The sequence below is a fragment of the Streptomyces sp. NPDC047971 genome, from assembly GCF_040653355.1.
Taxonomy (GTDB): domain Bacteria; phylum Actinomycetota; class Actinomycetes; order Streptomycetales; family Streptomycetaceae; genus Streptomyces.
Genome location: NZ_JBEZNW010000009.1, coordinates 1 through 57671, shown reverse-complemented (window position 1 = coordinate 57671; position 57671 = coordinate 1). Strand labels below are relative to the sequence as shown.

At 72.3% G+C, this 57671-nt stretch carries 48 protein-coding genes (1 of these 48 running past the window's edge); 23 read left to right on the top strand and 25 right to left on the bottom strand.

The window, feature by feature from the left end; genetic code table 11:
* From AB0D99_RS11760 to AB0D99_RS11715, 10 genes are all read right to left on the bottom strand, one after another.
* Positions 1–549, bottom strand: partial view of a GTP-binding protein gene (locus AB0D99_RS11760; RefSeq protein ID WP_362359216.1) — the 5' portion only. Its footprint begins 798 nt before the window's first position; the window shows 549 of its 1347 coding nt (coding positions 1–549); it begins with the start codon at positions 547–549; its stop codon lies off the left edge, out of view.
* Positions 550–551: 2 nt separating this feature from the next.
* Positions 552–1487, bottom strand: a complete 936-nt coding sequence (gene cysD / locus AB0D99_RS11755) for a sulfate adenylyltransferase subunit CysD (RefSeq protein ID WP_362359214.1) — start codon at positions 1485–1487, stop codon at positions 552–554.
* On the bottom strand, positions 1484–2050 hold the full coding sequence (cysC, locus tag AB0D99_RS11750; protein WP_362359212.1) for an adenylyl-sulfate kinase: 567 nt from the start codon (positions 2048–2050) through the stop codon (positions 1484–1486). Before cysC ends, cysD begins: the two co-directional genes overlap by 4 nt.
* Positions 2050–2757, bottom strand: a complete 708-nt coding sequence (locus AB0D99_RS11745; RefSeq protein WP_362359210.1) for a phosphoadenylyl-sulfate reductase — start codon at positions 2755–2757, stop codon at positions 2050–2052. The genes cysC and AB0D99_RS11745 overlap by 1 nt, the downstream gene beginning before the upstream one ends.
* Complete coding sequence (locus AB0D99_RS11740) at positions 2754–2933, bottom strand: hypothetical protein (RefSeq protein ID WP_362359208.1); 180 nt, start codon at positions 2931–2933, stop codon at positions 2754–2756. The genes AB0D99_RS11745 and AB0D99_RS11740 overlap by 4 nt, the downstream gene beginning before the upstream one ends.
* Positions 2930–4627: a nitrite/sulfite reductase gene (locus tag AB0D99_RS11735; RefSeq protein WP_362359205.1), complete on the bottom strand. Its 1698-nt coding sequence runs from the start codon at positions 4625–4627 to the stop codon at positions 2930–2932. Before AB0D99_RS11735 ends, AB0D99_RS11740 begins: the two co-directional genes overlap by 4 nt.
* 126 nt (positions 4628–4753) lie before the next feature.
* Positions 4754–4837, bottom strand: coding sequence for a putative leader peptide (locus tag AB0D99_RS11730; protein WP_317453974.1), 84 nt, complete (start codon positions 4835–4837; stop codon positions 4754–4756).
* A 118-nt stretch (positions 4838–4955) separates the two neighbouring features.
* Positions 4956–5525: a GNAT family N-acetyltransferase gene (locus AB0D99_RS11725; protein WP_362359203.1), complete on the bottom strand. Its 570-nt coding sequence runs from the start codon at positions 5523–5525 to the stop codon at positions 4956–4958.
* A 79-nt stretch (positions 5526–5604) separates the two neighbouring features.
* Positions 5605–6924, bottom strand: coding sequence for a GAF domain-containing protein (locus tag AB0D99_RS11720; protein WP_362359201.1), 1320 nt, complete (start codon positions 6922–6924; stop codon positions 5605–5607).
* Between the two features lie 291 nt (positions 6925–7215).
* Positions 7216–8853 carry an acyl-CoA dehydrogenase family protein gene (locus AB0D99_RS11715; RefSeq protein WP_362359199.1) on the bottom strand — a complete coding sequence of 546 codons (1638 nt, stop codon included), beginning with the start codon at positions 8851–8853 and terminating at the stop codon, positions 7216–7218.
* 17 nt (positions 8854–8870) lie between these two features.
* On the opposite strand from AB0D99_RS11715, the gene AB0D99_RS11710 reads away from it, so the two are divergent.
* Positions 8871–9986, top strand: a complete 1116-nt coding sequence (locus AB0D99_RS11710; protein WP_362359196.1) for a YihY/virulence factor BrkB family protein — start codon at positions 8871–8873, stop codon at positions 9984–9986.
* A 20-nt stretch (positions 9987–10006) separates the two neighbouring features.
* On the opposite strand, the gene AB0D99_RS11705 is transcribed toward AB0D99_RS11710, so the two are convergent.
* Positions 10007–11437 (bottom strand): hypothetical protein, encoded by a 1431-nt coding sequence (locus AB0D99_RS11705; protein ID WP_362359194.1) that lies wholly within the window; start codon positions 11435–11437, stop codon positions 10007–10009.
* Positions 11438–11543: 106 nt separating this feature from the next.
* Between AB0D99_RS11705 and AB0D99_RS11700 the strand changes: the two genes are divergently transcribed.
* Positions 11544–12278, top strand: coding sequence for a helix-turn-helix domain-containing protein (locus AB0D99_RS11700; protein WP_362359192.1), 735 nt, complete (start codon positions 11544–11546; stop codon positions 12276–12278).
* Here the strand turns inward: AB0D99_RS11700 and AB0D99_RS11695 are convergent.
* Positions 12215–12613 (bottom strand): VOC family protein, encoded by a 399-nt coding sequence (locus AB0D99_RS11695; RefSeq protein WP_362359190.1) that lies wholly within the window; start codon positions 12611–12613, stop codon positions 12215–12217. The genes AB0D99_RS11700 and AB0D99_RS11695 overlap by 64 nt on opposite strands.
* Positions 12614–12760: 147 nt before the next feature.
* On the opposite strand from AB0D99_RS11695, the gene AB0D99_RS11690 reads away from it, so the two are divergent.
* Positions 12761–13879, top strand: coding sequence for a sulfite oxidase (locus AB0D99_RS11690; RefSeq protein ID WP_362359187.1), 1119 nt, complete (start codon positions 12761–12763; stop codon positions 13877–13879).
* A gap of 69 nt (positions 13880–13948) precedes the next feature.
* Here AB0D99_RS11690 and AB0D99_RS11685 read toward each other — a convergent pair whose 3' ends face one another.
* Positions 13949–17839, bottom strand: a complete 3891-nt coding sequence (locus tag AB0D99_RS11685; RefSeq protein ID WP_362359185.1) for an AAA family ATPase — start codon at positions 17837–17839, stop codon at positions 13949–13951.
* 166 nt (positions 17840–18005) lie between these two features.
* On the bottom strand, positions 18006–19460 hold the full coding sequence (gene argG, locus AB0D99_RS11680; protein ID WP_362359183.1) for an argininosuccinate synthase: 1455 nt from the start codon (positions 19458–19460) through the stop codon (positions 18006–18008).
* A 415-nt stretch (positions 19461–19875) separates the two neighbouring features.
* On the opposite strand from argG, the gene rsgA reads away from it, so the two are divergent.
* The 3 genes from rsgA to AB0D99_RS11665 all read left to right on the top strand — a co-directional run bounded on the left by rsgA (position 19876) and on the right by AB0D99_RS11665 (position 22980).
* Complete coding sequence (rsgA, locus tag AB0D99_RS11675) at positions 19876–21009, top strand: ribosome small subunit-dependent GTPase A (protein WP_362359180.1); 1134 nt, start codon at positions 19876–19878, stop codon at positions 21007–21009.
* 125 nt (positions 21010–21134) lie between these two features.
* On the top strand, positions 21135–22511 hold the full coding sequence (locus AB0D99_RS11670) for an AlkA N-terminal domain-containing protein (protein ID WP_362359471.1): 1377 nt from the start codon (positions 21135–21137) through the stop codon (positions 22509–22511).
* 4 nt (positions 22512–22515) lie between these two features.
* Complete coding sequence (locus AB0D99_RS11665; protein WP_362359178.1) at positions 22516–22980, top strand: GNAT family N-acetyltransferase; 465 nt, start codon at positions 22516–22518, stop codon at positions 22978–22980.
* On the opposite strand, the gene AB0D99_RS11660 is transcribed toward AB0D99_RS11665, so the two are convergent.
* The 3 genes from AB0D99_RS11660 to AB0D99_RS11650 form a co-directional block, all read right to left on the bottom strand.
* Positions 22946–23347, bottom strand: coding sequence for a PPOX class F420-dependent oxidoreductase (locus AB0D99_RS11660; protein WP_362359176.1), 402 nt, complete (start codon positions 23345–23347; stop codon positions 22946–22948). The genes AB0D99_RS11665 and AB0D99_RS11660 overlap by 35 nt on opposite strands.
* A 56-nt stretch (positions 23348–23403) precedes the next feature.
* A complete protein-coding gene (locus tag AB0D99_RS11655; RefSeq protein ID WP_362359174.1) occupies positions 23404–23886 on the bottom strand; it encodes a DUF456 domain-containing protein in 483 nt (160 codons plus the stop codon).
* A 150-nt stretch (positions 23887–24036) separates the two neighbouring features.
* The gene (locus AB0D99_RS11650; RefSeq protein WP_362359172.1) at positions 24037–25020 is read right to left on the bottom strand and encodes a helix-turn-helix domain-containing protein; all 984 of its coding nucleotides are present in this window, start codon (positions 25018–25020) and stop codon (positions 24037–24039) included.
* Between the two features lie 232 nt (positions 25021–25252).
* On the opposite strand from AB0D99_RS11650, the gene AB0D99_RS11645 reads away from it, so the two are divergent.
* The 5 genes from AB0D99_RS11645 to AB0D99_RS11625 all read left to right on the top strand — a co-directional run bounded on the left by AB0D99_RS11645 (position 25253) and on the right by AB0D99_RS11625 (position 34914).
* The gene (locus AB0D99_RS11645) at positions 25253–29017 is read left to right on the top strand and encodes a S8 family serine peptidase (RefSeq protein ID WP_362359170.1); all 3765 of its coding nucleotides are present in this window, start codon (positions 25253–25255) and stop codon (positions 29015–29017) included.
* 109 nt (positions 29018–29126) lie between these two features.
* Positions 29127–30515, top strand: a complete 1389-nt coding sequence (locus AB0D99_RS11640; RefSeq protein WP_362359168.1) for a protein phosphatase 2C domain-containing protein — start codon at positions 29127–29129, stop codon at positions 30513–30515.
* 27 nt (positions 30516–30542) lie between these two features.
* Positions 30543–32285, top strand: a complete 1743-nt coding sequence (locus AB0D99_RS11635) for a pyruvate dehydrogenase (protein ID WP_362359166.1) — start codon at positions 30543–30545, stop codon at positions 32283–32285.
* A 125-nt stretch (positions 32286–32410) separates the two neighbouring features.
* Positions 32411–34402 carry a calcium-binding protein gene (locus AB0D99_RS11630; protein ID WP_362359165.1) on the top strand — a complete coding sequence of 664 codons (1992 nt, stop codon included), beginning with the start codon at positions 32411–32413 and terminating at the stop codon, positions 34400–34402.
* A gap of 92 nt (positions 34403–34494) precedes the next feature.
* On the top strand, positions 34495–34914 hold the full coding sequence (locus tag AB0D99_RS11625; protein ID WP_362359163.1) for an ATP-binding protein: 420 nt from the start codon (positions 34495–34497) through the stop codon (positions 34912–34914).
* 30 nt (positions 34915–34944) lie between these two features.
* Here AB0D99_RS11625 and AB0D99_RS11620 read toward each other — a convergent pair whose 3' ends face one another.
* Together AB0D99_RS11620 and AB0D99_RS11615 are read right to left on the bottom strand one after the other, a co-directional pair.
* A complete protein-coding gene (locus AB0D99_RS11620) occupies positions 34945–36021 on the bottom strand; it encodes a DUF2637 domain-containing protein (RefSeq protein ID WP_362359161.1) in 1077 nt (358 codons plus the stop codon).
* Between the two features lie 205 nt (positions 36022–36226).
* Positions 36227–37084 carry a (2Fe-2S)-binding protein gene (locus tag AB0D99_RS11615; RefSeq protein ID WP_362359159.1) on the bottom strand — a complete coding sequence of 286 codons (858 nt, stop codon included), beginning with the start codon at positions 37082–37084 and terminating at the stop codon, positions 36227–36229.
* Between the two features lie 183 nt (positions 37085–37267).
* Here AB0D99_RS11615 and AB0D99_RS11610 point away from each other — a divergent pair, with 183 nt between their 5' ends.
* Entirely contained in the window at positions 37268–38131 is an 864-nt protein-coding gene (locus AB0D99_RS11610; protein ID WP_362359157.1) for a GntR family transcriptional regulator, read from the top strand.
* A 96-nt stretch (positions 38132–38227) separates the two neighbouring features.
* A complete protein-coding gene (locus tag AB0D99_RS11605) occupies positions 38228–39832 on the top strand; it encodes a WD40 repeat domain-containing protein (protein ID WP_362359155.1) in 1605 nt (534 codons plus the stop codon).
* A 7-nt stretch (positions 39833–39839) separates the two neighbouring features.
* On the opposite strand, the gene AB0D99_RS11600 is transcribed toward AB0D99_RS11605, so the two are convergent.
* Together AB0D99_RS11600 and AB0D99_RS11595 are read right to left on the bottom strand one after the other, a co-directional pair.
* Complete coding sequence (locus AB0D99_RS11600; RefSeq protein ID WP_362359153.1) at positions 39840–40628, bottom strand: hypothetical protein; 789 nt, start codon at positions 40626–40628, stop codon at positions 39840–39842.
* A 433-nt stretch (positions 40629–41061) separates the two neighbouring features.
* Positions 41062–42753 carry a PucR family transcriptional regulator ligand-binding domain-containing protein gene (locus AB0D99_RS11595; RefSeq protein ID WP_362359151.1) on the bottom strand — a complete coding sequence of 564 codons (1692 nt, stop codon included), beginning with the start codon at positions 42751–42753 and terminating at the stop codon, positions 41062–41064.
* A gap of 308 nt (positions 42754–43061) precedes the next feature.
* Between AB0D99_RS11595 and AB0D99_RS11590 the strand changes: the two genes are divergently transcribed.
* From AB0D99_RS11590 to AB0D99_RS11565, 6 genes are all read left to right on the top strand, one after another.
* Positions 43062–43952, top strand: a complete 891-nt coding sequence (locus AB0D99_RS11590) for a xanthine dehydrogenase family protein subunit M (protein ID WP_362359149.1) — start codon at positions 43062–43064, stop codon at positions 43950–43952.
* Between the two features lie 2 nt (positions 43953–43954).
* Positions 43955–44548: a (2Fe-2S)-binding protein gene (locus tag AB0D99_RS11585; RefSeq protein ID WP_362359147.1), complete on the top strand. Its 594-nt coding sequence runs from the start codon at positions 43955–43957 to the stop codon at positions 44546–44548.
* Between the two features lie 2 nt (positions 44549–44550).
* Positions 44551–46953: a xanthine dehydrogenase subunit D gene (gene pucD / locus AB0D99_RS11580; protein ID WP_362359145.1), complete on the top strand. Its 2403-nt coding sequence runs from the start codon at positions 44551–44553 to the stop codon at positions 46951–46953.
* A gap of 299 nt (positions 46954–47252) precedes the next feature.
* The gene (locus AB0D99_RS11575; protein ID WP_362359143.1) at positions 47253–48719 is read left to right on the top strand and encodes an NCS2 family permease; all 1467 of its coding nucleotides are present in this window, start codon (positions 47253–47255) and stop codon (positions 48717–48719) included.
* Between the two features lie 43 nt (positions 48720–48762).
* Complete coding sequence (locus AB0D99_RS11570) at positions 48763–49899, top strand: XdhC/CoxI family protein (RefSeq protein WP_362359141.1); 1137 nt, start codon at positions 48763–48765, stop codon at positions 49897–49899.
* Positions 49900–49955: 56 nt separating this feature from the next.
* Positions 49956–51170: a GNAT family N-acetyltransferase gene (locus AB0D99_RS11565; RefSeq protein WP_362359139.1), complete on the top strand. Its 1215-nt coding sequence runs from the start codon at positions 49956–49958 to the stop codon at positions 51168–51170.
* 130 nt (positions 51171–51300) lie between these two features.
* On the opposite strand, the gene AB0D99_RS11560 is transcribed toward AB0D99_RS11565, so the two are convergent.
* On the bottom strand, positions 51301–51909 hold the full coding sequence (locus AB0D99_RS11560; protein WP_362359137.1) for a TetR/AcrR family transcriptional regulator: 609 nt from the start codon (positions 51907–51909) through the stop codon (positions 51301–51303).
* 124 nt (positions 51910–52033) lie between these two features.
* Here AB0D99_RS11560 and AB0D99_RS11555 point away from each other — a divergent pair, with 124 nt between their 5' ends.
* From AB0D99_RS11555 to AB0D99_RS11540, 4 genes are all read left to right on the top strand, one after another.
* Positions 52034–53179 carry an acyl-CoA dehydrogenase family protein gene (locus tag AB0D99_RS11555; RefSeq protein WP_362359134.1) on the top strand — a complete coding sequence of 382 codons (1146 nt, stop codon included), beginning with the start codon at positions 52034–52036 and terminating at the stop codon, positions 53177–53179.
* Between the two features lie 55 nt (positions 53180–53234).
* Complete coding sequence (locus AB0D99_RS11550; RefSeq protein WP_362359132.1) at positions 53235–53996, top strand: SDR family NAD(P)-dependent oxidoreductase; 762 nt, start codon at positions 53235–53237, stop codon at positions 53994–53996.
* A 93-nt stretch (positions 53997–54089) separates the two neighbouring features.
* Complete coding sequence (locus AB0D99_RS11545) at positions 54090–54800, top strand: TetR family transcriptional regulator (RefSeq protein ID WP_362359130.1); 711 nt, start codon at positions 54090–54092, stop codon at positions 54798–54800.
* 131 nt (positions 54801–54931) lie between these two features.
* Positions 54932–55327: a zinc ribbon domain-containing protein gene (locus AB0D99_RS11540; RefSeq protein WP_362359128.1), complete on the top strand. Its 396-nt coding sequence runs from the start codon at positions 54932–54934 to the stop codon at positions 55325–55327.
* A 105-nt stretch (positions 55328–55432) separates the two neighbouring features.
* Here the strand turns inward: AB0D99_RS11540 and AB0D99_RS11535 are convergent, their stop codons facing one another.
* The 3 genes from AB0D99_RS11535 to AB0D99_RS11525 all read right to left on the bottom strand — a co-directional run.
* Positions 55433–56389: an electron transfer flavoprotein subunit alpha/FixB family protein gene (locus tag AB0D99_RS11535; protein WP_362359126.1), complete on the bottom strand. Its 957-nt coding sequence runs from the start codon at positions 56387–56389 to the stop codon at positions 55433–55435.
* 33 nt (positions 56390–56422) lie between these two features.
* The gene (locus AB0D99_RS11530; protein ID WP_362359124.1) at positions 56423–57208 is read right to left on the bottom strand and encodes an electron transfer flavoprotein subunit beta/FixA family protein; all 786 of its coding nucleotides are present in this window, start codon (positions 57206–57208) and stop codon (positions 56423–56425) included.
* A 28-nt stretch (positions 57209–57236) separates the two neighbouring features.
* Positions 57237–57671 (bottom strand): acyl-CoA dehydrogenase family protein (locus AB0D99_RS11525; RefSeq protein WP_362359122.1); only part of this gene is annotated, 435 nt, incomplete at its 5' end.

The window sequence follows — 57671 nt, the reverse complement described above, 5'->3', positions numbered from 1 at the left end:
GACGCCGAGCTCGGAGGCGTACCGCGTGAACTCCTCGGCGATGGCGGCGAAGACGGGCTCCGCGTAGTCCACGAGGTCCATCTTGTTCACGGCGAGCACCACGTGCGGCACGCGCAGCAGGGCGGCGACGGCCGCGTGGCGGCGGGTCTGCTCGACCACGCCGTTGCGGGCGTCGACCAGCACCACGGCCAGCTCGGCGGTGGAGGCGCCGGTGACCATGTTGCGGGTGTACTGCACGTGGCCGGGGGTGTCGGCGAGGATGAACCGGCGGCGGGCGGTGGCGAAGTAGCGGTAGGCCACGTCGATGGTGATGCCCTGCTCGCGTTCGGCGCGCAGGCCGTCGGTGAGCAGTGCCAGGTCGGGTGCCTCCTGGCCGCGCTTGAGGGAGGCGGCCTCGACGGCCTCCAGCTGGTCGGTGAGGACCGACTTGGAGTCGTGCAGGAGGCGTCCCACCAGGGTGGACTTGCCGTCGTCGACGGAGCCGGCGGTGGCGAAGCGCAGCAGGGTGGTGGCCGCCACGTCGGCGAACTGCTCGGTGGTGCTCGTCATGGCTAGAAGTACCCTTCGCGCTTGCGGTCTTCCATCGCGGCCTCGGACATCTTGTCGTCGGCGCGGGTCGCTCCCCGCTCGGTGAGGCGGGAGGCGGCGATCTCGGCGATCACGGCGTCGAGCGTGGTCGCGTCGGAGTCGACGGCGCCCGTGCAGGACATGTCACCGACGGTGCGGTAGCGGATGAGCCGCGTCTCGACCTGCTCGGACTCCTTCGGGCCGCCCCACTCGCCGGCCGTCAGCCACATGCCGTTGCGGGCGAACACCTCGCGCTCGTGGGCGAAGTAGATCTCGGGGAGTTCGATCTTCTCCCGCTGGATGTACTGCCAGACGTCGAGCTCGGTCCAGTTGGAGAGCGGGAAGACCCGGACGTGCTCGCCGGGGGCGTGACGGCCGTTGTAGAGCTGCCACAGCTCCGGTCGCTGGCGGCGCGGGTCCCACTGCGAGAACTCGTCGCGCAGCGAGAACACCCGCTCCTTGGCGCGGGCCTTCTCCTCGTCGCGTCGGCCGCCGCCGAAGACGGCGTCGAAACGGTGCTGCTGGATCGCCTCGGTCAGCGGCACCGTCTGGAGCGGGTTGCGCGTCCCGTCGGGACGCTCGCGCAGCTTCCCGGCGTCGATGTACTCCTGCACGGAGGCGACGTGCAGCCGCAGCCCGTGCTGGGCGACGACGCGGTCGCGGTAGGCGAGGACCTCGGGGAAGTTGTGCCCGGTGTCGACGTGCAGCAGCGTGAACGGCACCGGGGCCGGCGCGAACGCCTTGAGCGCCAGGTGCAGCATGACGATCGAGTCCTTGCCGCCGGAGAAGAGGATCACCGGCCGCTCGAACTCGCCCGCCACCTCACGGAAGATGTGGACGGCCTCGGACTCGAGCGAGTCCAGGTGCGACAGCGCGAACGGGCTGTCGGTCTCCTCGTGAACGTGGGCAACGGTGGTCACGCCAGTCCCCTCTCGGTGAGCAGCGCGTGGAGCTGCGCCGCGGACTCCTGCACGGTCTGGTTCTGGGACTCGATCCGCAGATCGGGGTTCCGCGGCTCGTCGTACGGGTCGTCGACCCCGGTCAGGCCGCTGAGCTCGCCCGCGGCCTGCTTGGCGTACAGCCCCTTCACATCGCGTACGGAGCACACGTCCACCGGAGTGGCGACATGCACCTCGACATAGGGGGTGCCCTCGGACTGGTGACGCTTGCGGACGGCCTCGCGGCTGTCCTCGTACGGGGCGATGACCGGGACCAGGACCTTCACACCGTTCGCGGCGAGCAGCTCGGCGACGAAGCCGATCCGCTGCACGTTGGTGTGCCGGTCCTCGCGGGTGAAGCCGAGGCCCGCGGAGAGGAACTCGCGGATCTCGTCGCCGTCGAGCACCTCGACGCGGTGGCCGTCGCCGCGCAGGGTGGCGGCGAGTTCGTACGCGATCGTGGTCTTGCCGGCGCTCGGCAGGCCCGTGAGCCAGATGGTGGCACCGGTCACGTGATTCTCCTGGGAGGTCTCTGTGGTGGTCATCAGCCGTGCAGCCCGCATTCGGTCTTGGTCCGGCCGGCCCAGCGGCCGGCCCTGGCGTCCTCGCCCTCGGCGACGCGGCGGGTGCAGGGCGCGCAGCCGACGGAGGCGTAACCGTCCATGAGGAGCGGGTTGGTGAGGACGCCGTGCTCGGCGACGTAGGCGTCGACGTCGTCCTGCGTCCAGCGGGCGATGGGGGAGATCTTGACCTTCTGGCGCTTCTCGTCCCAGCCGACGACCGGGGTGTTCGCCCGGGTCGGGGACTCGTCGCGGCGCAGCCCCGTCGCCCACGCCCGGTAGGCGGTCAGGCCGTCCTGGAGCGGCTTGACCTTGCGCAGGGCGCAGCACAGGTCCGGGTCGCGGTCGTGCAGTTGCGGACCGTACTCGGCGTCCTGCTCCTCGACCGACTGGCCCGGGGTCAGGGTGATGACGTTGACGTCCATCACCGCGTCCACCGCGTCGCGGGTGCCGATCGTCTCGGGGAAGTGGTAGCCGGTGTCGAGGAAGACGACGTCGACTCCGGGCATGGCGCGCGAGGCGAGGTGGGCGACCACGGCGTCCTCCATGGAGGACGTGACGCAGAAGCTCTTGCCGAAGGTGTCGGCCGCCCAGCGCAGGATGTCCAGTGCGGAGGCGTCCTCCAGCTCACGTCCCGCCTGCTCGGCGAGCGCCTTCAGGTCGGTCGCCCCTGCGGTCTGAGTCGTCGTCATATCGGTTCCCCTCCAGTGGAGTTGCTCGAAGTGCCGGGGGCGATGAGCCCCAGGAACTTCAACTGGAAGGCTCGACTGCACGCCCGGCATTCCCAGGCGCCGTGCCCGTTCTCGTGCGGGAAGAGGTCCTCGTCGCCGCAGTACGGGCAGTAGAAGGGCGCGGCACGCTCGCTCATGAGAGGGCCTCTTCCGAGGCGCGCGCCGCCCACGTGGCGAAGCGCTCGCCGTCCTCGCGCTGCTCCTGGAAGCGCGTGAGGACCCGCTCGACGTAGTCCGGCAGCTCGGCCGAGGTGACCTTCAGGCCACGCACCTTGCGGCCGAAGCCGGCCTCCAGACCGAGGGCGCCGCCCAGGTGGACCTGGTAGCCCTCGACGCGGTTGCCGTCGTCGTCCAGGACCAGCTGGCCCTTGAGACCGATGTCCGCCACCTGGATACGGGCGCAGGCGTTGGGGCAGCCGTTGATGTTGATGGTGATCGGCTCGTCGAACTCGGGGATGCGGCGCTCGAGCTCGTCGATGAGGGAGGCGCCGCGCGCCTTGGTCTCGACGATCGCCAGCTTGCAGAACTCGATACCGGTGCAGGCCATCGTGCCGCGCCGGAACGGCGAGGGGTTGACCCGCAGGTCCAGGGACTCGAGGGCGGAGACGATCGACTCGACCTGCGCCTCCTCGATGTCCAGGACGATCATCTTCTGCTCGGCGGTGGTGCGGACCCGGCCCGAACCGTGCGCCTCGGCGATCTCCGCGATCTTGGTCAGCGTGGTGCCGTCGACCCGGCCGACGCGCGGCGCGAAGCCGACGTAGTAGCGGCCGTCCTGCTGCTTGTGGACGCCGACGTGGTCGCGCCACTGGCCGGCCGGCTGCTCGGGAGCGGGCCCGTCCGTCAGCTTGCGCTTCAGGTACTCGTCCTCCAGGATCTGGCGGAACTTCTCCGGGCCCCAGTCGGCGACGAGGAACTTCAGGCGGGCGCGGGTGCGCAGCCGGCGGTAGCCGTAGTCCCGGAAGATCGAGATGACGCCCTCGTAGACGTCCGGGACCTCGTCGAGCGAGACCCAGGTGCCCAGGCGCACGCCCAGCTTGGGGTTGGTGGAGAGGCCGCCGCCGACCCAGACGTCGAAGCCGGGGCCGTGCTCCGGGTGGTTCACGCCGACGAAGGCGATGTCGTTGATCTCGTGCGCCACGTCGAGCAGCGGCGAGCCCGAGACGGCCGACTTGAACTTGCGGGGCAGGTTGGAGAAGTCCTTGTTGCCCACGATCCGGCGGTAGATCTCGTCGATGGCGGGAGTGCCGTCGATGATCTCGTCCTCGGCGATGCCGGCGACGGGGGAGCCGAGGATGACGCGCGGGGTGTCACCGCAGGCCTCGGTCGTCGACAGGCCGACGGCCTCCAGACGGTTCCAGATCTCCGGGACGTCCTCGATGCGGATCCAGTGGTACTGGACGTTCTGCCGGTCGGTGATGTCGGCGGTGCCCCGCGCGAACTCCTGCGAGATCTCGCCGACGACCCGCAGCTGCTCGGTCGTCAGCCGGCCGCCGTCGATGCGGACCCGGAGCATGAAGTACTCCGCGTCCAGCTCCTCCGGCTCCAGGACGCCCGTCTTGGTGCCGTCGAGACCTTCCTTGCGCTGGGTGTACAGGCCCCACCACCGCATACGGCCGCGCAGGTCGTTGGGGTCGATGGAGTCGAATCCACGCTTGGAGTAGATCGTCTCAATACGTGTCCGCACATTGAGACCGTCGTCGTCCTTCTTGAACTGCTCATTGCCGTTCAGCGGGGTGAAGTGCCCCACGGCCCACTGACCCTCGCCACGGTGACGGCTCACCTTGCGGCGGGGCGTTGCGGGTGCGGGGTTTTCCGGGGTGGCGGCCATGGCGTTTCGTCCTTCGGGACTGCGGGAGGGCGGCTCTGACCTGCACACTCGTGCTCAGGTCGGAGGATGGCGCGACGGTGCGCAGTGATGGTTCAGAAAAGGGGGATCGCGGCGGTGCTGGTTCTCTCAGCGCGCCGGACACATGGCGCTGGACATGCGGCCGAGGTCGACGTGCCGCCGACTCACCAAGGCAATTCCAGTTCCAGACATGACGGAAGCGTGTCACGGGACTTTGGACCCAGTCCAGCTTCGTCCGGAATGTGGACACGACCGTCCCGCATCGCGAGACGGTGTGCCGTGGGTCACTTTCGGGGAGGGGTGGAGCGGCTCAGGCGTGGGCGCCGGGCCAGGGGCCGGGCGTCTCGGACTCCTCCACCTCCTCCACCTTGGTGTCGAAGAGCCGGAAGCCCCGCCGCAGATAGTTGTCCATCGCGTGCGGTCCGTCCAGTGAGCAGGTGTGGAGCCACACCCGGCGCGTCTCCTCCCGGCCCGGCCAGCGGTCCGCCAGGTCCCAGGCGCGCCGCACGCCGTACGACAGCAGGTGGCCGCCGATCCGGCGCCCCCGGAAGGCCGGGATCAGACCGAAGTAGACGATCTCGACGACGCCGTCGTCCTGCGGGTCGAGCTCGACGTATCCGGCCGGTGTCCCCCGGTCGTACGCGACCCAGATCTCGGCCCCCGGCTTCTCGACGATCTCCAGCCACTGCTTGTACGTGAGCGCCAGCCGGTCGTTCCAGCGGATGTCGCCGCCGACCGCCGTATAGAGGAAGCGGCTGTACTCGGGCGAGGGCACCTCGGCCCGCTCGATCCTGACCTCGTCGCCCTCGGGGGCGGGAGAGGGACGGAGGTCGGACGGCGCGGTCTGTTCGAGGGACCAGGTGGTGAGAGTGATGCTCATACGTCCATCGCATCATGCGGAGCGCCCGGCGCCCACAGGGGTCCCTCCGGCAGGCACCCCGACCGGGCCGCGGCGGCGGTCACACCCGCGCCGGCCCCGTGCGGGAGGTCCGGACCGCCGGGGCCGTCGAGTGGGGGAGGAGGTCGGCCGGGTGGGCCGGGGCGATGATCTCGACCTCCACCTCCTCGCTGAAGCGGTACGGACGGTGCGCCAGCACGCTCGCCAGATTCCGGCGGACCCGCGACATCTCCGCCCGTACCGTCACCGTCCTCGTCCGGTCGCCGAACACGTCCTCGGCGAGCTCCGCCGCCGTGCGCCCGTCCCGGTGCCTGGCCAGGACGTACAGCAGCTCGGCGTGGCGCGGGCTCAGCTCCTGCGTCCAGCTGCCCGCCGCCCCCGACACCGCCACCGTCCAGCGGCGCGGCCGGCTCAGATCGAGCACCACCCGGCTCGCCGCCCGCGCGTCCGCGGCCACCGTCCGCGTCTCCTCCTCCACCCGCAGCAGCCAGCCGCCCGGCAGGGGCTCCACCGCGCACATCCCCAGCGACGGCAGCCAGGAGCGCCCCGCCCGGAACGCCTTCGGCAGCGCGAGCCGGTCCACCGGCGCCATCCCGGTCACCGCCGCCGTCCAGCCGTGCGTGTCCACCGCGATGGCCCGCCCGCCCACCCGGCACAGAATCGGCGCGGCCACCGAACGCAGCCGCTCGATCGAGCGCAGATGACGCTCCCGCATCTCCGCCTCGGCGAGCTGCGCCACCGAGCCGACCAGCGCCAGCGTCGCCGGGTGGAAGCTGGACGCCGGGCCGCTCACGTCCACGATCCCCAGAAGCCGCTGGTCACGCGGATCGTGGACCGGCGCCGCGGCACAGGTCCAGTTGTGGAGCGTCTGGACGTAGTGCTCGGCCGAGTGGACCTGGACGGCCCGGCGCATCGCCAGCGCCGTCCCCACCGCGTTCGTGCCGGTGGTGTGCTCGGTCCAGGCCGCGCCCTCCTCCAGACAGATCCCGTTGGCCTGCCGCAGTACCGAGGCGTTGCCCTCCCGCCACAGCACCCGGCCCTGCTCGTCGGTGACCACCATGATCTGCATCGAGGCGTCCGCGATCCCCGCGAGCCCGGCGCTCAGGGTGCGCATGACCTCGCCGAGCACCGTCGACCGCCGCCGCTCCTCCAGCTCGTCGCGCTGGAGCAGCACACTGCTCGTGCTCCGGTCCGGGTCGAGACCGAGCCGGAACATCCGCTGCCAGGACGCGTCGATGACCGGGCGGGGCGCGATCGGAGGCGTGCGTCCGGCCAGCGTCGCCTCCCGGACCCGGTGCAGCAGACGGGTCGCCTGCGCGGCGTCCATGGCGGACAGTCGCTTCATGTCGAGCCGAGTGTCGTTCAGCTGAGTGTTCTTCATCGGTCTCCCCCAGCCACCGCAGTGCTGTATCGGTTCTGCCGCGTTCCCGGGTCGTGGTGCCCATCGTGCCGCTCCGCGCCGTCCGCCCGAGCGCGTTCCGGGCAATCCTGCAACCCTTTGCAACTCTGGCCGCAACCGCTGTCGTACACGAGGGTGGTGCGAGCAGAGGGTGGTGCCGTGTCGGCGCAGCACCACCCTCGGCTTTTTCGCGCGTGCCCGCCTTTTCCCGGTCCACCCCTGGTGTCCGCGGCTCGGCTTCGCCCGCGCGCGCCGGAGCGCGCGCCCGGGAGTTCAGGCCGCCACGCGCGCCCTCTCCACCACCGCCCGCAGATCCAGTGTGGTCGGCAGCGTCCCGAACGCCGAACCCCCGTCGCCGCCCAGCCGCGAGGCACAGAACGCGTCCGCCACCTCCGGGGGAGCCCACCGCACCAGCAGCGAACCCTGCAGCACCAGCGCCATCCGCTCCACCAGCCGGCGCGCCCGCCCCTCGATCCCGTCCAGATCGGCCAGTTCCGTCAGCATCCCCTTGATCGCCCCGTCGAGCCGGTGGTCGGCGCCCCGCGCCCTGCCCACCTCCGTCAGGAACGCGTTCAGGGCCATCGGCTCCCTCTGCAACGCGCGCAGCACATCCAGCGCCTGCACGTTGCCCGAGCCCTCCCAGATCGAGTTGAGCGGGGACTCGCGCAGCAGCCGCGGCAGTCCCGACTCCTCCACAAAGCCGTTGCCGCCCAGGCACTCCAGGGCCTCCACCACCATCGGCGTACACCGCTTCGTCACCCAGTACTTCGCCGCCGGTACGGCGATCCGCAGGAAAGCGTGTTCCGCCTCCGTGCCGGCGTCGTACGCCGCGGCCAACCGCATCCCGAGCACCGTCGCCGCCTCCGACTCCAGCGCCAGATCGGCCAGCACATTGCGCATCAGCGGCTTGTCGAGGAGCGGACCGCCGAACGCGCCCCGGTACGCGCAGTGGTGCGCGGCCTGCGTCAGCGCCTGCCGCATCAGCGCCGCGGAACCCAGCACACAGTCGAGCCGGGTCGCCGCCACCATGCCGATGATGGTGCGGACCCCGCGCCCCTCGTCCCCGACCCGGCGCGCCCACGTCGTCCCGTCGAACTCCACCTCGGCGGAGGCGTTCGACCGGTTCCCCAGCTTGTCCTTGAGCCGCTGGATCGCGAACGCGTTGCGCGTGCCGTCCTCCAGCACCCGGGGGACGAGGAAGCAGCTCAGCCCCTCCGGTGCCTGCGCCAGGACCAGGAAGCCGTCCGACATCGGCGCCGAACAGAACCACTTGTGCCCGGTCAGCACGTACTCGCCGGCCCCCGAGACCGGCCGCGCCTCGGTCGTGTTCGCCCGTACGTCGCTGCCGCCCTGCTTCTCCGTCATCCCCATCCCGAGAAGCGCCCCCGACTTCCCGCCGGGCGGCCGCAGCCCCGCCTCGTACACGTGCGAGGTCAGCAGCGGCTCCCAGACGGCGGCGAGCGCCGGATCCGTCCGCAGCGCGGGCACCGCGGCATGGGTCATCGACAGCGGGCAGCCGTGCCCCGCCTCCGTCTGCGTCGCCAGCACGAAGCCGGCCGCCCGCCGCACATGACCACCCGGACGGCCCCACGCATCGGTCAGACCCGCACCCACCGAGCGCCCCAGGAGCCGGTGCCAGGCCGGATGGAACTCCACCTCGTCGATCCGGTTCCCGTACCGGTCGTGCGTCCGCAGCCTCGGCGGGTTCTCGTTCGCGAGGGCCCCCCACTGCTGCGCCTGCGCCGACCCGACGGACCGGCCCTGCGCCACGAGCTCCTCGCACGCTTCCGCGAAGACCTCCGGCGGCAGATGGCGCTCGACGGCCTCGGCCAGAGCCCGGTCGGACGTGTACGCGTCGTATCCCACCAGGGGCGGAGCCTGGTTGGTCACTGTGTGGGTGGTGGCTGCCATGCCGATACGGTAAGGAGGTGCAGGCAGCAAACGAAACACCCGAGCGGCGGCCCCGGGGCAGACTCCACCGGGCGCGAGTCCTCTACCGCAACGTCTCCAAGCGGAAGATGGTCTGGCTGCTCCTGAAGGACACCGTCAACTCGTGCATCGAGTACCGCATCCTCGGCCTCGCCGCCGAAGCGGCCTTCTTCACCCTGCTGTCGCTTCCCCCGCTGCTGCTCGGTCTGATCGCCCTCCTCGGCTACGCCGACGACTGGACCAACACCGACACCGTCGCCAGCATCCAGGAGAACATCCTCCGCGCCGCCGGAACGGTCCTCTCCGACCGGGGCGTACGGGACATCGCCAAACCCCTCCTGGACGACGTCACCCAGGGCAAACGCCCCGAGCTCATCTCGCTCGGCTTCGCCATCGCCCTGTGGTCCGGCTCGCGCGCCGTGAACGTCTTCATCGACACCATCACGGTGATGTACGGGCTCGACGGCCACCGGGGCATCGTCAAGACCCGGCTGCTCGCCTTCCTGCTCTACCTCGTGGCGCTGGTCATCGGCGCGGTCGTCCTGCCGCTCGCCGTCGTCGGCCCGGACCGGGTAGTCGAGCTGATCCCGTGGGGCACGGAAGTCGTCGCCGTCCTCTACTGGCCGGTCGTCATCCTGCTCTCCATCGCCTTCCTGACGACGCTGTACCACGTGTCCGTCCCGGTCCGGTCCCCGTGGATCGAGGACATTCCCGGGGCGCTGGTGGCCCTCGGGATGTGGGTGCTCGGCAGCTTCCTGCTGCGGATCTACCTGACCAGCCAGGTCGAGGGCCCCACCATCTACGGCTCGCTCGCCGCGCCCATCGCCGTGCTGCTCTGGATCGGCATCTCGGCCTTCGCCGTGCTCGTCGGGGCGGCCGTGAACGCGGCGATCGACCGCGTCTGGCCCTCCGTCGCCACCGCCGCGGCCCGCGAGGCCAGCGACCGCGCCCGCGCCGCCCAGGCCGCCGACCTCGTCGCCCGGCTGCGCGCGGAGGCGGACGACGTCGACGAGGACGACCCGGACATGCCGTCGGAGTTCCCCGAGCGCTGGTCCCGGTTCCTGCCGCCGGACGACGTCAAGTCGCGCCTGCACTCCGGCTGGGAGAAGGACTAGGACGTCGGGGGAGCGGGGTCTCAGGCAGCGGTCTTGAGGACCGTGGCGAAGGGGATGACGACGGTTCCGGTCAGGATCGTCTCGACCCCGTACCTGTCGTCGGGGTCGAGGTTCAAGCCGGACACCTTCCCGTGGTCGTTGAGCGGGGAGACGGCCGCGTACATGTCCGAGTCCTCGCCCAGGAGCCGGATCGCCACGACGTAGCGCTGTTTCCGCGTCACGTTGATGATGTTGTTGTTGTGGGTCAGCTCGCCCATGTAGAAGACGTAGTTCCCGCACTCCCGCGGACACTCGACCATGTCCGTCTCCCCCTCCCACCAGGAGTACAGGGGATGCACGAACGCGTCGTCGACCCGTCCGCGGTCCTTCCTCAGCACGGTGATGTCCCCGTCGACCTCAAGACTCTCGTAGTCGGCCCCCTTGGGCACCTGCACCACGACGCTCTCGACCTGGCCCGTCCCCGGATCGAACCAGTCCCCGGGATCGACGATCAGCCCCGTCGCGAGCAGACGCCGCGTCGGCAGTCCGGCGTAGAGCTCACTGTCCGCCGTCTCCTCCACGTCCGCCGTGGCCCCGGCGAGCTCCCGCGCGCCGTCGGTGAACTCCGAGGTCCTCCCCTTCACCCAGAACACGCTGCCGATGACGTTGACGGGCACCTTCCCGGTGTTCTGCAGGGAGAAGGTCACCGGGACGTGGATCACCGGCTCCCGCGGATCCAGCTCCGGCTTGCCGAACTCGGCGCTGAGGGTGACCTGGACGTGCGCCGCGTAGGGCTGGTACGCCGCCGAATAGGCGAAGTTCGCGGCGGCCAGCAGGGCGGTCGCGAGCACACCCGCGGCGACCTTCCTGGGGTGCGGGATGCCCTGCCACGCCCTCTCCCGGATGACGATCCAGGTCGCCCAGACCGCCCAGACCGACAGCGGCATGTACGTGAAGGCCCAGGGGGTGAACTCCCGCTCCTCGAACCAGAGGGTCAGGAGCATGGTGTGGACCTGCAGCGCGATGAGCACGCCCATCAGGACCAGCAGCCCGGAGTACCGGATGTTCCGCTTGCCCCAGTAGTCCCGCACGGCGAGGGCGGCGGCCAGCTGGAGCAGGCCGGCGAGGAAGAAGAGGAAGCCCGTCACCCGTGACGCGAAGGTCAGCGCCCCGAAGGCGTCCTCGCTGCCGACGATGATGAGGACGGCCCCCGACATCACGAGGCCCGCCGCCATGACGGCGGCCGTCGCGAGTCTGGCGCGCTTCCGGTCGGGCCAGGTGTCGCTGCCGGCTTCGCGCCAGCAGATCAGCGCGCGGTCGTCGAGGTCCATGTCCGCCGGGAAGCCCTCGCGGACGAGGATCTCCCGCAGTTCGCGCGCCGACCACGCCGCGCCGACCACCTGATCACCCAGGCGGACCGATCGCAGTCCGCGCTTGTCCGGTGGTGCCACGACCACTCTGGGCAGGTGCATGACTCCAGCTTCGGCCTCGGCGTGTCGCGGCGCCCGCCCTGGTACGCCGACCGGGCGTGACCTCCCGGTATCCCCGGGCCCGGTCCGGCCGACTACCCTCGGCGGGGTGTACGAGGAACGCCCCGCGCGCCTGGACGGCGCCGTCCTCTGGACCCTGACACCCCGGGTCGGCGCGCCACCCGTGCCCGTGCTGCCCGACGGCTGCATGGACGTCATCTGGAGCGACGGCCGACTGTTCGTCGCGGGACCCGACACCTTCGCGTACGTCCCCGAGGGCGCGGCGCGCCGCCACACCGGCATCCGCTTCGCGCCCGGTGACGCGCCCGCGCTGCTCGGGGTGCCGGCGAGCGAGCTGCGCGACCGGCGGGTCGAGCTCGGGGAGCTGTGGGGCGGGGCGACGGCGCGGCGGCTCGGCGAGCGGATCGCCGAGGCGTCCGACCCCATGGCCGCGCTCGACGCCCTCGCCCTGCGCCGGGCCTCCGACGCGCCGGCCCCCGACCTGCTGCTCCGTGCCGTCGTACGGCGGCTCCGGGCGGGCCGACCGGTGGCCGAGACGGCCGAGGCCGTCGGACTCGGGGCCCGGCAGCTGCACCGGCGGTCACTGGACGCCTTCGGTTACGGCCCCAAGACCCTGGCGCGGATCCTGCGCCTCCAACGCGCGCTCGCCCTGGTCAGAGCGGGGATGCCGTACGCCGAGGCGGCACTCGCCGCGGGCTGCGTCGACCAGGCCCACCTCGCGCGGGAGACCCGCGCGCTGGCCGGTACGACGCCGTCCGCCTACGCCTCGGACTGGGCGAAGAGGGAGACGCCGCAGCCGTCCGGGTCGAGCACGACGGCATAGCGCTGACCCCACACGGCGTCCCACGGCTTGAGATGGCCGCGGTATCCGGCGGAGACCAGCGACTCGTAGACGGCGTCGACGTCCCGCGGAGAGTCGCAGCGGAACGCGAGCCCGATCCGGTCGCCGCCCCGGGGACGGGACCAGCCGGGATCGAAGGAGGCGATGACCTCCTCGGTGTCCCAGGCGATCCGCATCCCGCCGGGCAGGTCGGCTTCCACATGGGGAGCGGTGTCGGACTCGACGGGGATCTCCAGGCCGAGCCGGCGGTAGAAGGCGAGTGAGGCCGCCATGTCGGAGACGACCAGGCCGATGACGTCGAGACGTGGTGTGTTCATGGGTGCACCGTAGGCGGAGAGGCCCGCGCGGGTCTTGGACGAATCGGACGCGGACCGCCGTCACGGGGGCACCCCCGCTCTCGGCCTCGTGGGGTGGCCCGGCCGGACGTACGCTGGAACGGAACCGTGCCCGACGGAGGTGCCGTCATGACCGCATCGGCCATTCCCCGGGGGCCCGGTGCGACCGTCTGGACGCCCGAGACGGTGACCACCGACCCGTACAACGCCCAGACGCCGAGGGCCGCGCTGACCGAGCGCGTCACCCCCGCGGACGCGCTGTTCGTACGGGACCACTTCGGGGTGCCCCGTACGACGCTCTCCGACTGGAGACTGCGGATCGGCGGGGCGGTGACCGCACCGGCCACCCTGGACTACGCGGAGCTGCTCGCACTGGGGCGCCTCGGACGCCGGGAGTTCGACGTCGTCCTGGAGTGCGCGGGCAACGGCCGCGCACTGATGAGCCCGCGCCCGCCGGGACTGCCCTGGGACCAACGGGCGGTCGGCTGCGCCCGGTTCGGCGGCGTTCCCTTCCATCTCGTCGTCGAGCGCGCCGGCGTCGCGCCGGAGACGGTCGAGTTCGTCTTCGCCGGGGCCGACGCCGGAAGAGCGCGCGGCCGCACGGCCGCCTTCGAGCGGAGCCTCCCGCTCGCCGAGGCCCTGCACCCCGACACCCTCCTCGCCACCCACATGAACGGCGAGCCGCTCCCTCCCGAGCACGGGGCCCCGGTGCGCCTCGTGGTCCCGGGCCGGTACGCGGTCGCCGACGTGAAGTGGCTCGTGGAGGCGAGGGCCGTCACCGAACCCTTCACGGGCGTCTTCCAGGCGGAGGAGTACGTGTACGTCACCTCGCGGGGCATCCCGGACGGGCCGGTCGCCGCCATCCGGGTCAAGTCGTTCATCAGCCGGCCCGAGCCGGACGACGACCTCAGGCGCGGCACGCAGACCGTCGTCCGCGGCCGGGCGTGGTCGGGTGCCGGACTGGCCGTGGGGCGGGTCGAGGTCCGGGCCGAGCACGAGGACGAGGACCGCCCCGGAGAGGAGCCGGCCGGCGAAGGGGACTGGCACGACGCCGACCTGGAGGAGCCCACCGGACCGTACGCCTGGACGGGCTGGTCGTACCGGTGGACACCCCGGAGACCCGGACGGTACCGGCTGCTGGCCCGGGCGACCGACGCGCGCGGCGACACCCAGCCGCCACGGGCGCCGTGGAACGCCCAGGGATACGGCTGCAATCCGGTGGCGGCGGTCGACGTGGTCGTCGTCTGAGGCGATCGCCCCGAGCCGCCGACGCCCCGCCGACGAGAGCGAGCCCGGACGGTTCCCGCACGTCCGCCGTCACGTGGCGCAGGGCGGGTCGTAGGGCAGGTCCGGCGACACGTACCTCTTCCACGCCTCGGGGGTCATCGCCGATGACGTCGACGCGCACAGGAGCGTGCGGGCGCGGGCCGGATCGGTCTGCCAGAGTCGTACGGTGCCGTCCTGACCAGCCGTCACCAGGACATCGCCGCGCGGGGTGTACCGCAGGGCGCCGACCGCGGAGTTGTGCCCGGTGACGGGGAGACCGTAGGCGGCGAAGCGAGCGGGATCCGAGGTCTTCCAGAGCCGGAGCTGGCCGATGGAGTTGCCGCTCGCGAGCATGGCGCCGTCCGGGGCGAAGCCGACGCTCCACACCAGGCCGCCGGAGAGCGGCGACGTGCCGAGGGGCTTGGGGGAGGAGGGCCGGGACACGTCCCAGAGCCCGACCCGGCTGTCCGCACCACCCGTCGCCACCAGCGGGGCGCGTGGATGGGCGTCGAGGGAGATGACGGCTTTGCCGAACTTCTCACCGTCGCGTACGGGGGCGGCCCCCTCGGCCGATCGCCATGGCCGGACGCTGCCGACGGCCTGCGCCGAGTAGAGGTGGCCCGAACCGCTCCCGACGGCCAGGGCCTTGGTCGCCATCTCGTCCTCGTCGAGCTCGCCGCCGAGCGGGGCGGGGCGATCCGGGTCGGCCACGTTCCAGGCGCGGAGGCCACCGTCGTAGCCGCCGTCGAGGTCCATCGACGCCGCCGCCAGCGTGCTTCCGTCGGCGCCGACGGCCAGCGCGGAGACGGGTTCCGACTGTCCCGGCAGCGAGTTGCCGATGGCCGACGGCCGGGCGGGTGCCGACACGTCCCACAGCCGGACGTCGCCGCGCTGGCCGCCGGTGGCCAGCACGTTCTTCCTCGACGTGCCGCTTCCGCGCGGCAGGAAGACCAGCGAGGACACGGTGCCGTAGGAGCCCGTGAACCCACCGACGTACTTCAGGTACGTCGGGTCGGACAGGTCGAAGAGCGTGACCTGGGGACCCGAGGCGACCGCGAGGAGCTGTCCGTCGCCGGTCAGCGCCAGCGCTTCGGCCGCCTTTCCGCCGCCCAGGACGGACACGCCCGAAGGCACCCGCCACAGATGAACCTTGCCGTCCCCGCCGCCGCTCACCAACGTGAGTCCCGTCCGCGCGAAGGCGAGAGTGCTGACGAGCGTGTTGTGTCCGCGCAGCGTCGGGATGATCGTCCGGGCGTGTTCGGGGGACGCCACGTTCCAGAGGTTGATGCTTCCCGCGTCGTCCCCGGTGGCGAGCAGGTGGCCACCCGAGCTGAAGGCGAGCGCGTTGGCCGACGTCCCCAGGTACAAGGTGTTGCTCAACTTCGGCCGACGCGGGTCGGACACGTCCCAGAGCCGCACCCTTCCGTACTTGTCCCCCGTGGCCAGAACCGGAGCGACGGGGCTGAAGGCCGCCTTGTTGACGATGCCGCGATGCTCGCCCAGCTCGCCGCCGAGGGCTTTGGGCCGGGCCGGGTCCGACACGTCCCACAGCCGCGCGAGCAGGCTGCGGTCGCCGTCGGGTCCCCCCGTGCCCCCGGTGACGGCGAGGGTGCGGCCGTCATGGCTGAAGGCCACGGACATGATGAGCTGCCATGCGACCGAGACCACCTTGCTCACCGTTCGTGGCCGCCGAGGGTCGCTCACGTCGACCAGGTACACGGTCCCGCTCGTCTCACTGCCGGAGTTGTCCGCGACGGCGACGGCCAGGGTCTTGCTGTCGGGGCCGAACTGCAGGTTCATCACCATGCCCCGCTGGTCCGGTGACGACCACGGTGCGCTCAGCACCACGGCCCGCTTCGGGTCGGAGACGTCCATGAGCCGTACCTTGCCGTCCGCGTCGCCCCGGGCGAGCAGGTCGCCCTTCGCGTCGTACGCGATCGTGGACGCGGTGGCCGTCTCCTTCGCTTCCGGCTCGGTGCCCAGAGCCACCGGGCGGGCCGTGTTCCCGGCGTCCCAGAACCGCAGGGGGTCGCCGCCGGTGGCCAGCCGTCCCTCCGGGCCGAACGCGACGGTCGGCGCCGTGCCGAAGTCGCCCGGCACGGTCGAGGGCAGCACCGCGCTCGCCGCCGTCATCAGCCGCGTGTGCAGCCGGTCCGTCGGGCGCATCCGGTGCGCGACGAGGTCGAGTTGCGCGGCGAGCGCTCCCTCGGTCTCCCGGAGTCGGTCGGCCTCGGCGCTGACCCGGTCGAAGATGGCGTTGTCGCGCTGCTCGACCGCCTCGTCGCTCTTCCGGATCGCGATGGTCGCCGCCACCACGGCCAGCACCGCGAGTACGGAGATGGCGGTGACCGCACCGCGCCGGATCAGGCGGGCCCGGCTCTCCTGCCGCTTGGAGGCGGCGAGGAACTCCGTGACGAGGGGCGTGAGGTCCTCCGGGCTCGCCTCCGCCGCCCAGGAGCGGGCGAGCACGAGCTTGGCCTTCCGGAGCAGCAGCGTCGTGTCCCGGCGACCGCCGCGCTCCCAGGCGACGGCCGCCTCCTCCACCTCCTGCCGTACCGGCATCCCGCTCTTGCCCGCGCCGATCCAGTAGCGGTGCAGGCGTGGCCAGGCCCAGAGCAGCGCCTCGTGCGTGACCTCGACGACGACGGTGCCCTGACGCCCGTCCACGCCCTGGGTGAGCAGCCGGGCGCGGGTGAAGCGCTCCACGAGATCCGGCACCTCACCCGGGTCCGCAGCGGCGAGGAGCAGGTCGGCGCGGGTCCGCCGGCGGCGGGTCACCTCGCCGTTCTCGCCGATCCTGACGAGCCCCAGGAAGATCTGCCGTGCCGCCCGCCGCGCGGACGGGGTCAGCTTCTCGTACTCGTCGTCGGCGGTGGCCGCCACGGCGCCGTCGATGCCACCGGTGTCGCCGTAGCCGTCCACCGTCAGCGTGTCGCCCCTGCGCTCCAGCCAGGTCGCCCGCAGCGCGTGCGCGAGGAGAGGGAGCCGTCCGGCCTCGTAGGCGCCCTCCTCGCGGGGTGCGGAGCCCCGCAGGTCGCTCAGGACGACGTCGACGAGACCGGGCGCGAGCGTGAGACGGGCACGCTCGGCGGGCATGGTCACCGCACGCCGCACCTCGTCGTCGCTCATCGGTCCGACGATGACCTGACGCTCCACCAGGGCGTCGCGCAGGTAGGGGAAGGCGCTGCAGGAGCCGTAGAAGTCCGCGCGCAGTCCGAGGACGGCCAGCGCGACGGGTGTCCCGTCGGGCCTGCCGCCGACGGACGCGGGGCGCGTCAACTCGGCGAGCACCTCGACGAAGCGGCGGCGGACGGACTCGTCACGGCAGAGGGTGAAGAGCTCCTCCAGCTGGTCGACGACGAGCACGAACCGGCGGTCCGGCCAGAGGTCGAGCCGTTCGCTCACGAAGGAGCCGAGCCGGCCCGCGGCCATCTCCTCGGCGACGCGGGCGGGTTCGGCGTCCGTGAGCCGGCCGAGACCGGACGCGAGCGCCGCCAGCGGCTCGGCCGTGGGGGTCAGCAGCAGGTGCGGCCAGTGCCGGGAGCCCGGTAACCGGCCCTGCGTGAGCGCCGGGAGCACCCCGGCGCGGAGCAGGGACGACTTGCCCGCCCCGGAGGGTGCGACGACGGCCAACGGGCGGTGATCGCTCACGCAGAGCTCAAGGCGGTTCATGACCCTGCTGACGAGGGCCTCCCGGCCGAAGAACCACGCGGCCTCGTGCCTGTCGAACGCCCGCAGTCCGGGGTAGGGGCACTCCTCGCCCTCGGAGGGTGAGGAGGTCCTCGACCAGGACTCGCCGCCGGAGTGGAAGTGCTCGTGGTGGTGTTCGGTCACGCCGCCGTGGACGACGACCATGTCCCGCGCCGAGCGGTACACGTTGCCGCGTTCACTGGCCCACGCGTGCAGTTCGTCCTCGCCCAGGACCGCGCGCCGCTCGTCCATCGTCAACCCCCCGACCCCGAGACCGTGTTGCGTGTGGGACGCGATGTTACGGACAGTTCGCAGTCGTGACCATGCCGTGGCCCGACGAAGCGGAGTCAGGGGCCCTGGATACGCGGAAGGCCGGCCCGGCGCGTGAGCGCGGGGCCGGCCTCGACCGGGAGAGTCGTCAGTCCGTGCCGAACTCCATCGCGGCGCGGTCCAGCATCTCGTCGTCCTCGGCGACCTCGCCACGGGAGGCGATCGCCTCGGCGCCGCCCTCCGGCAGCTCCGTCATGGTGCCGATCAGCCCGGCCGCGGCCGCCTGGGCGGCGCCGATGGCGGGGTGGCCGGTGCCGATCAGGCCGAGCCCGGCGTACTGCTCCAGCTTGGCGCGCGAGTCGGCGATGTCGAGGTTGCGCATGGTGAGCTGGCCGATCCGGTCCGTCGGACCGAAGGCGGAGTCGTCGGTGCGCTCCATGGACAGCTTGTCCGGGTGGTAACTGAACGCGGGGCCGGTGGTGTTGAGGATCGAGTAGTCCTCGCCGCGCCGCAGTCGCAGCGTCACCTCGCCGGTGACGGCCGCGCCGACCCAGCGCTGCAGCGACTCCCGGATCATCAGCGCCTGCGGGTCCAGCCAGCGGCCCTCGTACATCAGCCGCCCGAGCCGGCGGCCCTCGGTGTGGTACTGGGCGAGGGTGTCCTCGTTGTGGATCGCGTTGACCAGGCGCTCGTACGCGGCGTGCAGCAGGGCCATGCCGGGCGCCTCGTAGATGCCGCGGCTCTTGGCCTCGATGATCCGGTTCTCGATCTGGTCGGACATGCCCATGCCGTGGCGGCCGCCGATGGCGTTCGCCTCCATGACCAGATCCACGGCGGAGCCGAACTTCTGGCCGTTGATCGTCACCGGGCGGCCCTGGTCGAAGCCGATCGTCACGTCCTCGGTGGCGATCTCGACCGACGGGTCCCAGAACCGCACGCCCATGATGGGCTCCACGGTCTCCACACCGGTGTCCAGGTGCTCCAGGGTCTTGGCCTCGTGGGTGGCGCCCCAGATGTTGGCGTCGGTGGAGTACGCCTTCTCCGTGCTGTCGCGGTAGGGGAGGTCGTGGGCGACGAGCCACTCCGACATCTCCTTGCGGCCGCCGAGCTCGGTCACGAAGTCCGCGTCCAGCCACGGCTTGTAGATCCGCAGGTGCGGGTTGGCGAGCAGGCCGTACCGGTAGAAGCGCTCGATGTCGTTGCCCTTGAACGTCGAGCCGTCGCCCCAGATCTGGACGTCGTCCTCGAGCATCGCGCGGACCAGCAGCGTGCCGGTGACGGCGCGGCCGAGCGGGGTGGTGTTGAAGTAGGCGCGCCCGCCCGAGCGGATGTGGAACGCCCCGCAGGTGAGTGCGGCAAGGCCCTCCTCGACCAGCGCCGCGCGGCAGTCGACCAGGCGCGCGATCTCGGCGCCGTAGGTCTTCGCACGGCCGGGCACCGAGGCGATGTCGGGCTCGTCGTACTGGCCGATGTCGGCGGTGTAGGTGCACGGGACGGCACCCTTGTCGCGCATCCACGCGACCGCGACGGACGTGTCGAGACCGCCCGAGAAGGCGATGCCGACGCGCTCGCCGGCGGGAAGGGAGGTGAGGACCTTGGACATAGGAAGAGTATGCAGGATTCCGCATGATCATGCAAGCGCGGGGTCTGCCGGGCCGGACACCGCACCCTCCACCGTGCGGCCCCGCCCCTCCGTTCCGCCACTTCAGAGGGTGCGGACGGGTGGCCTCCCGCCGCCGTTCGACCGTCCGTCCGACGTCTCCGCGACGGCGAGGAAAAATGCGTGGCGAATCCGGCAGGAGCCTCGTTAGGGTGTGGTCGTTCTCGCGGACCGGCCGAATCGACCGGTCCCGACCGCCGCTTCGCGCGATCCAGGAGGTGTGACCGATGGCTGTCATGACGACGGGCGCCGCCCTCATCCAGAAGTTCGTCAACTCCACCTCCGTGGCCGCCGGCTGACCTTCCTCCTCCGCGTCCGTACGACGCGTGCCGGGGCCACCCTTGTGAAGGGTCACCCCTTGTCTTTCGCCTCTCCTCAGGCATCCCTCTCCACCTCCGCGCACCCGCTCGCCCCCTACGGCTGGGACGCCGACTGGGCCGACGCGTTCGCTCCGTACGCCGCTCAGGGCCTGCTGCCCGGCCGTGTGCTGCGGGTCGACCGCGGTCAGTGCGACGTGGCCACCCCCGACGGCGTCGTCCGCGGCGACACCGAGTTCGTCGTCCCCCACGACCCGCTGAAGGTCGTCTGCACGGGGGACTGGGTCGCGGTCGACGCGGCCGGCGATCCGCAGTACGTGCGGACCCTGCTGCCGCGCCGCACGGCGTTCGCGCGGTCCACCTCCTCCAAGCGGTCCGAGGGGCAGATCCTCGCCGCCAACGTCGACCACGCGATCATCACCGTCTCGCTCGCCGTCGAGCTGGACCTCGGCCGCGTCGAGCGCTTCCTCGCCCTGGCCTGGGAGTCCGGCGCCCAGCCCCTCGTCGTGCTCAGCAAGGCCGACCTCGTCCCCGACCCGGTGGGCCTCTCCTACCTCGTCGAGGACGTCGAGTCCGTGGCGCCGGGCGTCCAGGTCGTGCCGGTCAGCGCGCACACCGGGGAGGGGCTCGACGTGCTCGCCGCGGTCGTCTCCGGCGGGACCAGCGTCCTGCTCGGAACCTCCGGAGCCGGGAAGTCCACGCTCGCCAACACCCTCCTCGGCGAGGACGCGATGACCGTCCAGGCCGCCCGTGACGTGGACGGGAAGGGCCGCCACACCACGACCACGCGCAACCTGCTCGTGCTGCCCGGGGGCGGCGTCCTCATCGACACCCCCGGCCTGCGCGGCGTCGGCCTCTGGGACGCCGAGACCGGCGTCGGCCAGGTGTTCTCCGAGATCGAGCGGCTGGCCGGGGAATGCCGCTTCCACGACTGCGCCCACGAGGCCGAACCGGGCTGCGCGGTGACGGCGGCCGTCGAGGACGGCTCACTGGCGGTGCGCAGGCTGGAGAGCTACCGCAAGCTGCTCCGCGAGAACCGGCGCATCGTCGCCAAGACGGACGCCCGGCTCCGCGCCGAGATGCTCAAGGACTGGAAGCGCAAGGGCGCGGAGGGCCGTGCGGCGATGGAGCTCAAGCGCGGCGGCCGTGCGCGGGAGTCGCGGAGCGGCTGGTAGCCCGGGCCGGTGAACGCGCACCGGTGACCCGGTGCGGACGGCCGATTCCGGCCGTCCGCACGCGGGATCCCCCGGGCAGCGTGGTGTCCGAAAACCGCCAGCCGCGCCCCGGGGGCTCCCGCACACTGGAGGGCGTGAGCGACCACGACACCAGCGAGGACACCCGGTACGAGGCGGTCAGCAGCCGCGACGCCCGGTTCGACGGCGCGTTCTTCTTCGCCGTCGGGACGACCGGGATCTACTGCCGGCCCAGCTGCCCCGCCGTGACGCCCAAACGGAAGAACGTCACCTTCTTCCCCACCGCGGCCGCCGCCCAGGGCCACGGCTTCCGGGCCTGTCGCCGCTGCCGCCCCGACGCCGTGCCGGGGTCCGCCGAATGGAACGTCCGCGCCGACGTCGTCGGGCGCGCGATGCGGATGATCGGGGACGGGGTCGTCGACCGGGAGGGCGTGCCCGGGCTCGCCGGGAGGCTCGGCTACAGCCCCCGCCAGGTCCAGCGGCAGCTGACCGCCGAGCTCGGCGCGGGCCCCGTCGCCCTCGCCCGCGCCCAGCGGGCCCACACCGCCCGGCTGCTCCTGCAGACCACCGGGCTCCCGGTCACCGACATCGCGTTCGCCTCGGGATTCGCCAGCGTCCGCCAGTTCAACGACACCATCCGGCGCATCTACGCCCGCACCCCCACCGAGCTGCGCGCCGAGTCCGGCACCGGTGCGGGGCCCCGCACCGCCCTGGCGGCCGGGATACCGCTGCGGCTCGCCCACCGCGGCCCGTACGCCGCCCGCGAGGTCTTCGACCTGCTCGCCGCCGAGGCGCTGCCCCATGTCGAGGAGGTGCTCGGCACACCCGGCACCCGCACCTACCGCCGTACGCTCCGCCTCCCGTACGGCGCCGGCCTCGCCTCCGTCGACGAGCGCTCCGCCGGGCCCTGGCTGGACGCCCGGATCCACCTCACCGAACTGCGCGACCTCACCACCGCCGTCCAGCGCCTGCGCCGCCTGCTCGACCTCGACGCCGACCCCTACGCCGTCGCCGAGCGCCTCGGCGCCGACCCCGCACTCGCCGCCCGGGTCGCGGCACATCCCGGCCTACGGTCACCGGGCGCCGCCGACCCGGCGGAGTTCGCCGTACGGACCCTGGTCGGCCCGGACGAGGCGGCACGGCTGGTGCCCGCGCACGGCACGCCGCTCGACAGCGCCTGCGGCACCCTCACCCACGTCTTCCCCGAGCCCGCCGCGCTCACCGCGCACCCCGTCGCGGGGCCGCTCGCCCAGGCCCTCGTCACCGGAGCCGTACGCCTGGATCCGGGCGCCGACCGCGACGAGGCGGAACGCGCCCTGCGGGCCGTCCCCGGCGTCACGGCCGCCCAGGCCGCGGTCATCCGGATGCGCGCTCTCGGCGACCCCGACGTCGCTCCCGAGGGCGCCGGGGACGCCGAGGTCTGGCGGCCCTGGCGGTCGTACGCCCTGCGGTACCTGGAGCTCGCCCCCGCACCGGCAGAATGAACTCATGATCAGCAATGAGCACCCGATCGGCGTCGGCCCGCTGGGACCGGACGACCGTGACGCCTGGGAGCGTCTCTTCCGCGCGTACATCGACTTCTACGGCCGCAGCGAGCCGGACGCCCTGTACGACCGGGCCTGGACCGCCTTCCAGGACGGCACCCGGCTGCACGCCCTCGCCGCGAGGGTCGACGGCAGGGTCGTCGGCCTCACCCACTTCTTCGTCCACCCCAGCACCTCGGGGCCGGACGTCTGCTACCTGCAGGACCTGTTCACCGACCCCGAGGCGCGCGGCAAGGGCGTCGCCCGCGCCCTGATCGCCGCGGTGACGGAGTGGGCGCGGGAACGGGACTGCGACCGGGTCTACTGGAACACCCAGGAGTCCAACGCCACCGCCCGCCGGCTCTACGACCGGGTCGCCCGGAACACCGGCTTCATCAGGTACCAGATCGATCTTCCGAAGGGGGCGTGAGGCCCCAGCTGTGGATCCTGCGGGGGTGGATCCGGATGACCTGCTCGCTGAAGTGCGGACCGAGCTCGTGCGGTCCGACCAGGAGCTCGGCCACCCCCCGGATCTCCACCCCGCGCACCCGCCAGGGCCGTACGCTCGCCAGATCGTCGACCACCAGCGCGACCTTGGGGTTCGCCCGGAGGTTGCGCCACTTCTTCGAGCGGCCCATCGCGAGACCCCCGACCAGCACCGTGCCGTCGTCCTGCGGGAAGAAGCCGACCGGGTTGGCCTGCGGCTGCCCGCCGGGGTCGACCGTGGCCATCCGGGCCAGCCGCTGGGTCCGCAGATAGGCGCGCTCGTCCTCGCTGAATCCCTCGAAATCCCTCATGCCACCAGGGTCGCGCGCCGACCCGCCCGGATGCATCGGCGATCCGTCCTAGGACCTCAGCCCCAGATCACCGCGCCGAACCAGGCCCCGACGATCAGCAGGCAGGAGAACAGCTCCACGAGAATGCTCGTCCCGGCCGCCCGCATCACCGTCCGGGTGGAGGCCCTGGCCTGGCCGTGGCCCCCGAGGCGGAGCCGCTCCGAGAGGTAGATGCCGCCGATGAAACCGGGGATCGCGCCGAGCACGGGGATCAGGAAGAAACCGAGGAACGCGCCGACACCGGCATAGGTCACCATCCGCCGGGTGATGCCGACCCCCCGGATCCGGCGCTGCGGCAGCTGCCACACGACCACCTGGGTGAGCAGCAGCAGCGCCGTGGAGGAGACGAGCAGGATCCAGGCGAGCCCGCTCTGCTCGTTCAGGGACCACCAGAGCATGGCCGCCCACACCAGCCACGGCCCGGGCACGCCGGGAGCCAGCACCCCGAACAGGCCGAGCAGCATGACCATCGCGACGAGCAACAGCTGCCACACACCCATCTGCCCAGCGTGCAGGACCGATGATCTTCTCGCAGGTCGCAGGGTACGTACGGGGGGTCGGGCGGCCGGCCCGCACGGTGCTTCACCAGGGGCGGGCGGGCCCGGCGGCCGCCGGTCTCCCACGGGGCCGAGCGGCCGCCGGAGGCGGGGTCACCCCCGCGCCACCCACCCCTTCTCGTACGCGTGCCAGCCCAGCTGGAGCCGCGTCGTCACGCCCGTCAGCTCCATCAGACCCTTCACCCGGCGCTGCACCGTGCGCAGGCCCAGGTCGAGCTGCTTGGCCACGCTCGCGTCCGTCATGCCCGCCAGCAGCAGCGAGAGGACCTCCAGGTCCGTCGCGTCCGGGCCCGCCACCTCCGCCTCCGTGACCTGCGCGCCCGCGCCGAGCCGCAACGGCAGCGCCTCGCGCCAGACCGCCTCGAAAAGGCCCATCAGCGACTCCAGGAGCCCGCTGGCATGGACCACGAGGGCCGCGGGCTCCGCGCCCCGCCCGGTCAGCGGGACCATCGCCAGCGCCCGGTCCGCGACGACCAGCTTGGTGGGGACCCGGTCCACCACCCGGATCTGCTCGTCCCGCCCGAGAGCCGCCGACAGCTCGATGATCCCGGACGGCAGGGTCAGGACCTCACGCTCGACGACCACCCGGTAGCGCACGCCCCGCCCGGCCGCCATCTCCTCCGCGTCGTTGTCCAGGCCGCTCACCGCGATCGGCTTGCCCGTCACCAGAGCGCAGACCTCCTCGGCCGCGCCCAGCTGCAGCTGGAGGAAGCGGTGGGTGACGGCGCTCGCGCCGGTGACCACCTCGACCAGGTCGTGGACGGCCGGTTCCGCCGCCTCCGCCCGGTACTCCTCCGCGAGCAGCGCCGCCGCCAGCTCGGCCTGCTCCAGCTCGTGCCGCTGCTGTGTCAGCAGGGCTCCGAGGGCGACCCCCGGGGGCGCGGCGACCCACCGTCCGGTTCGCGCCGAGGACTGGGCGGCGAGACCCTGCGACTCCAGCCGCCGCAGCGCCCGCTCGGTGTCCGTCTCGGGCAGCGCGAGACGGTGCGCCAGGTCCGTCACCTCGGCCGCGCCCAGCGCGACGAGCGCGCGGTACGCGGACTCCTGCCTCTCGTCGAGCCCTATCGCTCCCAGCATTGCTGCCCACCCCTCGCCGGACGTCCCGGGGCGTCCCGGACATTCCCGGGACGCCCACCGGACGTATTCGTTCCGTTGGCCCCCTGGCGGGAATCGGCCACGGCGCATTCCCGCCGCGCACATCATCCCTGCACCACCCTCACCTCTGCCAATGTGGCGCCACCGCAGCACCGACAGCCTCCGGGTTCGGGCCGTTCGCCCGCCCCTGCCCGGAATCAGATGGGGGAGAGCGATGCGCCCGATTTCGCGTACGGCCCTGGGAGTGGCGACCGCCGCCGTCCTGGCCGTCACCGCGGTCGCGCCGTCCACGGCCGCCTCGCCGCCGGACGACCCGGCCGGCGATCGACCGCTGGTGGGCGGCGAGGCGCACGGCGCCCGCGCCGGTGGACGGACCGCCACGGTCACCCTGGTCACCGGTGACCGGGTCGTCGTCACCCGCGACGTCGCCGGGAACCCGGGCGCCACCGCGCTGCCCCGCGAGGACGGCACCGTCCCCTTCGTCCAGACCCGGCGCTCGGGCCAGGAGCTGTACGTCTACCCCGAGGGCGCCTCGGCCGCCCTCGCCTCGGACCGTGTCGACGCGGAGCTCTTCAACGTCACCGGCCTGATCCGGCAGGGCTACGACGACGCCGGCTCGAAGACGCTGCCCCTCATCGCCGTCTACGGCTCCGACCTCGCCCGCTCCGTCCCGGCGGCCCCGCGCGGAGCCCGGCGCGGCCAGGTCCTCAAGGCCGTCGACGGCGTCGCCCTCCAGGCGGACAAGAAGCAGGCGGCCGCCTTCTGGGCGGACGTGAACGCCCCCGCCGCCCGCTCCGCCACCGGCCTGAAGAAGCTCTGGCTCGACCGCAAGGTCGAGGCCACCCTGGAGCGCTCCACCCAGCAGGTCCACGCCCCCGAGGCGTGGGCGGCCGGATTCGACGGCAAGGGCACCAAGGTCGCCGTCCTCGACACCGGCGCCGACGTCGAGCACCCCGACCTCAAGGGCAGGATCGTCGCCTCGGAGAACTTCACCGAGTCCGACAGCGCCGAGGACCGTCAGGGCCACGGCACCCACACCCTCTCCACGGTCGGCGGCTCCGGCGCGGCGAGCGGCGGCGCGAAGAAGGGCGTCGCGCCCGGCGCGGAACTCCTCAACGGCAAGGTCCTCGACGACTCCGGCTCCGGCGCCACCTCCTGGATCATCGCGGGCATGGAGTGGGCCGTGGCCCAGGGTGCCGACGTCGTCTCCATGAGCCTCGGCAACCCGTCCGAGACCGACTGCACCGACCCGATGAGCATCGCCGCCGAGGAACTCGCCCGGAACGAGGGCACGTTGTTCGTCGTCGCCGCGGGCAACACCGGCCCCGCGCTCAACACGGTCTCCTCACCCGGCTGCGCCCCGAGCGTCCTCACCGTCGGCGCCACCGACCGCGACGACTCCACCGCGTCCTTCTCCAGCCGCGGCCCGACGACCCTCGGCCACACCCTGAAGCCGGAGATCGCGGCGCCCGGCGTCGGCATATCCGCGGCCGCGGCCGGCGGCCGCGGCGTGTACGCCTACCGGGCCATGTCCGGTACGTCGATGGCCACCCCGCACGTCGCCGGCGCCGCCGCCGTCGTCAAGCAGCGCCACCCGGACTGGACGGCCCAGCGGATCAAGGCCGCCCTGGTCTCCTCCGCGCGGAGCGACGTCCCGGGCGACGTACGCGAGGTCGGCGGCGGCCGCCTGGACGTCAAGGAGGCGATCGACCAGACGGTCCTCGGAGCCGCCGCGGTCCAGGGCGGCACCTTCCACTGGCCCCAGGACGGCAGCGACCGCACCTCGGTCTCCGTCCCGTACACCAACACCTCCGACCAAGCCGTCACCCTGACGCTCGGAGTCGAGAAGCTCACCGGCAACGACGGCTCCCGTGTCCGGTCCTCCCTCGCCCGGCTCGCGCAGCGCACGGTCACCGTCCCGGCCGGCGCGACCGTCCGGGTCCCGCTGGAGCTGGACCCGGCCGCGCGCCTGGAGCGTGCCCAGTACGGAGACGTCACCGGACGCGTCGTCGCCACCGGCCGTGACGGCCTGCACGTCTCGACGCCGTTCTCGCTCCATGTGCAGCCCGAGACGGTCACCCTGCGCGTCAAGCTGATCGACCGTCAGGGCAGGCCCGCCGACGGCGCGTCCTCCGTCGACCTCATCGGCACCGACACCGCGAGCGGAGAGCGGCGGTTCAACGACGGCTCCGCCGACCAGGTCTTCCAGGTGCGGCCCGGCAGCTACTTCCTCACCTCCTTCGTCACCACCCCCGACGCGGGCGAGGGCGCCACGCTGAACGACTCGCTCAGCTATCTGGCCCACCCGCAGATCGAGGTGAAGAAGGACATCACCGTCGTCCTCGACGCCCGCGGGGCCCACAGGCTGTCGGTGCGGACCGACCGGCCCGGTGACCAGCGCGGCACCACCCTGGCGTTCTCCCGCTCCTGGGACGACACCTGGATGCACTCCGGCACCGCCGCCGGCACCCGCTCGATCCGCGGCTACTACGCCTCGGTCGAAGGGCGCGCCACCGAAGGCGACTTCGAGTTCGGCAGCTACTGGCGCACCGCCGCCCCGCAGATCGACGAGCTGAAGACCGCCGGCGGCATGGTCCTGCACCCCGTCACCGCCTCCCTGGGCTCCGACAACCTCGACGGCACGGGCTCCGCCCGGCTCGTCGACGCCGGCGCCGGAACCCCCGAGGAACTGACCGCCGCCGGCGTCCGGGGCCGCGTCGCCCTGGTCCGCTTCCCCGACACCTCCACCAGCGCGGTCACCGTCGCACGGAACGCCGAGGCGGCGGGCGCCGTCGCGGTCCTCGCGTACCGCACCTCGACCGCCCGCTGGTACCCGACCGCCGGCTTCGTCGGAGCCGGATTCCCGGTCCTCGCCGTCGACTCCACCGAGGGCGCGGCGCTGCTCGCCGAGGTCGCCGCGGGCGAGGTCACCCTCTCCTGGAAGGCCACGGCGAAGAGCCCGTACGTCTACAACCTCGCCTTCCCCGAGTCGGGCCCGATCCGGGGCGACAAGAACTACCGGGTCCGTGACGGCCTGTTGGGCCGCACCGAGTCGACCTACGGCTCGATGGGCGTCGCCACCGACTTCATCGACAGCCCGGCGGCCCACCGGCCCGACGGCACCGCCGTCCACTTCGGCGCGATCGAGGCGGTCCCGGCGCCCGGCACCCGGACCGAGTACTACACGACGGGGGACACCCGTTGGGAGACGGTCCTCTCGTCCAGCTTCCCCTTCGGCGAGTTCATGATGGGCGCACGGCACGCCTACCGGCCGGGCCAGAAGCGCACCGAGCGCTGGTACGACGGCGTCGTCACCCCGACCGCCCCGCTCGACGCGGCCGGGAAGCCCGTCCTCGTCTCCGAGCGGCAGGGCAACCTCATCGGCTTCGCGAACGCCATGTGGGGCGACAACACCCACTACGCCCAGCCCGGTTCCTTCGGCGACATCGGCAACCTCCGCCTGAGCAAGGACGGCCTGCCGCTCGGTGAGACCGGATGGCCGTTCGGGGTCTTCGAAGTCCCGTCCGAGCGCGGCACGTACACGCTCGAACAGAACACCATGAAGATCGGCAGCAGGGTGTGGAACCGCTCCACATCCGTCAACTCGGTCTGGAAATTCACCTCCCAGCTCGACGAGAGCGTCTACTCTCAAGGCATCCCGATTCTCTTCCCCCGGTACACCCTTCCGGAGGACGGACTCAAGACCCTCGCCGCGACCGACGGCCAGAAGATCGGCCTCACCGCGACGGGCCACGCCGGCTACCAGGCAGCCGCGCTCACCTCGGCCGGGCTCTCGTACTCCTACGACGGAGGCACGACCTGGACGGAGGCACAGGTCTCACGACAGGGCGGCGCCTGGACCGCGACCGTGAACCACGCGGGCGCGGCCGGCAAGCCGGTCACCCTGAAGACCGAACTGACGGACGCCAACGGCAACTCCGTCACCCAGACCGTGGTCCGCGCTTACGACGTGCGCTGATCACGCCGGTCCGCCGGGCGTCCTTCCCGTGGGGGGTGGGGTCGCCCGGCGGACCCCCTTTTTCGTCATGTCCCGTTTTCTGGCGGCCTGCGCGGTGGACAATAAGGGCATGACTCAGCAGGGGGACAACTGGTGGGACAAGCTCTACGACGGCACGGCGCCGGACACGGCGCCGGACGCGACGGGTGACACGCTCGACGACCGCTTCGACTCGGCGTCAGAGGCGACGCGCCCCGAGACGCCGCAGCCGCCCCGGGCCCCCTGGGAGCCCCTCGACGACCCGCCCCCCGGCCCCCGCGCCTTCCCGGCACCACCGGCCACCCCGCCACCGCCGCCCGCCGAGCGGGCCGACGACGCTCCGCCACCTCCACCGGAGAACCCGGCCGTACCCGAGGCGGCCGCCCCGCCCGCGCCACCGGAGCCCGCCGCGCGGGCCGACGACACGGTGCCACCCGGGCCGGAACGGCGTCCGGAGGGCGACACCGCCCCGGCGACCGCCCACCCGCCCGTGCCCCGACCCCGTACCGCGCACATCGGCACCAGACCGCCCACCTACGAGCCCGAGCCCACCGCGCTGCCCGCCGCACGGCCCGACGACCTCCTCGACCTGGTCGCCGACACCGTCCTCGACGGCGCCCGCTACGGCAGCTACACCCTGCGCGCCGCCTCCCTGCGCGGTGACTCCGCCCGCTACCGCGGCGACCCACGAAGGGACGCCCTGCTCACCGCCCGCTTCGGCCGCGACGAGGCCGCCCTCGTCCTCGTCGCGGTGGCCGGCGGCGCCCGTACCGCCGACGCCGGCCATCTCGCCGCGGCCGACGCCTGCCGCTGGATCGGCGAGGCCGTCGGCCGCAGCCACGCACGGCTCTCCGAGGACATCCGGGCCGGCCGCCGGGGAGACCTGAAGTCCGGGCTCCACCGCCTCACCGACCGCACCTTCGGCAGACTCCGCGCCCGCGCCGCCGAACTGGGCGTCGAACCGGGGGAGTACACCGCGAGCCTGCGCTGCCTGCTCCTCTCCGCCGACCCCGACTGCCGCACCCGCGTTTTCTTCGGCATCGGCCGCGGCGGGCTCTTCCGGCTCCGGGACGGCGCCTGGCAGGACATAGAGCCGCTGATCCCCGAAGCGGCCGCGCTCAGCGGCGCACCCGTCGTCGGCTTCGGATCGCCCCCCGCGGAGACGGAGGAGGGCGACCGCCACACCATGAGGCTCGGTGTCACCGGCCCCCCGGGCGCGCCCTTCGTGGAGGAACCCCTCCCGCCCCCCGCCGAACCGTTCCGCTTCCGCGCCTCCGTCGCCCGCCCCGGGGACACCCTGCTCCTCGCGTCGAACGGGTTCGCCGAGCCGATGCGCGGCGAGGCCGCCCTCGCCAGGGAGCTGGCCGAGCGCTGGGCCGCTCCCGAGCCGCCCGGGCTCGCCACGTTCCTCGCCGACGTGCAGCTCAGGGTGACGGGCTACGCCGATGACCGTACGGGCGTGGCCGTCTGGGAGGCGTAACGCCCCGGCCCGTGTGTTGATGGACGCATGGCCAAACAGAACGTCGCGGAGCAGTTCGTCGACATCCTCGTCCGGGCGGGCGTCCGACGGCTGTACGGAGTCGTCGGCGACAGTCTGAACCCCGTCGTCGACGCGATCCGCCGTACCCCCGACATCGACTGGATCCAGGTCAGGCACGAGGAGGCCGCCGCCTTCGCCGCCGGGGCCGAGGCACAGATCACCGGTCGGCTCGCGGCCTGCGCCGGCTCCTGCGGCCCGGGAAACCTCCACCTCATCAACGGCCTGTACGACGCGCACCGCTCGATGGCCCCCGTCCTCGCGCTCGCCTCGCACATCCCGTCGAGCGAGATCGGACTCGGCTACTTCCAGGAGACGCACCCCGACCGGCTCTTCACCGAATGCAGCCACTACAGCGAGCTGATCTCCAACCCCGCACAGATGCCCCGGCTGCTGCAGACCGCCATCCAGCACGCCGTGGGACAGGGCGGGGTCAGCGTCGTGTCGCTGCCCGGCGACATCGCCTCCGAGCCGGCCCCGGAGAAGGCGTGGGAGACCGCGCTCGTCACCTCGCGGCCGACCGTCCGTCCGGGGGACGCCGAGATCGACGCCCTGGTGCGGATGATCGACGCCGCCGATCGGGTGACGCTCTTCTGCGGCAGCGGCACCGCCGGGGCCCATGCCGAGGTGATGCAGTTCGCCGAGCGGGTGAAGTCGCCCGTCGGTCACGCGCTGCGCGGCAAGGAGTGGATCCAGTACGACAATCCCTTCGACGTCGGCATGAGCGGTCTGCTCGGCTACGGAGCCGCCTACGAGGCGACCCACGAGTGCGACCTGCTGATCCTGCTGGGCACCGACTTCCCGTACAACGCCTTCCTGCCGGACGACGTCAAGATCGTCCAGGTGGACGTCCGGCCCGAACGCCTCGGGCGCCGCTCCACGCTCGACCTCGCCGTCTGGGGCGACGTCCGGGAGACGCTGCGCTGCCTCACCCCGCGCGTACGGGCCAAGTCGGACCGGCGCTTCCTCGACAGGATGCTGAAGAAGCACAGCGACGCGCTCGAAGGCGTCGTCAAGGCGTACACCCGCAAGGTGGAGAAGCACGTCCCGATCCACCCCGAGTACGTGGCCTCCGTCCTGGACGAACTCGCCGACGACGACGCCGTGTTCACCGTCGACACCGGGATGTGCAACGTGTGGGCCGCGCGCTACGTCTCACCCAACGGACGCCGCCGCATCATCGGCTCGTTCTCGCACGGCTCGATGGCCAACGCCCTGCCGCAGGCCATCGGCGCGCAGTTCACGGACCGCTCCCGCCAGGTGATCTCCATGTCCGGAGACGGCGGATTCACCATGCTGATGGGGGACTTCCTCACCCTGGTCCAGTACGACCTGCCCGTGAAGATCGTGCTCTTCAACAACTCCTCCCTCTCCATGGTGGAGTTGGAGATGCTGGTGGCCGGACTCCCTTCCTACGGGACGACCAACCGCAACCCCGACTTCGCCGCGATCGCCCGCGCGGCCGGTGCCTACGGCGTCCGTGTCGAGAAGCCCAAGCAGCTCGCCGGCGCCCTCAAGGACGCCTTCAAGCACAAGGGACCCGCCCTCGTCGACGTCGTCACCGACCCGAACGCCCTCTCGATCCCGCCGAAGATCAGCCGCGAGATGGTGTCCGGTTTCGCCCTCTCCGCCGGCAAGATCGTCCTGGACGGCGGTGTCGGCCGCATGCTCCAGATGGCCCGCTCCAACCTCCGCAACGTGCCCCGCCCCTGACGGGCTCACCCCTGGGGGTGGAACCCGGGGTCCAGTGGGGCGCAGCCCCGTCATGCCGTCCGTCGTGGCCGCCGACACCACAGAAGGCTGTGGGCCCCAGTCACCGACAGACGGAGTACTTCCTCATGTCCCTTCCTTCCCCACGGCGCAGGGCCGCGCGCGCGGCCACGGTCGGCGCCGCGACCCTCGCGCTGCTCATCAGCCTGCCCGGAGCGGCGACCGCGGCCCCGGGTGACCTCGATCCCACCTTCAGCGGCGACGGCAAGGTGATCACGGACACCGCCGCCATCGAGGACAGCCGGGACGTGGTGATCCAGCCGGACGGCAAGATCGTCACGCTCGGCATCGGCTTCGACTTCGACGGCCCCAACGACTTCATCCTGGTGCGCTACAACCCCGACGGCACCCTGGACACCACCTTCGGCGGCGGGGACGGCATCGTCCACACCGACTTCGGCGGCTCCACCGACGACGAGGCCCACGCCCTGACCCTGGCGGGCCCCGGCAAGCTCGTGGCGGTGGGCCGCAGCGACACCGCCGACGGCCGGCCCCAGCTGGCGGCGGCCCGCTACAACGCGGACGGCTCCCTCGACACCACCTTCGACGGCGACGGCAAGGTCGTCACCGGCTTCGGCGACGCCGTCCCGGTCATCGGCCACGCGGTGATGCCGGGTACCGACGGCAGCATCCTCATCGGCGGTTCCTACGACGGCGACGCCATGGTCACCCGGCTGACCGCCACCGGGGGCCTGGACGTCTTCGGCGAGGACAACTCGGGCAAGGCCGTCTTCCCCTTCGCCGGCGGCGACTCGGCGATCCACTCCCTGGCCGTGTACGGCGGCGAGACGATCGTCGCGGGCGGCTCCAGCCCCGCCGGATTCGCGCTGGTGCGCCTCTACATGGAGTTCGGCGGCCGGGACGCGACCTTCGGTGACAACGGCCAGGTGTCGACCCCGTTCGGCAACGCGGTCGAGGGCGTGGAGCTCGCGGCCGGCGGCAGGATCGTCGCGGCCGGGTCCCACGGGACGGGGGTCGGCACCCAGTTCGCGGTGGCCCGGTACGACGGCAACGGAGACCTCGACCCCACCTTCGCCGGGGACGGCACGGTGACCACCGGGTTCGGCGGCAACGGCGCCACCGGCCACGACATGGCGCTCCAGGACGACGACAAGATCGTTGTCGCGGGCGTCGCCAACGGCGACTTCGCCCTCGCCCGGTTCACCACGGCCGGCACCCTGGACGGCGACTTCGGCGGCGGCGACGGCCGGGTGACCACCGACTTCGAGGGCAACTGGGACGAGGGCCGCGCGGTGGCCCTGCAGACCGACGGCAGGATCGTCGTCGCCGGCAACGGCAGCGACAACCACGCGGTGGCCCGCTACTCGGTCACCGGCACGCCCGTGCCGCCCACCGTGGACCTGGCGGTCACCAAGACCGGACCCGCCACCATCAGCATCGGTGACCAGGCCACGTACACCGTCCGGGTCACCAACCGGAGCACCACGACCACCGCCACCGGGGTCACCGTCTCCGACACCCTGACCGGAGCCTCCGGCACCCTCCTGTCGGCCACTCCCGGTCAGGGCGGCCCCTGCACCGTGAACGCCACCACCATGAGCTGCGGCCTGGGCAGCATCGCCCCGGGTGCCTCCGCCACCGTCACGGTGGTCGCCGAACCCCGGGCGACCGGCACCCTGACCGACCGGGTGACGGTGACGGCGGCCGAGGCCGACCCCGTGCCGGGCGACAACACCGCCACCGCGACCACCACGGTGAACAACTCCCGGGGCTGCACGATCATCGGCCGCAGCACCGGCGAGACGCTGACCGGAACCTTCGGCAACGACGTGATCTGCGCGCTCAGCGGCAACGACACCGTCAACGGGGGCGGCGGCAACGACACCGTCCACGCCGGCCCCGGCAACGACGTGGTCAACGGCGGCAACGGCGGCGACCGGCTCATCGGCCAGAGCGGCAACGACCGCCTCAACGGCGACTCCGGCAACGACAACCTCGACACCCGGGACGGTGTCACCGGCAACGACCAGGCGTTCGGGGGCCTCGGCTTCGACACCTGCTCGACCGACGCCGGAGACACCCGCAACAGCTGCCCGTAGGCGCCGCGCCCTTCGGTGACGCTCCGGCATGAATGCGCGACGGCCTGTGGGGCATGCATCCCGTGAGCCTGTTCGAGGAGCGTCGTTCCGATATGTGGGTGGGGGTTATGGCCGGGGAGGCGAGACAGCCGACTCAACTGCTCAGAAAGGTGGGATGCGCGGATCTCACCGCGGTGCCGGAGGTGCGTCACGCGTTACGGGCGATGCTGCGGACATGGGGCGGCCCGGGCGCCTCCGACGTGGCGGAGCTGCTCACCAGTGAGCTGGTCACCAACGCACTGATCCACACGGATCACGGGGCGGTCGTCACCGCCACCGTCGTCCCCGACAGCCTCCGGGTCGAAGTACGCGACTTCGTCCCCGGACTGCCCGAGCCATGGGTACCGATCGCCGACGACGGTACGCACGGACGGGGTCTCGTCCTGGTCCAGGAGCTCGCCGACTCCTGGGGAGTGGAGGACCACGGCGTGGGCAAGGTGGTGTGGTTCGAACTGAACGGCGGGGCCGCCTGACAGCCGGCCCCGCCGTTCGCGCGTCCGGCCTCAGCCGAACTGCTGCTCCAGATCCTTGAGTTTGCGCTCCAGGGAGTCGAGCCGGGGCAGCGCCTGGGTGTCGTCCTCGGCGGTGAGGTCCACCGTCCTGGGCTCAGTACCCTGCACGGCCTGGAGGGAGGGCCGGTGTCGAAGCGGCAGCTGTCCGGGCTCGGCTATGGCGGGCTCCGCGACGGGCGTCCCCACGGACGCCGTCGCGGAGCCCGCCGAACCCACCGATGCCGCGCCGGAGTTCAGCGCCGGCATCTCGACCTGACGGCCGCCGCGGCCGAGCCCGAAGGCCCGGTGCTGCCGGTTGATCGCCCGCAGCCTGGCCCGGTCCAGCTTCTCCTGATCGCGCCTGCGGAGCCGGTTCTGCTGCTTCTCGCGACGGTCCTCGCGGACCTCGTCGACCGCCTCGTCCAGCGTCCGTACGCCTTCGAGCAGCATCAGCGACCAGGCCGCGAAGGTCTCCCTCGGCGCCCTCAGCCACCGCACGATGCGGATCTGCGGAAGCGGGCGGGGCACCAGGCCCTGCTCGCGCAGCGCCGCCCGGCGGGTCTGCTTGAGGGCCCGGTCGAAGAGGACCGCCGCCGAGAGGGACATGCCGGCGAAGAACTGCGGGGCGCCCGCGTGGCCCAGGCCCCGGGGAGCGTGGACCCAGTTGAACCAGGCCGCCGCGCCCGCGAACGTCCACACGAGAAGGCGCGAGCCGAGCGCCGCGTCGCCGTGGCTGGCCTCGCGGACCGCGAGGACCGAGCAGAACATCGCCGCCCCGTCGAGCCCGAACGGGACGAGGTACTCCCAGCCGCCGGTGAGGTTGAGGTTCTGCCGGCCGAAGCCGACGAGCCCGTGGAAGGAGAGTGCGGCGGCGACGGCCGCACAGCAGAAGAGCAGGACGTAGGAGGCCGTTCCGTAGATCGCTTCCTTGCGTCTGCGGCGTTCCTCGCTGCGCTCCCAGGAGTCCTCGGCCGCGGCCTGGTCACCGGCGCGCTTGCCGCGCGCGAGCACCGCCACCGCCGTCAGGACTCCGGCCACCATCACGCCACCCGGAAGCAGCCAGTCCAGCGATATGTCGGTCAGTCTCATGCGGTGTCCCTTGCATCGCGGTAGGGCCTTTCGGCCGCCCATATTGGCCGACCTCGGGAGGCCCACGAGGGGTTTCGCGGCAAGAGCACGCCATTGGGACCGGAGGGCATACGAATAGGTGCCATCTGGTCGAACGGCCGCACGGGCAAAGGGAGTTGCGTTCGAGCGACGTCACCCGTACGGGTGGCGTATTCCCACGGGAGTGTCAGGCGGTCGCCGCGAGCCGGCGGACCCGCTCGGCGTCACAGGTGCGCGGGCACGTCAGACAGGTGTCCTCGGGGCGCAGGGTGTAGAAGAAGCAGCAGGTGGCGCGGTCCCGAGTCGAACGGGTCGCCCCGTCGGCGTCCACCGAACCGGCGAGCTCGCGGAAGCCGGCGGAGCCCGCGTACGGCTTGGCCGTGCCGGGCATCAGCAGCTCCAGCTCGCGCATCCCCCGCTCCTCCTCGCCGAGCAGCGCCGCGATGTACCAGAGCCCCTCGACGATCTCGTCCGTGGCCATGCCCCACAGCGCCCGCCTTCCGCGCCGCATCCGCGACCCGAAGCCGGCCAGGACGGCCTCGAAGTGCTCGGCCAGCGAGTCCCGGACCTCGGCGCGCAGCGCCTCCTCGTCCGGGACGACCCGGGCGCCGGGCAGGGTGGCGGCGGGATCGCCCGGCAGGCAGGCGAACTCCTCGACGCGGACGGTCATCCTGCCGAGGGCCCGCTGGAAGGCGACGTTCCTGACGGGCATCCGGGGGACCCGGCGGTGCAGGAACCAGGGGACCGTGACCAGGAGGCAGGCCGGCCAGGCGTACCGGTGCAGTCCGAAACTGGCGACCACGTCGGGGCGGGCCTGCTGACCGTAGTCGCGGAGCACCTGGGCGTTGTCCCAGGCGAGGAAGGCGTCGAGGGCGGCGCCCCCGGCCGCCAGTTCCTCCGCGCCGACCCAGCCGCCGCCCCTGGGAGCCTGCTCGGCCTGGTCCAGCTCCTCTATCCGCAGGCCGGAGAACACCTCGCCGAGGCGGGCGTAGGAAGCCGCGACGGGCGAGGTGAAAGGGGCGGGGAGCAGAGCGGGGACGGCCATAGGGGACCACCGAATCGCGATCGTTAGCAGGTTAGCCTTACCTTACCCGACGCGATCGAAGTTTGCCCCTACCGTCCGGCGGGCAAGCCCTGAACCCCCCGATGCGGTCCTGTCTCGCATATGGTGCACAGGGGGCACCGGTATCGCGAGCCGGGCCCGGCACGACCCCGCAGGAGGACCCGGGTGGAGCAGGGCAGAGCGCGCGAGCGGGCGCTTGAGGAGCCGTACCCTCCGCTCGACGGCGCCGCACGGGTGCCCGGACAGGCACGCGGCGGCGTCTCGGAACAGGCGCGCGGCGCCGTACCCGGCCAGGCGCGGGGCGGCAGGGACGTACCCCCGGCGCACCCCTCGGAGACCCTTTCCGCGCCCTCACGCGGCGAGCACACCCACAGCGAGCCGCCCGCGCCCGGGCTCGCCCCGCGTCCCGTCCGCCGCCACTCCGTGCGTGGGCAGATCCTCCAAGCCCTGCGCACGTCCCTCGTCTCCGGCGAACTGGTCCCCGGCGAGGTGTACTCCGCCCCCGTCCTCGCCGAACGCTTCGGGGTCTCGGCGACCCCCGTGCGCGAGGCCATGCAGCAGCTGGCGACCGAGGGCGCCGTCGAGGTGGTGCCGAACCGCGGCTTCCGCGTCACCCGGCGCACCCCGCGCGAACTCGCCGAACTCGCCGAGGTCCGCGCGCTCATCGAGATCCCGGTCATGCTCCGCCTGGCCCGTACCGTCCCGGCCGCCCGCTGGTCCGAGCTCCGCCCGCTCGCCGAGGCCACCTCGGCCGCCGCCGCCCGCGGCGACCGCGCCCACTACGCCGAGACCGACCGCGCCTTCCACCGCGCCGTCCTCTCCCTGGCCGGAAACGAACAGCTCCTCGTCATCGCCGACGACCTCCACCGCCGCTCCCAGTGGCCCCTGATGAGCGCTCCGGCGACCCGCCACGGCGAACTGGTCGCGGACGCGGCGGAACACACCGCCCTCCTCGACGCCCTCATCGCCCAGGACCTCACCGTCGTGCAGTCACTCGTACGGGAGCACTTCACCGGATCGCAGGGCTGACGACTAAGGTCGTTGCCGTCAGCCCGCTCGCACAGCGCCGTCCGTGAGGTGTCCCATGCCGTCCGCGACTCCGTCCCCGGCACGGGGACGGCGCACGTGACCGGATCCGTCCGCGGGGAGCGCCCCGCCGCCGGTACGGAAGCCCAGGCGACGGCCCTGCTCGGCTGGCTCACCGCCCCGGACGCGCCCCGGCTCTGTCTGGTCACCGGTGGTCCCCGCCGCGGCAAGTCCGCGCTCCTCGCCTGGTTCGCCGCGCACGGCGGCCGGCCCGGCGCCCGCCGTCGGCGATCGACCCGCGAACTGATCCCGCTCGCCGGACAGAGCACGCTCGGTACGGCCTGGACGATCGCGAACCGGCTCGGCGTCGTGGCGAGGACACCCGGCGAACTGGTCCAGGTCCTCGCCACCACCGAGGCGCGCCGCGCGGTCCTCGTCCTGACGGACCTGCACGAGGCTGCGGAGCCGGAGGGAATCGCCGAACTCTTCGGAGAGCTGTCCGAGTTGGGCCGGATCCGGCTCGCCGTGGAGGTGCGCGCGGACACCCCCGCCCACAGCCTCCTCGCCGCGCGCCGCGCCACGGTGGTGGAGGTGTCCGAGCCCGCCGAGGCGGACGGTGCCCCCGCGCGGGGGGCCGGCCGGACGGCGGAGCGGTTCGCGCGCCCGCCGGTCGATCTCGCCGATCCCCGCGCCGTGTGCGCGGCCGATCCGCTGCTCGTGACCACCGGATACACGGGCGGTTCCGGCGACGACCGCGGTGGTCTGCGCTCCGCCTGGCTCCGCGCCGGACAGTCCCTCTGCCGCGACCAGGAGCCCGCGGGCCGGGCGCTGGTGCTGCTCGGCGCGCTCGGCGACGGCGCCGACCCCCGTCTCCGTCCCGCGCTTCGGGACCTCGCCGCGGACGCCGCGTGGCGGGTCCGGTGGACCCGGGTCCGGGGAGATCTGACGCCTCCGTGGCCGGGGCCCGTCACGGCGCTCGGGACGATCGGCGACCGCCTCCTCGTCGCGGGCCCGACAGACGCCGTGCACCTGCTGCGCACCTCCGACGGGACCCCCGCCGGCCAGACCTTCGCCAGCCCGGCCCGCCGGATCAAGACGCTCGCGCCCGCGCCGGACGGGACCCTCCTGCTCCTCGACGAACGCGGCCGACTGCACACGGTGCGCGGGCTGCCCGGACCGCGCCCGCCCTACCTGGAGCGGCTGACCGCGGCCGTCGCGGCCACCCTCACCCGACATCCGGGCACGGCGCTGGCGGCGATCAGCGGATCCGTGGTCGTGGGCGACCGGCTCGGGTCCGTGCATGCCTTCGGGCTGACGGGCATTCACCAGGCCGCGCTGCACAGCGGCCGGGTCACGGCTGTCACCGCTGTCGAGGCACCGCCCACCCCCTTCCTGTGCAGCGGGGGCCTCGACGGCACGGTCCGGCTCTGGACCCCCGGCCAGGACCCGCACCCCGAGCCCCTGGTCGAACGCCCGTGCCCGGTGGTGGCGTTGCACGCGGCCCCGACGGCCGACGGCCCCTCGCTCGCGATCGCCTGGGCCGACGGCCTGATCGAGCTCCACCACCTCGACACGAAGGAGCGCCTGACCTTCCGCCCGGGCCCGCCCGTCCGTGCGGTGGTGATCGCTCCGGACGGGGGACTGGTCGCGGGGATGGACGAGGCGCTCCTGCGCCTGGACGAGGGGACGCGTCAGCGGATGTGATGCTCCGTCATGTCGCGATCTGGGGAGCGAGTTGGGCCGAGAGCCAGGTGGGCACTCCGCCCAGGAGGCGGAAGAGCCGGCCCGCCTCGGCCCGCAGTCGGCCCGCCTCCGGCTCCGTCTCGGTGGCCGCGAGGGAGGTCAGGGCGGGAGCCGTGCCCACCAGGAACCCGAGCTCCTCGCGGATCCTCAGTGACTCCGCGAAGCCCCGTCTCGCCTCCGCCAACTCGCCCTCACGCAGGGCGATTCCGGCCAGATGTCGCCAGGTGGAGGAGAGAAGGAAGGTGTCCCCGCGGTCCGTCGCACCCGCGTGTGCGCGCCGGAACGCGGCCCGGGCGGCGTCGGGCGAGTCGCCGAGGTTCTGGGCGATCAGCCCGCGCCGGAAGTCCAGCAGCGGACGCCCTTCTGCCGAGGGGTTGATCAGCGCGGCCGCCCGGCCCAGCGCCGCGGTGGCCTCGTCGGCCCTGTCCCGTACGCCGAGCAGCGTCGACGCGTAGGCGAGATAGCCGCGTTCGCATGCCGCGGCCCCGCGCTCCTCGTCGCTCTGGGCGACCGCCTCGGCCGCCCGCAGGGCCTCCTCCGCCTCGGCCCAGCCCTTCTCGGTGTACAGGCAGCGCTCGATCAGCAGGGCCGCCCGTTCCAGGGCCGCCGCGGGTTCCGCCGCACGCGGCGCGAGCAGAGCGGCCGCGTCCGTCCAACAGCCGCGTGAGCGGAGCCGCCATATGGCGGTCTCCATGGGCGTCCTCCCGCCGAAGGCAGGGGACGGATCGTCGCCACCCGTCGTTTCGGAACCAGACATGGCGGTGTCCGCCACATTGCCCTCCCCGAGCGCGCCATTGAGCTGTTGAGTCAGGCCCGCATCTCAACACGAACGGGTGGGCCGGGCCAAGAGGTCAGGTGAATGAATTCACAAGAGCCGTGCGGGTACCGGTATACGGACGGCGGCGCCCGGTCGCGCCCCGTGACCGATCCGACGGGACCGGGCTCCGTCGGCCCCCACGACCGCGTCCGCACGGGCACCGTCGCCGACCAGGGGCGTCACCTTCGGAACCGTCAGTTCCCCGATTCCCCCGAAGAGATGAATCTCGCCGAACCGCTCGACCACGTTGGGCCGGGCGGGTGGTCCTCGGGCGGCCTCCGCCAAGCGGGGGATTTCCGCCCCGGAGAACGGAGCGGGTCGGGAGGGTCCCTTCCGGAACCCTCCCGACCCGCGATCCAGGGTCCTCCGCGCCCTACGACATCCGCAGCGCCAGGAAGAAGTCGAGCTTGTCCTCCAGACGCGACAGGTCGCGGCCGGTCAGTTGCTCGATCCGGCCCACCCGGTAGCGCAGGGTGTTCACATGCAGGTGGAGCCGGGTCGCGCAGCGGGTCCAGGAGCCGTCGCAGTCGAGGAACGCCTCCAGCGTGGGGATGAGCTCGGCGCGGTGGCGGCGGTCGTAGTCGCGCAGCGGATCGAGCAGCCGGGCCGTGAAGGCGCGGCGGACGTCGTCCGGGACGAACGGGAGGAGCAGGACGTGGGAGGCCAGCTCGTGGTGGCCCGCGGCGCACACGCGGCCCGGGCGGGCGGCGGCGACCCGCCGGGCGTGGCGGGCCTCCTCCAGGGCGCCGCGCAGCCCCTCGGCCGAGTGCACGGCCGCGCTGACGCCCAGGGTGAGGCGGCCGTCGTCGGCGAGACCGGACGACAGCGGGTCGCGCACCGCCGCGAGCAGCGCGTCGGCGTGCAGCCCGATGCTGGTGGTGCCCTCGTCCTCGCTGTCCGGCAGCGGCCCGGCGGGCAGCGGGACCAGCGCGATGGCCTCGTCGCCGTGGTGGGCGACGGCGATCCGGTCGGCGGAGTCGGCTCCCACGGTCGCGGGGTCGACGAGGATCTCCTCCAGGAGGGCCTGGGCCACCGGACCGGTCTCCACGGCGGCCGTCCCGCCCTCGGTGTCCCACTCGACCCGGGCGACGACGACCTGCCAGTGGGGGGCGGTCCCCAGGCCCGGAAGCAGCACCGGGGCGGCGACCCGCAGCCGTGCGGCGATCTCGGCCGGCGCGGCGCCCGTCTGGACCAGCTCCAGGACCTCCTGCGCGAGCCGGCGCCGTACCGTGCGCGCCGCGTCCCGCCGGTCCCGCTCGACGGCGATCAGCTGGGTGACGCCCTGGAGCAGGTCCAGCCGGGCGGCCGGCCAGTCGCCCGCGTCGGCCTCGACGGCGAGCAGCCAGTCGGACAGGACGGTCTCCCGGACGTCCCTGGAGGCGGGAGGGGCCCCGCGCCCGGTGTTGCGGATAGGGAAGAGCGAGTACGTGGATCCGGCGGCGCTCAGCCGGTGCGGCCCGCGTCGGCCGGTCCGGGTGGCGGCCAGGTGCTCGCCGGCCAGCGTGGCCGCGAGACCGGCGTCCAGGGGCTCGCCCGCTCCCGCGATCTGGCGGCCGGTGGGGGAGAGGACCCAGGCCCGGAGGTCGAGGTCGGAGCCGAGGAGATCGAGGACGACCTCGGGCCCGCCGCCCGCCGGGCCGGAGGTCATCAGCCGCCGGTGACGGTCCACGACCGCCGCCAGGTCGCCGGCCCGCTCCCCGGACACCTGTCGAACAACATGTTCGGTGATCGTCGCGAATGCAACGGACTCGTTCACCGCGAAGAGCGGCAGCCGATGGCGCAAACACGCCTGCACGAGATCGTCGGGGATGTCACCGAGCTCCGCCTCGCCGGCGGCCAGCGCCGCCACCCCGGCGGACGCCAGGATCCGGACGAAGGGCTCGGCGTCCTCCGGCTCCCGCAGCCAGGCGAGGCCGGTGAGGACCAGCTCCCCGCCGGACAGGTACCGGCTGGGGTCCTTCAGGTCCGTCGTCATCACGCCGCGGACGGTGCGGTCCAGCTCGTCCTCACCACCGAGCAGGCGCAGCCCCAGCGCGTCGGTTTCCAGCAGTGCGCGCAGCCGCATCTCGTCGCCGCCGTTCCTTTTCGTCAGTCACTCGTCTGTCGCGTTGTCGTCGGCGGCTGGTGCCACCGTTTCCAGGGGAAAACGGCGAGGTTACTGAGCCCCGCCTTTCGTTCGAATCTACAAGACGAACCGGGACACCAGCCAACTCCTTCATGTTTTCGGTGACTGCACCCCAGCCAGCCGGGCTTGTGTACTAGGCCACACATCGCGTTAACAGCACGTGAACATGAATTCGAAGTCGAGGGCCGGTCATCCCCAGGCCCAGTAGACCGACCCCCGATCACTAGAAGCACAAGAAGAGAGCCACCATGGACTTCCTTCGCCCCGCCAGCTGGGAGGAGGCGCTCGCCGCCAAGGCAGAGCACCCCACAGCCGTGCCCATCGCCGGTGGTACCGACATCATGGTCGAGATCAACTTCGACCACCGGCGTCCCGAGTACCTCCTGGACCTGAACCGCATCGAGCTGCTGCGCGAGTGGGAGGTCGGCGAGGAGAACGTCCGCCTCGGCGCGTCCGTTCCGTACACCCAGATCATGGAGAACCTGCGGGCCGAGCTGCCCGGTCTGGCGCTGGCCTCGCACACCGTGGCGTCCCCGCAGATCCGTAACCGCGGTGGTGTCGGCGGCAACCTGGGCACCGCGTCGCCGGCCGGTGACGCGCACCCCGCGCTGCTCGCGGCGGGTGCCGAGGTCGAGGTCGAGTCGGTGCGCGGCAGCCGGTTCATCCCGATCGACGCGTTCTACACGGGTGTGAAGCGCAACGCGCTGGAGCCCGACGAGCTCATCAAGACCGTCCACATCAAGAAGGCGGACGGTCCCCAGCAGTACTCCAAGGTCGGCACGCGCAACGCGATGGTCATCGCGGTCTGCGCCTTCGGCCTGGCGCTCCACCCGGAGACCCGCACGGTCCGTACCGGTATCGGTTCGGCCGCGCCGACCCCGATCCGCGCCAAGGAGGCCGAGGCGTTCTTGAACTCGGCTCTGGAGGAGGGCGGTTTCTGGGAAAGCGGGAAGATCATCACCCCGTCGATCGCCAAGCAGTTCGCGGACCTGTGCTCCGGGGCCGCGAACCCGATCGACGACGTCCGTGGCACCGCCAAGTACCGCCGCCACGCCGTCGGCATCATGGCCCGCCGTCAGCTCGGCTGGACCTGGGAGCAGTACCGCGGCACCGGCCGCTCGCTTGAGGGAGCTGCATAACCATGCGCGTCAATTTCACGGTCAACGGTCGTCCGCAGGAAGCCGACGACGTCTGGGAGGGTGAGTCCCTCCTCTACGTTCTGCGTGAGCGGATGGGCCTTCCCGGCTCCAAGAACGCCTGCGAGCAGGGCGAGTGCGGTTCCTGCACGGTCCGTCTGGACGGCGTGCCGGTCTGCTCCTGTCTGGTCGCCGCCGGCCAGGTCGAGGGCCGCGAGGTCGTCACCGTCGAGGGTCTGGCGGACTACTCCCAGCACCGCGACGACGCCCACCCCGGCGGTGCCTGCGGCACCGGCGGCTGCGGCACCAGCCTCGACTCGGCGAAGAAGTGGCAGGCCAAGCCGGCCGACTCGCAGACCGGTGAGGGCGTCCAGCTCTCCCCGATCCAGCAGGCGTTCATCGACGCGGGCGCCGTCCAGTGCGGCTTCTGCACCCCCGGTCTCCTGATCGCGGCCGACGAGCTCCTGGAGCGCCAGAGCGACCCGTCCGACCAGGACATCCGTGAGGCCCTCTCCGGCAACCTCTGCCGGTGCACGGGTTACGAGAAGATCCTCGACGCGGTCCGCCTGGCGGCCGCCCGTCAGGGAGAGGCGGTCTGACGATGGCTCAGAACACGCGCACCGCTCCGGCGGGCACACCGACCAACGTCACCCAGAACCACACCAAGGGCGGCATCGGCGAGTCCACGCTCCGCCCCGACGGCACCCTCAAGGTCACCGGTGAGTTCGCGTACTCCTCGGACATGTGGCACGAGGACATGCTGTGGGGCCAGACGCTCCGCTCCACCGTCGCGCACGCCGAGATCGTCTCCATCGACATCTCCGAGGCGCTCGCGATGGGCGGCGTGTACGCCGTCCTCACGTACGACGACCTGCCGGCCGAGATGAAGAACTACGGCCTGGAGATCCAGGACACCCCCGTCCTGGCCAACGGCCGGGTACGCCACCACGGCGAGCCGGTGGCCCTGATCGCCGCCGACCACCCGGAGACCGCGCGCCGCGCGGCCGCCAAGGTCAAGATCGAGTACCGGGAGCTGCCGCTCGTCACCGACGAGGCCTCCGCCCTCGCCGAGGACGCCCCGCTGATCCACGAGGGCCGCGACGACCACCACTCCGGTCACGTCCCGCACCCGAACATCGTGCACCGCCAGCCGATCATCCGCGGCGACGCGGACGAGGCCGCCAAGCGGGCCGACGTCATCGTCACGGGCGAGTACACCTTCGGCATGCAGGACCAGGCCTTCCTCGGCCCGGAGTCCGGCCTCGCCGTGCCCGCCGAGGACGGCGGTGTCGACCTGTACGTCGCCACCCAGTGGCTGCACTCGGACCTCAAGCAGATCGCCCCCGTCCTCGGCCTGCCCGAGGAGAAGGTGCGCATGACGCTCTCCGGCGTCGGCGGTGCCTTCGGCGGTCGCGAGGACATCTCGATGCAGATCCACGCCTGCTTGCTGGCGCTGCGCACCGGCAAGCCCGTCAAGATCGTCTACAACCGCTTCGAGTCCTTCTTCGGCCACGTCCACCGCCACCCGGCGAAGCTCTGGTACGAGCACGGGGCCACGAAGGACGGCAAGATCACGCACATGAAGTGCCGGATCGTGCTGGACGGCGGCGCCTACGCCTCGGCCTCCCCGGCCGTCGTCGGCAACGCCTCCTCCCTCTCCGTCGGCCCGTACGTCATCGACGACGTCGAGATCGAGGCGGTCGCGCTCTACACCAACAACCCGCCCTGTGGCGCGATGCGCGGTTTCGGCGCGGTCCAGGCGTGCTTCGCCTACGAGGCGCAGATGGACAAGCTCGCGGCGAAGCTGGGCATGGACCCGGTGGAGTTCCGCCAGCTGAACGCCATGGAGCAGGGCACGATCATGCCGACCGGCCAGGTCGTGGACTCGCCGGCCCCGGTCGCCGAGCTGCTGCGCCGGGTCAAGGCCCGCCCGATGCCGCCGGAGCAGCAGTGGCTCGCCGCCGGTGAGCAGGCGGACGTCCGCGCGCTGCCGGGCGGTCTGTCCAACACCACGCACGGTGAGGGCGTCGTCCGCGGCGTCGGCTACGCGGTCGGCATCAAGAACGTCGGCTTCTCCGAGGGCTTCGACGACTACTCGACCGCACGTGTGCGCATCGAGGTCATCAACGGCGAGCCGGTCGCGATGGTCCACACGGCCATGGCGGAGGTCGGCCAGGGCGGTGTCACCGTCCACGCGCAGATCGCCCGCACGGAGCTGGGCGTCACCCAGGTGACGATCCACCCGGCCGACACCCAGGTCGGTTCCGCCGGCTCGACGTCCGCCTCCCGGCAGACGTACATGACCGGTGGCGCGGTGAAGAACACCTGCGAGAAGGTGCGCGAGGCCGTCCTGGAGATCGGCCGCCGCAAGTTCGGCTCGTACCACCCCGCGTGGGCGACCGCCGAGCTGCTGCTGGAGAACGGCAAGGTCGTCACCGACGGCGGCGAGGTCCTGGCGGACCTGGCGGACGTCCTGGAAGACGAGGCCGTCGACCAGGAGCACGAGTTCCGGCACCGCCCGACCGTCGCGTTCGACCTGCGCACCGGCCAGGGTGACGGACACGTCCAGTACACCTTCGCAGCGCACCGCGCGGTGGTGGAGGTGGACACCGAGCTCGGCCTCGTCAAGGTCATCGAGCTCGCGACCGCCCAGGACGTCGGCAAGGCGCTCAACATGCTCTCCGTGGTCGGCCAGATCCAGGGTGGTACCACCCAGGGCCTGGGCGTCGCGGTGATGGAAGAGATCATCGTGGACCCGAAGACCGCGAAGGTGCGCAACCCCTCCTTCACGGACTACCTGATCCCGACGATCCTCGACACGCCGACCATCCCGGTCGACGTACTCGAACTGGCCGACCCCAACGCGCCGTACGGCCTGCGGGGACTCGGCGAGGCCCCGACCCTGTCGTCCACCCCGGCCGTCCTCGCGGCGATCCGGAACGCGACGGGCCTGGAGCTCAACAAGACGCCGGTCCGCCCCGAGGCGCTCACCGGCACCCTGTAGGACTCTCCGGGCGGTGTGTGCCTCCCAGGAACGTCACACTTCCCCGCCCGCACCGCCCGGAGCGCCCCCCGGTATCACCGCTCAGCGATACCACCGGCAGTACCAGCACCACCGAGTAACAACAGCAACACCAGCACCATCGAGCAGTACCGAGCAGCACCAGATCGACCCTGATTCATCCAAGTTCGTCTCGGGCCGTCCCCCGGGTCGTGCAGCCCACGCAGCATCCCAAATCCCGCAGCTTCTCTGACGTCCCACGTCTTATGCGGGTGCCCCTTTGAACCTTGGGAGTAGGCCCCATGACCCAGTCGTCAGTGGAGCCCAAGACCGCCTCGGAGGACGCGGGCTCCGGCTCGAACGTCCCCGCCGGCCGCTCTTGGCTCGACCGGTACTTTCACATCTCGGAGAGAGGATCCACCGTCGCGACGGAGATCCGCGGCGGCGTCACCACCTTCATGGCGATGGCGTACATTCTCCTGCTCAACCCCCTGATCCTCGGCGGCAAGGATGTGGACGGCAACGTCCTCAGCCAGCCCGCACTCATCACCGCGACCGCCCTCGCCGCTGCCGCGACCACTCTGCTGATGGGCTTCTGGGGCAAGGTCCCGCTCGCCCTGGCGGCCGGTCTCAGCGTCTCGGGCGTCCTGTCCTCGCAGGTCATCTCCGTCATGACCTGGCCGCAGGCCATGGCCATGTGTGTGGCCTACGGTGTGGTGATCTGTCTCCTGGTGGTCACCGGCCTCCGTGAGATGATCATGAACGCGATCCCGCTGGCGATCAAGCACGCGATCACCATCGGCATCGGTCTCTTCATCGCGCTGATCGGCTTCGTCAAGGCCGGCTTCGTCCACGAGAACCCCTCGCCCGGCGGTGGCCCGGTCGTCCTCGGCCCGGCCGGTGAGCTGGCCGGCTGGCCGGTCCTGATCTTCGCCTTCACCCTGCTGCTGATCTTCGCGCTCCAGGCCCGCAACGTGCCCGGCGCCATCCTGATCGGCATCGTGGCGGGCACGGTCATCGCCGCCATCGTCAACGCCGTCGGCGACCTGCCGGCCAAGTCCTGGTTCGCCGGCCCGCCGGAGCTCAGCGGCAGCGCCGTCTCCATGCCGGACTTCTCGCTCATCGGCGAAGTGTCCTTCAGCGGCTGGGGCGACGTCGGCTACATCACGATCACCATGATCGTCTTCACCCTGGTCCTTGCCGGCTTCTTCGACGCCATGGCCACGATCATCGGTGTCGGCTCCGAGGCCAAGCTCGCCGACTCCCAGGGCCGGATGCCCGGCCTGTCCAAGGCGCTGTTCATCGACGGTGCCGGCGGTGTCATCGGCGGCGGCGTCGGCGGCTCCGGCCAGACCGTCTTCGTCGAGTCGGCGACCGGCGTCGGCGAGGGCGCCCGTACGGGCCTGTCCTCCGTCGTCACGGGCGCGTTCTTCGCGGCCTGCCTCTTCTTCACCCCGATCACCGCGATCGTGCCGGCCGAGGTCGCCTCCGCGGCCCTGGTCGTCATCGGCGCGATGATGATGCAGAACGCCAAGCACGTCGACTGGAGCGACCGCTCCGTAGCGATCCCGGTGTTCCTCACCGTGGTCCTGATGCCGTTCACGTACACCATCACCACGGGTGTCGCGGCCGGTGTCATCTCCTACGCCGTCATCAAGACGGCTCAGGGCAAGGCACGCGAAGTGGGCGCCTTCATGTGGGGCCTGACCGCGATCTTCATCGTGTTCTTCGCGATCCATCCGATCGAGAGCTGGCTGGGCGTCAGCTGACGCCCTTGACGTCGCCCTCCACACACGTATCGAGGAGTTCGAGATGCTGGACATCGCCGAAGAGCTGCACCGGTGGGTCGAGCAGGGACGCGAGTTCGCCGTCGCCACCGTCGTGGCGGTCGGCGGGAGCGCGCCCCGGCAGCCGGGTGCCGCCCTCGCCGTCGACAGCGACGGCACGGCGATCGGCTCGGTGTCCGGCGGATGTGTGGAGGGCGCGGTCTACGAGCTGTGCCAACAGGCCCTCGAAGACGGCGAGACCGTCGTCGAGCGCTTCGGGTACAGCGACGAGGACGCCTTCGCCGTGGGTCTGACCTGCGGCGGAGTCATCGACATCCTCGTCACCCCGGTCCGCGGCGGGGTCTTCCCCGCCGCTCTGGCCGCCGCTGTCTCGGGAGAGGCGGCGGCCCTCGCCAGGATCGTCGATGGCCCCACCGACCTCAGGGGCCGGGCGCTCCTCGTCCACCCCGACGGGACGTACGAGGGCGGCCTCGGCGGCCACCCCGAGCTGGACCGCACCGCGGCCGGCGAGGCCCTGGCGATGCTGGACGCGGGCCGCACCGGCACCGTCGAGATCGGCGAGGACGGCAGCCGCTGCGGGCAGCCGCTCACCCTCCTCGTCGAGTCCTCCGTCCCGGCCCCCCGCATGATCGTCTTCGGTGCCATCGACTTCGCCTCCGCCCTCGTCCGGGTCGGCAAGTTCCTCGGCTACCACGTCACCGTCTGCGACGCCCGGCCCGTCTTCGCGACGCCGGCGCGCTTCCCCGAGGCCGACGAGATCGTCGTCGACTGGCCGCACCGCTACCTGGAGTCGACCGAGGTCGACGGGCGGACCGTGCTGTGCGTCCTGACGCACGACGCCAAGTTCGACGTCCCGCTCCTCGAAGCGGCCCTGAAGCTTCCCGTCGCCTACGTCGGCGCGATGGGCTCCCGCCGCACCCACGAGGACCGCAACAAGCGGCTGCGCGAGGTCGGCGTCTCCGACCTCGAACTGGCCCGCCTGCGCTCCCCGATAGGGCTCGACCTCGGCGCCCGCACCCCGGAGGAGACGGCCCTGTCCATCGCCGCCGAGATCGTCGCCAACCGCCGCGGCGGCTCCGGCACCTCCCTCACCGGTGCGCACACCCCGATCCACCACGACGGACCGCGCGCCCCCGACGGCCGGATAGGGTCCGTCGCCTGACCGGCGGGCACGCCTGACGTCGAGCACCGGCGCGGTCGAGCGCTAGGGTCCGGATCATGGACATTCGTGACGTACCCGAAGGCCATCTCGACCGCGCCCTCGACCTCGCGTACCTCGTCTTCCACGAGCGTCCCGGGGAGGAACGGCGCAAGCACCACCGCGAACTGCTCCTCCCGTGCGAGCGCGTCGGCGCGTACGAGGGCGAGATGCTCGTCGGCTTCGTCGCCGCACACCGCTTCACGCTCTCCGTGCCCGGCGGCGAGCTGCCCTGCCCCGGGCTCACCTTCGTCTCCGTCGCGCCCACCCACCGGCGCCGAGGGGTGCTCTCCGCGCTCCTCGCCGAGCTCTTCCGCCGCTGCGCCGGGCGTGGTGAGCCGATCGCCGCGCTCTGGGCGTCCGAGGACGCCATCTACGGCCGGTTCGGCTTCGGCCCCGCCACCCAGGGCGTCACCGTCGAGATCGACTCACGGCGCCCGCTCGCCCTGCGGATCGACCCCGACGAGCGCCCGCTGCGGCTGATCGACCCGGCCGACGCGCCCGCCGCCGTCGGGCCCTACTTCGAGGCCACGCGCGCCCTGCGAGCCGGCCGGACCGCGCGGGACGAGGAACGCTGGACCGGGGAGTGGCTGGCCGACGAGGACGAGGACGACGACGAGCTCTCCCCGCCCCGGATCGTCGCCCTCGGCGACCCCCTGGCCGGGTACGCCGTCTACCGCACCAAGGGCGAGAACGAGGAGACCCACGCACCCGGCCTGGTGCGGGTCGACGAGCTGGAGGCCGACACCCCCGCCGCCGCGGCCGCGCTCTGGCGCTACCTCGCCTCGATCGACCTGACCGGCACCGTCCGCGCCTGGGGCAGGCCGCTCGACGACCCGCTGCTGCTCTTCGCCGGCGACCGCGACCAGGTGCGGGTGACGGGGCAGTTCCCCGCGCTGTGGGTGCGACTCGTCGATGTCCGCGAGGCGCTGGAGGCCCGTTCCTGGGCCGCCGCGGCGGACCTCGTCCTGGAGGTGCACGACAGCCGCCTCCCCGCCAACTCCGGACGCTTCCGTCTCACGGCCGGACCCGGGCACGCGCGATACGAGCCGACCGAGGACCCGGCCGAACTCTCCATCGGCGTACAGGATCTGAGCGCCTGTTATCTCGGCGGTACGCGTGTCACGGACCTGGTCGCCGCCGGCCTGGTCGAGGAGCACCTCCCGGGCGCGGCCGCCATGCTCGACACGGCGCTGCGGACTCCGCGGCTGCCGCACACAGGCGACGAGTTCTAGGAGATTCCGGACCCGGGCGCGCGGCTCCGCCCCCCGGTGGCGTCCGGGACGGACGGCGCGATGTGAGCGCACCACCGCCGCGGACCGTGACCGGCGAGCGGGAGCCGGCTCGGCCGTCCGCCCGGGTTCCTCAGCTCTTGCGCAGCCCGTTCAGCAGGAGCTCGGCCAGCTGTCCGTACGCCTCGGCGTCCGCCAGCCCGGTGGTGGCGGCGACCTGCCGCTGCTGGATGCGGACCATGACCGAGGCGATGACATCGGCCGCGAAGGTCACGTGCACCTCACGGAAGACACCCGCGCGCACGCCCTCCTCGATCAGCTGCTGCACCCGGCCCGCCGCCGCGCGGGTGTTGCGCTCGTAGACCTCCGCCGCGGGCTCGAAGGCGGCCACGTCGTCGAAGAAGCGGGGAGAGACCGGGGCCAGCTCCGCCGCGACCGCCCGCAGATAGGCGGCCAGTCGCTCCGCGGGCTCCTGCTCCGCCGCGAGAACGGCCTCGACACGGGTGGTCGCGCGCCGGAAGAAGTGGACCACGGCCGCGCGGACCAGCTGTTCCTTGCTGTCCGCCAGGCCGTAGAGCGTGCGCTTGGAGCAGCGCAACCGGGCTGCCAGATCGTCCAGGGTCAGCTGGGCGAAGCCCTCGCCGACCAGGAGGGCCACGAGCTCCTCGAACAGCGCGGACCGGCGGGCCGCGCCGCGGCCCGTCAGCTTCGGGGCGGCGCCGGCGGCTGAGGTGTCGATCACCCGAACAGTATGCCGGTCGACCCGTTCGGGGGGTTACGGCGGAACCCTTCTGCGCTACTCTCAACGGTACTGCCGTACCGCCCGCAGTACCGTTACAGCGGTACTGAGTGTCACTGGAGTCGCCATGGATGTCGACCGCCTGCTTCCCACCCCCGAAGCGGCGGACCTCATCGCCCTCACGCGGGAGATCGCCGACAAGGAGCTCTCCCCCCGCGTGGACGAGCACGAGGCCGCCGAGACGTACCCGGAAGGTCTGTTCACCACCCTGGGCGACGCCGGGCTGCTCGGCCTCGCGTATCCCGAGGAGTTCGGCGGCGGAGGCCAGCCGTACGAGGTGTACCTCCAGGTCCTGGAGGAGCTGGCGGCCCGCTGGGCGGCCGTCGCGGTCGCCACCAGCGTCCACACGCTCGCCTGCCACCCGCTGCACACCTTCGGCACCGCGGAGCAGAAGGAGCGCTGGCTGCCCGCGATGCTCGCCGGCGAGACCGTCGGCGGCTACAGCCTCTCCGAGCCGCAGGCCGGCTCCGACGCGGCCGCCCTCGCCTGCAAGGCCGAGCGGACCGACGACGGCACCGCGTACCGCGTCACCGGCAACAAGGCATGGATCACCCACGGCGGCAAGGCCGGCTTCTACGCCCTCTTCGCCCGCACCGCGCCGGGCAGCCACGGCATCTCCTGCTTCCTCGCCCCCGGCGAGACCGAGGGCCTCAGCTTCGGCAAGCCCGAGCGGAAGATGGGCCTCCAGGCGGTCCCGACCACCTCCGCCCACTGGGACGGCGCCCTGCTCGACGCCGACCGGCTCATCGGCGACGAGGGGCAGGGCCTGCAGATCGCCTTCAGCGCGCTCGACTGCGGCCGGCTCGGCATCGCCGCCTGCGCCACGGGCCTGGCGCAGGCCGCCCTGGAAGCCGCCGTCGCGTACGCCAACGAGCGCACCACCTTCGGCCGGAAGATCATCGACCACCAGGGGCTCGGCTTCCTGCTCGCCGACATGGCCGCCGCCGTCGACTCCGCCCGCGCCACCTACCTCGACGCGGCCCGCCGACGTGACCTCGGCCGCCCCTTCAGCCGCCAGGCCAGCGCCGCCAAGCTGATCGCGACCGACACCGCCATGAAGGTGACCACGGACGCCGTCCAGGTCCTCGGCGGGTATGGCTACACCCGTGACTTCCCGGCGGAGCGCTACATGCGCGAAGCCAAGATCATGCAGATCTTCGAGGGGACGAACCAGATCCAGCGGCTGGTCATCAGCCGTCAGCTCGTCCGCTGACCCCTCCCGCCCCGCCCGTCCTTCCCGACGTCGCCCCCTTCGTACGAGGAGTTCCATGGACATCGCCGGCTCCGCCGCGCTCGTCACCGGCGCCGCATCCGGCCTGGGTGCCGCCACCGCCGCCGCCCTGGCCGCCCGCGGCGCCACCGTCTACGGCCTGGACCTGGACAAGGCCGTAGACGCCGCGGGGCCCCGGCCCGACGGCGTCACCCTGCTCGCCGCCGACGTCACCGAGGAGGGCCCCGTCCGCGAGGCGCTCGCCCGGATCGAGGCCGACGGCGCCGAACTGCGGCTCGCCGTCAACTGCGCGGGCATCGCCCCCTCCGCCCGCATCCTGGGCCGCAAGGGTCCGCACGACCTCGACCTGTTCCGCACGGTCCTGAACGTCAACCTGCTGGGGACGTTCAACGTGATGCGCCTGGCGGCCGAGGCCATCTCCCGCCGGGAGCCCGACGAGAACGGCCAGCGCGGCCTCGTGGTCAACACCGCCTCGATCGCCGCCTTCGAGGGCCAGGTCGGCCAGATCGCGTACGCCGCCTCCAAGGCCGGCGTCGCCGGTATGACCGTCACGGCCGCCCGCGACCTCGCCCAGTTCGGCATCCGGGTCGTCACCATCGCCCCCGGGATCGTCGACACCCCGATGATGGCCGGGTTCAGCGAGGAGATCAGGGCCGGGCTCGGCGCCGGCGTCACCTTCCCGCAGCGTCTCGCCCGTCCCGAGGAGTACGCCAGGCTCGTCACCATGGTGGCCGAGCACGACTACCTCAACGGCGAGACCATCCGGATGGACGGCGCCCTGCGCATGGCGGCCCGCTGACCGGACCCCTCCGACCTGCGACATAGCACTTGGTGCCAGCTGAGGCTGGCACCAAGTGCCGCGCTTTCGACCCCCGGATGTTAGGTTCGGGCCATGGGAACTGCGTCGACGAACACCACCAAGCCCACGATGCGGGACTCCCTCATCGCCGCGGCCTTCCAGCTCTTCCTGGAGCGGGGGTACGAGCAGACCACCGTGGACGACATCGTCACCCTCGCGGGGGTCGGCCGGCGGTCCTTCTTCCGGTACTTCCCGTCCAAGGAGGACGTGGTCTTCCCCGACCACGAGCAGAGCCTCGCCGACATGACCGAGTTCCTCGCGGCGAGCGCGGACACCGACGACCCGCTGGTCAGGATCTGTGACGCCACCCGCCTCGTCATGCGGATGTACGCCGAGAACCCGACCTTCTCCGTGCAGCGTTACCGCCTCACCCGCGAGGTGACGGGCCTGCGGACGTACGAGCTGTCGGTCGTCTGGCGGTACGAGAAGACGCTCGGCGACTACCTCCGCACCCGCTGGGCCGATCGCCGGGACGGGACCCTGCGGGCCAACGTCGTCGCCGCCTCCGTGGTCGCCGCCCACAACCACGCCCTGCGCCACTGGCTGCGCTCGGGTGGCGAGGGCGACCCGCTGGCCGAGGTGGACCGGGCCCTGGAGTTCGTCCGCGACACCTGGAGCGGGGGCGGTGAGGGCGGCGGCGTCCAGGGCGAGGAGGCCGAGGACGTCGTCGTGGTGATCACCAAGCGGTCCACGCCGATGTGGCGCGTGGTGCGCGAGGTGGAGTCGAGCCTCGGCGAGAGGTGAGAAGCGCGTCAGGGATCTCAGTATCTCCAATTGAGGGAACTGAGGTCTCCTGAGGTCTTTATTTGATGGCACTCAGTGCCATATCTTGGCTCCATGCACGGTTGAGCCGCCGAGTGCAAGGAGAACGCATCGTGTTCCACACCGGATCCACGGGACTGAGGACCGGGAGCGCCGCCGTCCGGACCGAGGAATCGGCCGCAGACGCCGAGCTCTACTACCAGCTCTGCCGCTGGTGCCAGACCACCACCTTCCAGCGCCTGCTCTGTCCGACCTGCGGGTCGACCGATCTCGCGCCCGAACGCAGCGAGGGCGAGGGCGTGATCACCGTGCGCCGCGGGTTCACGGCGGCCGACGCCGACCTGTGGCCGGTGCACATGGCCGAGGGCTTCGTCGTCCGCTGCCGGGTCGACGGACCGCCGCACGCGGTGCGCCCCGGAGTCCGGGTCAGGCTCGCCGCCCGCTCGGCGGTGGCGGGGCAGCCGGTCGTCCGGCTCTGCGAGGAGGTTCCGCTCGACGGCTGGATCTGAGCGGACACGACGAGAGGTCCCGGCCGGATCCGAGCCGGACACGACGGAAGCGGCCCGATGGCACAGAGTGCCATCGGGCCGCTTCCGTCAGCGGGGGACCGGCCCCTACCGCGCGCCGATCTCGTCCGTCAGCTGCGGCAGGACCTCGAAGAGGTCGCCGACCACGCCGTAGTCGACGAGGTCGAAGATCGGGGCCTCGGCGTCCTTGTTGACGGCCACGATGGTCTTCGACGTCTGCATGCCGGCCCGGTGCTGGATCGCGCCGGAGATGCCCGCCGCGATGTACAGCTGCGGCGAGACCTGCTTGCCCGTCTGGCCGACCTGGTTGGAGTGCGGGTACCAGCCGGCGTCCACCGCGGCGCGGGAGGCGCCGACGGCCGCGCCGAGGGAGTCGGCGAGCTTCTCGACGACCTCGAAGCCCTCGGCCGCGCCGACACCACGGCCGCCGGAGACCACGATCGCGGACTCGGTCAGCTCGGGACGGCCGGTGGAGACGCGCGGGGTGCGCGAGACGACCTTGGCCGCGTTGCCGGTGAAGGCGACGGTGACGTTCTCGACCGTGCCGGCGGCCGGGGCGGCCTCGGGCGCGGCGGAGTTGGGCTTGACCGTGATGACCGGGACGCCGTGCGACACGGTGGACTTCACCTGGTACGAGGCGGCGAAGACGGACTGGGTGGCGACGGGGCCGTTCTCGCCGGCCTCCAGCTCCACGGCGTCGGTGATCAGACCGGAGCCGAGGCGCAGGGCCACGCGGGCGGCGACCTCCTTGCCCTCGCCGGACGAGGTCACCAGGACGGCGGCGACGCCCTTGTCCTTGGCGATCTGGGTGAGCGCGTCGACCTTGGGCACGACGAGCTGGTCGGTGAACTCGGCGCCGTCCGCGACGTACACGGTCGCGGCGCCGTACTCGCCGGCGGTCGCGGCGATCGACGCCGCGGCCTCGCCGGCGCCGAGCACGACGGCCGTCGGCTCGCCGATCCGGCGGGCCAGGGTGAGCAGTTCGAGCGCCGGCTTGCGGACCGCACCGTCGGCGTGGTCCACGAGAACCAGGATCTCAGCCATGATTCCTTGCTCCTGAACGATAGTGACGGTGGATCAGATGAACTTCTGGGCGGACAGGAACGCGGCGAGCTGCTTGCCGCCGTCGCCCTCGTCCGTGACGATCGTGCCCGCGGTGCGGGCCGGGCGGGCCGCCACCGACTCGACCAGGGTCCACGACCCGGCCAGACCGACCTCGTCGGCGTCGATGTCGAGGTCGTCCAGGTCCAGCTCCTCGACCGGCTTCTTCTTGGCCGCCATGATCCCCTTGAAGGAGGGGTAACGGGCCTCGCCGGACTGGTCGGTGACCGAGACGACGGCCGGCAGCGGGGCCTCGAGCAGCTCGGTGGCGGCGTCGCCGTCCCGACGGCCCTTCACGAGGCCGTCCTCCACGGAGACCTCGGAGAGCAGGGTGACCTGCGGGAGGCCGAGGCGCTCGGCCAGCAGCGCCGGCAGCACGCCCATGGTGCCGTCGGTCGACGCCATGCCGCAGATGACCAGGTCGAAGCCGGTCTTCTCCAGGGCCTTGGCGACGATCGCGGAGGTGCCGATGACGTCGGTGCCGTGGATGTCGTCGTCGTTGACGTGGACGGCCTTGTCGGCGCCCATCGACAGCGCCTTGCGCAGCGCGTCCTTGGCGTCGTCCGGGCCGACCGTGATGACGGTGACCTCGGCGTCGTCGGACTCCTCGGAGATGCGCAGCGCCTGCTCGACCGCGTACTCGTCCAGCTCCGACAGCAGGCCGTCCACCTCGTCGCGGTCGACCGTCAGGTCGTCGGCGAAACCGCGGTCGCCGGTCGCGTCGGGTACGTACTTCACACAGACAGCGATCCTCAGGGTCACGGCCTGGCTCCTTTCAAGTGACAGACGATTACGGGAGGTTGCGGGCCATGACGATGCGCTGGACCTGGTTGGTGCCCTCGTAGATCTGGGTGATCTTGGCGTCGCGCATCATGCGCTCGACGGGGTAGTCGCGGGTGTAGCCGTAGCCGCCGAGGAGCTGGACGGCGTCGGTGGTGACCTCCATGGCGACGTCGGAGGCGAAGCACTTGGCGGCGGCGCCGAAGAAGGTGAGGTCGCCGTCGACGCGTTCCGACTTGGCCGCGGCGGCGTAGGTGAGCTGGCGGGCGGCTTCGAGCTTCATGGCCATGTCGGCGAGCATGAACTGCACGCCCTGGAAGTCGGCGATCGGCTTGCCGAACTGCTTGCGTTCGGTGACGTAGCCCTTGGCGTAGTCGAGGGCGCCCTGGGCGATGCCGATGGCCTGGGCGGCGATGGTGATGCGGGTGTGGTCGAGGGTCTTCAT

Bases quoted from the DNA above. Each gene is read 5' to 3' on its own strand.
- cysC (WP_362359212.1), bottom strand. From the start codon at position 2,050: ATGACCACCACAGAGACCTCCCAGGAGAATCACGTGACCGGTGCCACC.
- AB0D99_RS11745 (WP_362359210.1), bottom strand. From the start codon at position 2,757: ATGACGACGACTCAGACCGCAGGGGCGACCGACCTGAAGGCGCTCGCC.
- AB0D99_RS11740 (WP_362359208.1), bottom strand. From the start codon at position 2,933: ATGAGCGAGCGTGCCGCGCCCTTCTACTGCCCGTACTGCGGCGACGAG.
- AB0D99_RS11735 (WP_362359205.1), bottom strand. From the start codon at position 4,627: ATGGCCGCCACCCCGGAAAACCCCGCACCCGCAACGCCCCGCCGCAAG.
- AB0D99_RS11730 (WP_317453974.1), bottom strand. From the start codon at position 4,837: ATGTCTGGAACTGGAATTGCCTTGGTGAGTCGGCGGCACGTCGACCTC.
- AB0D99_RS11725 (WP_362359203.1), bottom strand. From the start codon at position 5,525: ATGAGCATCACTCTCACCACCTGGTCCCTCGAACAGACCGCGCCGTCC.
- AB0D99_RS11720 (WP_362359201.1), bottom strand. From the start codon at position 6,924: ATGAAGAACACTCAGCTGAACGACACTCGGCTCGACATGAAGCGACTG.
- AB0D99_RS11715 (WP_362359199.1), bottom strand. From the start codon at position 8,853: ATGGCAGCCACCACCCACACAGTGACCAACCAGGCTCCGCCCCTGGTG.
- AB0D99_RS11705 (WP_362359194.1), bottom strand. From the start codon at position 11,437: ATGCACCTGCCCAGAGTGGTCGTGGCACCACCGGACAAGCGCGGACTG.
- AB0D99_RS11695 (WP_362359190.1), bottom strand. From the start codon at position 12,613: ATGAACACACCACGTCTCGACGTCATCGGCCTGGTCGTCTCCGACATG.
- AB0D99_RS11690 (WP_362359187.1), top strand. From the start codon at position 12,761: ATGACCGCATCGGCCATTCCCCGGGGGCCCGGTGCGACCGTCTGGACG.
- AB0D99_RS11685 (WP_362359185.1), bottom strand. From the start codon at position 17,839: ATGGACGAGCGGCGCGCGGTCCTGGGCGAGGACGAACTGCACGCGTGG.
- argG (WP_362359183.1), bottom strand. From the start codon at position 19,460: ATGTCCAAGGTCCTCACCTCCCTTCCCGCCGGCGAGCGCGTCGGCATC.
- AB0D99_RS11665 (WP_362359178.1), top strand. From the start codon at position 22,516: ATGATCAGCAATGAGCACCCGATCGGCGTCGGCCCGCTGGGACCGGAC.
- AB0D99_RS11660 (WP_362359176.1), bottom strand. From the start codon at position 23,347: ATGAGGGATTTCGAGGGATTCAGCGAGGACGAGCGCGCCTATCTGCGG.
- AB0D99_RS11655 (WP_362359174.1), bottom strand. From the start codon at position 23,886: ATGGGTGTGTGGCAGCTGTTGCTCGTCGCGATGGTCATGCTGCTCGGC.
- AB0D99_RS11650 (WP_362359172.1), bottom strand. From the start codon at position 25,020: ATGCTGGGAGCGATAGGGCTCGACGAGAGGCAGGAGTCCGCGTACCGC.
- AB0D99_RS11645 (WP_362359170.1), top strand. From the start codon at position 25,253: ATGCGCCCGATTTCGCGTACGGCCCTGGGAGTGGCGACCGCCGCCGTC.
- AB0D99_RS11640 (WP_362359168.1), top strand. From the start codon at position 29,127: ATGACTCAGCAGGGGGACAACTGGTGGGACAAGCTCTACGACGGCACG.
- AB0D99_RS11635 (WP_362359166.1), top strand. From the start codon at position 30,543: ATGGCCAAACAGAACGTCGCGGAGCAGTTCGTCGACATCCTCGTCCGG.
- AB0D99_RS11630 (WP_362359165.1), top strand. From the start codon at position 32,411: ATGTCCCTTCCTTCCCCACGGCGCAGGGCCGCGCGCGCGGCCACGGTC.
- AB0D99_RS11625 (WP_362359163.1), top strand. From the start codon at position 34,495: ATGTGGGTGGGGGTTATGGCCGGGGAGGCGAGACAGCCGACTCAACTG.
- AB0D99_RS11620 (WP_362359161.1), bottom strand. From the start codon at position 36,021: ATGAGACTGACCGACATATCGCTGGACTGGCTGCTTCCGGGTGGCGTG.
- AB0D99_RS11615 (WP_362359159.1), bottom strand. From the start codon at position 37,084: ATGGCCGTCCCCGCTCTGCTCCCCGCCCCTTTCACCTCGCCCGTCGCG.
- AB0D99_RS11600 (WP_362359153.1), bottom strand. From the start codon at position 40,628: ATGTCTGGTTCCGAAACGACGGGTGGCGACGATCCGTCCCCTGCCTTC.
- AB0D99_RS11595 (WP_362359151.1), bottom strand. From the start codon at position 42,753: ATGCGGCTGCGCGCACTGCTGGAAACCGACGCGCTGGGGCTGCGCCTG.
- AB0D99_RS11590 (WP_362359149.1), top strand. From the start codon at position 43,062: ATGGACTTCCTTCGCCCCGCCAGCTGGGAGGAGGCGCTCGCCGCCAAG.
- AB0D99_RS11585 (WP_362359147.1), top strand. From the start codon at position 43,955: ATGCGCGTCAATTTCACGGTCAACGGTCGTCCGCAGGAAGCCGACGAC.
- pucD (WP_362359145.1), top strand. From the start codon at position 44,551: ATGGCTCAGAACACGCGCACCGCTCCGGCGGGCACACCGACCAACGTC.
- AB0D99_RS11575 (WP_362359143.1), top strand. From the start codon at position 47,253: ATGACCCAGTCGTCAGTGGAGCCCAAGACCGCCTCGGAGGACGCGGGC.
- AB0D99_RS11570 (WP_362359141.1), top strand. From the start codon at position 48,763: ATGCTGGACATCGCCGAAGAGCTGCACCGGTGGGTCGAGCAGGGACGC.
- AB0D99_RS11565 (WP_362359139.1), top strand. From the start codon at position 49,956: ATGGACATTCGTGACGTACCCGAAGGCCATCTCGACCGCGCCCTCGAC.
- AB0D99_RS11555 (WP_362359134.1), top strand. From the start codon at position 52,034: ATGGATGTCGACCGCCTGCTTCCCACCCCCGAAGCGGCGGACCTCATC.
- AB0D99_RS11550 (WP_362359132.1), top strand. From the start codon at position 53,235: ATGGACATCGCCGGCTCCGCCGCGCTCGTCACCGGCGCCGCATCCGGC.
- AB0D99_RS11545 (WP_362359130.1), top strand. From the start codon at position 54,090: ATGGGAACTGCGTCGACGAACACCACCAAGCCCACGATGCGGGACTCC.
- AB0D99_RS11535 (WP_362359126.1), bottom strand. From the start codon at position 56,389: ATGGCTGAGATCCTGGTTCTCGTGGACCACGCCGACGGTGCGGTCCGC.